57 protein-coding genes, 1 tRNA gene, 1 pseudogene and 1 riboswitch (1 of these 60 cut by a window edge) are annotated in these 54,316 nt (G+C 69.4%); of the genes and pseudogenes, 27 read left to right on the forward strand and 32 right to left on the reverse strand.

What is annotated here, in order from left to right; all coding sequences use genetic code 11:
* Positions 1–70 precede the first annotated feature (70 nt).
* Together gshB and RMN86_RS06715 are read left to right on the forward strand one after the other, a co-directional pair.
* Positions 71–1,018 carry a glutathione synthase gene (gshB, locus tag RMN86_RS06710; RefSeq protein ID WP_309605060.1) on the forward strand — a complete coding sequence of 316 codons (948 nt, stop codon included), beginning with the start codon at positions 71–73 and terminating at the stop codon, positions 1,016–1,018.
* Positions 1,019–1,154: 136 nt separating this feature from the next.
* Positions 1,155–2,699 carry a YifB family Mg chelatase-like AAA ATPase gene (locus tag RMN86_RS06715; RefSeq protein ID WP_309605061.1) on the forward strand — a complete coding sequence of 515 codons (1,545 nt, stop codon included), beginning with the start codon at positions 1,155–1,157 and terminating at the stop codon, positions 2,697–2,699.
* Here RMN86_RS06715 and RMN86_RS06720 read toward each other — a convergent pair.
* The 4 genes and pseudogenes from RMN86_RS06720 to RMN86_RS18135 form a co-directional block, all read right to left on the reverse strand.
* Positions 2,645–3,109 carry a hypothetical protein gene (locus RMN86_RS06720; protein WP_309605062.1) on the reverse strand — a complete coding sequence of 155 codons (465 nt, stop codon included), beginning with the start codon at positions 3,107–3,109 and terminating at the stop codon, positions 2,645–2,647. The genes RMN86_RS06715 and RMN86_RS06720 overlap by 55 nt on opposite strands.
* A 90-nt stretch (positions 3,110–3,199) precedes the next feature.
* Entirely contained in the window at positions 3,200–3,565 is a 366-nt protein-coding gene (locus tag RMN86_RS06725; protein ID WP_309605063.1) for a hypothetical protein, read from the reverse strand.
* Between the two features lie 192 nt (positions 3,566–3,757).
* On the reverse strand, positions 3,758–4,096 hold the full coding sequence (locus RMN86_RS06730) for a hypothetical protein (protein ID WP_309605064.1): 339 nt from the start codon (positions 4,094–4,096) through the stop codon (positions 3,758–3,760).
* A 121-nt stretch (positions 4,097–4,217) separates the two neighbouring features.
* Positions 4,218–4,412: pseudogene (locus RMN86_RS18135) on the reverse strand (LuxR C-terminal-related transcriptional regulator); the annotation flags it as partial.
* Between the two features lie 98 nt (positions 4,413–4,510).
* Here RMN86_RS18135 and RMN86_RS06735 point away from each other — a divergent pair.
* The 3 genes from RMN86_RS06735 (at position 4,511) to RMN86_RS06745 (ending at position 8,003) form a co-directional block, all read left to right on the forward strand.
* Positions 4,511–4,909 carry a helix-turn-helix transcriptional regulator gene (locus RMN86_RS06735; RefSeq protein WP_309605065.1) on the forward strand — a complete coding sequence of 133 codons (399 nt, stop codon included), beginning with the start codon at positions 4,511–4,513 and terminating at the stop codon, positions 4,907–4,909.
* 166 nt (positions 4,910–5,075) lie between these two features.
* Positions 5,076–6,614: a response regulator gene (locus RMN86_RS06740; RefSeq protein WP_309605066.1), complete on the forward strand. Its 1,539-nt coding sequence runs from the start codon at positions 5,076–5,078 to the stop codon at positions 6,612–6,614.
* 39 nt (positions 6,615–6,653) lie between these two features.
* Positions 6,654–8,003: an AmpG family muropeptide MFS transporter gene (locus RMN86_RS06745; RefSeq protein WP_309605067.1), complete on the forward strand. Its 1,350-nt coding sequence runs from the start codon at positions 6,654–6,656 to the stop codon at positions 8,001–8,003.
* Here RMN86_RS06745 and RMN86_RS06750 read toward each other — a convergent pair.
* The 3 genes from RMN86_RS06750 to rlmN form a co-directional block, all read right to left on the reverse strand.
* Positions 8,000–8,827 (reverse strand): serine protease, encoded by an 828-nt coding sequence (locus RMN86_RS06750; protein WP_309605122.1) that lies wholly within the window; start codon positions 8,825–8,827, stop codon positions 8,000–8,002. The genes RMN86_RS06745 and RMN86_RS06750 overlap by 4 nt on opposite strands.
* A gap of 13 nt (positions 8,828–8,840) precedes the next feature.
* Positions 8,841–9,269 (reverse strand): DUF350 domain-containing protein, encoded by a 429-nt coding sequence (locus RMN86_RS06755; protein ID WP_309605068.1) that lies wholly within the window; start codon positions 9,267–9,269, stop codon positions 8,841–8,843.
* 66 nt (positions 9,270–9,335) lie between these two features.
* The gene (gene rlmN, locus RMN86_RS06760; protein ID WP_309605069.1) at positions 9,336–10,499 is read right to left on the reverse strand and encodes a 23S rRNA (adenine(2503)-C(2))-methyltransferase RlmN; all 1,164 of its coding nucleotides are present in this window, start codon (positions 10,497–10,499) and stop codon (positions 9,336–9,338) included.
* Between the two features lie 130 nt (positions 10,500–10,629).
* On the opposite strand from rlmN, the gene RMN86_RS06765 reads away from it, so the two are divergent.
* Positions 10,630–11,631: an NADPH:quinone oxidoreductase family protein gene (locus RMN86_RS06765; protein WP_309605070.1), complete on the forward strand. Its 1,002-nt coding sequence runs from the start codon at positions 10,630–10,632 to the stop codon at positions 11,629–11,631.
* 17 nt (positions 11,632–11,648) lie between these two features.
* Here the strand turns inward: RMN86_RS06765 and purH are convergent, their stop codons facing one another.
* The 4 genes from purH to RMN86_RS06785 all read right to left on the reverse strand — a co-directional run bounded on the left by purH (position 11,649) and on the right by RMN86_RS06785 (position 17,120).
* Positions 11,649–13,241 (reverse strand): bifunctional phosphoribosylaminoimidazolecarboxamide formyltransferase/IMP cyclohydrolase, encoded by a 1,593-nt coding sequence (purH, locus tag RMN86_RS06770; RefSeq protein ID WP_309605071.1) that lies wholly within the window; start codon positions 13,239–13,241, stop codon positions 11,649–11,651.
* A 19-nt stretch (positions 13,242–13,260) separates the two neighbouring features.
* A riboswitch (ZMP/ZTP riboswitch) is annotated at positions 13,261–13,346 on the reverse strand.
* A 6-nt stretch (positions 13,347–13,352) separates the two neighbouring features.
* Positions 13,353–15,104, reverse strand: coding sequence for a heparinase II/III family protein (locus RMN86_RS06775; protein ID WP_309605072.1), 1,752 nt, complete (start codon positions 15,102–15,104; stop codon positions 13,353–13,355).
* 14 nt (positions 15,105–15,118) lie between these two features.
* Positions 15,119–15,781, reverse strand: coding sequence for a ribulose-phosphate 3-epimerase (gene rpe / locus RMN86_RS06780; RefSeq protein ID WP_309605073.1), 663 nt, complete (start codon positions 15,779–15,781; stop codon positions 15,119–15,121).
* Positions 15,782–15,818: 37 nt separating this feature from the next.
* The gene (locus tag RMN86_RS06785) at positions 15,819–17,120 is read right to left on the reverse strand and encodes an RsmB/NOP family class I SAM-dependent RNA methyltransferase (protein ID WP_309605074.1); all 1,302 of its coding nucleotides are present in this window, start codon (positions 17,118–17,120) and stop codon (positions 15,819–15,821) included.
* A gap of 83 nt (positions 17,121–17,203) precedes the next feature.
* Here RMN86_RS06785 and RMN86_RS06790 point away from each other — a divergent pair, with 83 nt between their 5' ends.
* A complete protein-coding gene (locus RMN86_RS06790) occupies positions 17,204–17,398 on the forward strand; it encodes a DUF1674 domain-containing protein (RefSeq protein ID WP_309605075.1) in 195 nt (64 codons plus the stop codon).
* Between the two features lie 74 nt (positions 17,399–17,472).
* Here the strand turns inward: RMN86_RS06790 and pyrF are convergent, their stop codons facing one another.
* A complete protein-coding gene (gene pyrF, locus RMN86_RS06795) occupies positions 17,473–18,162 on the reverse strand; it encodes an orotidine-5'-phosphate decarboxylase (RefSeq protein WP_309605076.1) in 690 nt (229 codons plus the stop codon).
* 75 nt (positions 18,163–18,237) lie between these two features.
* Here pyrF and RMN86_RS06800 point away from each other — a divergent pair, with 75 nt between their 5' ends.
* Positions 18,238–18,954 (forward strand): MarC family protein, encoded by a 717-nt coding sequence (locus RMN86_RS06800; protein WP_309605077.1) that lies wholly within the window; start codon positions 18,238–18,240, stop codon positions 18,952–18,954.
* Here RMN86_RS06800 and RMN86_RS06805 read toward each other — a convergent pair.
* Positions 18,917–19,717, reverse strand: a complete 801-nt coding sequence (locus RMN86_RS06805) for an SDR family oxidoreductase (protein ID WP_309605078.1) — start codon at positions 19,715–19,717, stop codon at positions 18,917–18,919. The two genes, RMN86_RS06800 and RMN86_RS06805, sit on opposite strands and share 38 nt — an antisense overlap.
* 154 nt (positions 19,718–19,871) lie before the next feature.
* Here RMN86_RS06805 and RMN86_RS06810 point away from each other — a divergent pair, with 154 nt between their 5' ends.
* From RMN86_RS06810 to RMN86_RS06830, 5 genes are all read left to right on the forward strand, one after another.
* Positions 19,872–21,785, forward strand: a complete 1,914-nt coding sequence (locus tag RMN86_RS06810; RefSeq protein WP_309605079.1) for a potassium transporter Kup — start codon at positions 19,872–19,874, stop codon at positions 21,783–21,785.
* A gap of 2 nt (positions 21,786–21,787) precedes the next feature.
* A complete protein-coding gene (locus tag RMN86_RS06815) occupies positions 21,788–22,153 on the forward strand; it encodes a hypothetical protein (protein ID WP_309605080.1) in 366 nt (121 codons plus the stop codon).
* A 65-nt stretch (positions 22,154–22,218) separates the two neighbouring features.
* Positions 22,219–23,448, forward strand: a complete 1,230-nt coding sequence (locus tag RMN86_RS06820; protein WP_309605081.1) for an argininosuccinate synthase — start codon at positions 22,219–22,221, stop codon at positions 23,446–23,448.
* Between the two features lie 80 nt (positions 23,449–23,528).
* Positions 23,529–23,936: an MAPEG family protein gene (locus RMN86_RS06825; RefSeq protein ID WP_309605082.1), complete on the forward strand. Its 408-nt coding sequence runs from the start codon at positions 23,529–23,531 to the stop codon at positions 23,934–23,936.
* A 109-nt stretch (positions 23,937–24,045) separates the two neighbouring features.
* On the forward strand, positions 24,046–24,645 hold the full coding sequence (locus RMN86_RS06830) for a CC0125/CC1285 family lipoprotein (RefSeq protein WP_309605083.1): 600 nt from the start codon (positions 24,046–24,048) through the stop codon (positions 24,643–24,645).
* A gap of 14 nt (positions 24,646–24,659) precedes the next feature.
* Here the strand turns inward: RMN86_RS06830 and RMN86_RS06835 are convergent, their stop codons facing one another.
* The 3 genes from RMN86_RS06835 to RMN86_RS06845 form a co-directional block, all read right to left on the reverse strand.
* Positions 24,660–25,226 (reverse strand): DUF4337 family protein, encoded by a 567-nt coding sequence (locus RMN86_RS06835; protein WP_309605084.1) that lies wholly within the window; start codon positions 25,224–25,226, stop codon positions 24,660–24,662.
* Positions 25,227–25,307: 81 nt separating this feature from the next.
* Positions 25,308–25,382, reverse strand: a tRNA-Gly gene (locus RMN86_RS06840).
* 91 nt (positions 25,383–25,473) lie between these two features.
* Complete coding sequence (locus RMN86_RS06845) at positions 25,474–26,217, reverse strand: DUF6065 family protein (RefSeq protein WP_309605085.1); 744 nt, start codon at positions 26,215–26,217, stop codon at positions 25,474–25,476.
* A 78-nt stretch (positions 26,218–26,295) separates the two neighbouring features.
* On the opposite strand from RMN86_RS06845, the gene RMN86_RS06850 reads away from it, so the two are divergent.
* The 6 genes from RMN86_RS06850 (at position 26,296) to RMN86_RS06875 (ending at position 30,584) form a co-directional block, all read left to right on the forward strand.
* Positions 26,296–26,817, forward strand: a complete 522-nt coding sequence (locus tag RMN86_RS06850) for a YbaK/EbsC family protein (RefSeq protein ID WP_309605086.1) — start codon at positions 26,296–26,298, stop codon at positions 26,815–26,817.
* A 72-nt stretch (positions 26,818–26,889) separates the two neighbouring features.
* Positions 26,890–27,795, forward strand: coding sequence for a co-chaperone YbbN (locus RMN86_RS06855; RefSeq protein ID WP_309605087.1), 906 nt, complete (start codon positions 26,890–26,892; stop codon positions 27,793–27,795).
* Between the two features lie 52 nt (positions 27,796–27,847).
* Positions 27,848–28,471, forward strand: coding sequence for an LON peptidase substrate-binding domain-containing protein (locus RMN86_RS06860; RefSeq protein ID WP_309605123.1), 624 nt, complete (start codon positions 27,848–27,850; stop codon positions 28,469–28,471).
* 9 nt (positions 28,472–28,480) lie between these two features.
* Positions 28,481–28,693 (forward strand): Trm112 family protein, encoded by a 213-nt coding sequence (locus tag RMN86_RS06865; RefSeq protein ID WP_309605088.1) that lies wholly within the window; start codon positions 28,481–28,483, stop codon positions 28,691–28,693.
* Positions 28,683–29,165, forward strand: a complete 483-nt coding sequence (locus RMN86_RS06870) for a hypothetical protein (protein ID WP_309605089.1) — start codon at positions 28,683–28,685, stop codon at positions 29,163–29,165. The genes RMN86_RS06865 and RMN86_RS06870 overlap by 11 nt, the downstream gene beginning before the upstream one ends.
* A gap of 102 nt (positions 29,166–29,267) precedes the next feature.
* Positions 29,268–30,584 carry an NCS2 family permease gene (locus RMN86_RS06875; protein WP_309605090.1) on the forward strand — a complete coding sequence of 439 codons (1,317 nt, stop codon included), beginning with the start codon at positions 29,268–29,270 and terminating at the stop codon, positions 30,582–30,584.
* On the opposite strand, the gene RMN86_RS06880 is transcribed toward RMN86_RS06875, so the two are convergent.
* From RMN86_RS06880 to RMN86_RS06905, 6 genes are all read right to left on the reverse strand, one after another.
* Positions 30,581–31,141, reverse strand: coding sequence for a 5'-methylthioadenosine/S-adenosylhomocysteine nucleosidase (locus RMN86_RS06880; protein WP_309605091.1), 561 nt, complete (start codon positions 31,139–31,141; stop codon positions 30,581–30,583). The two genes, RMN86_RS06875 and RMN86_RS06880, sit on opposite strands and share 4 nt — an antisense overlap.
* Positions 31,089–31,502 (reverse strand): hypothetical protein, encoded by a 414-nt coding sequence (locus tag RMN86_RS06885; RefSeq protein WP_309605092.1) that lies wholly within the window; start codon positions 31,500–31,502, stop codon positions 31,089–31,091. Before RMN86_RS06885 ends, RMN86_RS06880 begins: the two co-directional genes overlap by 53 nt.
* A 110-nt stretch (positions 31,503–31,612) precedes the next feature.
* Complete coding sequence (locus RMN86_RS06890; protein ID WP_309605093.1) at positions 31,613–31,969, reverse strand: YdbL family protein; 357 nt, start codon at positions 31,967–31,969, stop codon at positions 31,613–31,615.
* An 11-nt stretch (positions 31,970–31,980) separates the two neighbouring features.
* Positions 31,981–32,199, reverse strand: a complete 219-nt coding sequence (locus RMN86_RS06895) for a YnbE family lipoprotein (protein ID WP_309605094.1) — start codon at positions 32,197–32,199, stop codon at positions 31,981–31,983.
* On the reverse strand, positions 32,196–35,228 hold the full coding sequence (locus RMN86_RS06900) for a YdbH domain-containing protein (protein WP_309605095.1): 3,033 nt from the start codon (positions 35,226–35,228) through the stop codon (positions 32,196–32,198). The genes RMN86_RS06895 and RMN86_RS06900 overlap by 4 nt, the downstream gene beginning before the upstream one ends.
* Positions 35,229–35,294: 66 nt before the next feature.
* A complete protein-coding gene (locus RMN86_RS06905) occupies positions 35,295–36,071 on the reverse strand; it encodes an SDR family oxidoreductase (RefSeq protein WP_309605096.1) in 777 nt (258 codons plus the stop codon).
* 192 nt (positions 36,072–36,263) lie between these two features.
* Here RMN86_RS06905 and RMN86_RS06910 point away from each other — a divergent pair, with 192 nt between their 5' ends.
* Both RMN86_RS06910 and RMN86_RS06915 read left to right on the forward strand, forming a co-directional pair.
* Entirely contained in the window at positions 36,264–38,342 is a 2,079-nt protein-coding gene (locus RMN86_RS06910; protein WP_309605097.1) for a 3-hydroxyacyl-CoA dehydrogenase NAD-binding domain-containing protein, read from the forward strand.
* A 52-nt stretch (positions 38,343–38,394) separates the two neighbouring features.
* Positions 38,395–39,600, forward strand: coding sequence for an acetyl-CoA C-acyltransferase (locus RMN86_RS06915; RefSeq protein ID WP_309605098.1), 1,206 nt, complete (start codon positions 38,395–38,397; stop codon positions 39,598–39,600).
* 3 nt (positions 39,601–39,603) lie between these two features.
* On the opposite strand, the gene RMN86_RS06920 is transcribed toward RMN86_RS06915, so the two are convergent.
* Both RMN86_RS06920 and RMN86_RS06925 read right to left on the reverse strand, forming a co-directional pair.
* Positions 39,604–40,908 (reverse strand): MFS transporter, encoded by a 1,305-nt coding sequence (locus RMN86_RS06920; protein ID WP_309605099.1) that lies wholly within the window; start codon positions 40,906–40,908, stop codon positions 39,604–39,606.
* A complete protein-coding gene (locus RMN86_RS06925) occupies positions 40,905–42,224 on the reverse strand; it encodes an MFS transporter (RefSeq protein WP_309605100.1) in 1,320 nt (439 codons plus the stop codon). The genes RMN86_RS06920 and RMN86_RS06925 overlap by 4 nt, the downstream gene beginning before the upstream one ends.
* Positions 42,225–42,512: 288 nt before the next feature.
* Here RMN86_RS06925 and RMN86_RS06930 point away from each other — a divergent pair, with 288 nt between their 5' ends.
* Positions 42,513–43,748, forward strand: a complete 1,236-nt coding sequence (locus RMN86_RS06930) for an acyl-CoA dehydrogenase family protein (RefSeq protein WP_309605101.1) — start codon at positions 42,513–42,515, stop codon at positions 43,746–43,748.
* On the opposite strand, the gene RMN86_RS06935 is transcribed toward RMN86_RS06930, so the two are convergent.
* From RMN86_RS06935 to RMN86_RS06955, 5 genes are read right to left on the reverse strand one after another with little or no spacing between them, the layout of a single operon-like run.
* Positions 43,745–44,449: a hypothetical protein gene (locus RMN86_RS06935; RefSeq protein ID WP_309605102.1), complete on the reverse strand. Its 705-nt coding sequence runs from the start codon at positions 44,447–44,449 to the stop codon at positions 43,745–43,747. The genes RMN86_RS06930 and RMN86_RS06935 overlap by 4 nt on opposite strands.
* 42 nt (positions 44,450–44,491) lie before the next feature.
* Positions 44,492–44,812, reverse strand: coding sequence for a hypothetical protein (locus RMN86_RS06940; RefSeq protein ID WP_309605103.1), 321 nt, complete (start codon positions 44,810–44,812; stop codon positions 44,492–44,494).
* Positions 44,809–46,017, reverse strand: coding sequence for a parallel beta-helix domain-containing protein (locus RMN86_RS06945; RefSeq protein WP_309605104.1), 1,209 nt, complete (start codon positions 46,015–46,017; stop codon positions 44,809–44,811). The genes RMN86_RS06940 and RMN86_RS06945 overlap by 4 nt, the downstream gene beginning before the upstream one ends.
* A 17-nt stretch (positions 46,018–46,034) precedes the next feature.
* The gene (locus tag RMN86_RS06950) at positions 46,035–46,808 is read right to left on the reverse strand and encodes an alpha/beta fold hydrolase (protein WP_309605105.1); all 774 of its coding nucleotides are present in this window, start codon (positions 46,806–46,808) and stop codon (positions 46,035–46,037) included.
* Between the two features lie 2 nt (positions 46,809–46,810).
* Complete coding sequence (locus tag RMN86_RS06955; RefSeq protein ID WP_309605106.1) at positions 46,811–48,091, reverse strand: LLM class flavin-dependent oxidoreductase; 1,281 nt, start codon at positions 48,089–48,091, stop codon at positions 46,811–46,813.
* A gap of 177 nt (positions 48,092–48,268) precedes the next feature.
* On the opposite strand from RMN86_RS06955, the gene RMN86_RS06960 reads away from it, so the two are divergent.
* From RMN86_RS06960 to RMN86_RS06980, 5 genes are all read left to right on the forward strand, one after another.
* A complete protein-coding gene (locus tag RMN86_RS06960) occupies positions 48,269–49,876 on the forward strand; it encodes a peptide ABC transporter substrate-binding protein (protein ID WP_309605107.1) in 1,608 nt (535 codons plus the stop codon).
* A gap of 110 nt (positions 49,877–49,986) precedes the next feature.
* Entirely contained in the window at positions 49,987–51,051 is a 1,065-nt protein-coding gene (locus RMN86_RS06965) for an alpha/beta hydrolase (RefSeq protein ID WP_309605108.1), read from the forward strand.
* 219 nt (positions 51,052–51,270) lie between these two features.
* Complete coding sequence (gene ftsY / locus RMN86_RS06970) at positions 51,271–52,215, forward strand: signal recognition particle-docking protein FtsY (protein ID WP_309605109.1); 945 nt, start codon at positions 51,271–51,273, stop codon at positions 52,213–52,215.
* Positions 52,212–52,796 carry an inner membrane-spanning protein YciB gene (locus tag RMN86_RS06975; protein ID WP_309605110.1) on the forward strand — a complete coding sequence of 195 codons (585 nt, stop codon included), beginning with the start codon at positions 52,212–52,214 and terminating at the stop codon, positions 52,794–52,796. Before ftsY ends, RMN86_RS06975 begins: the two co-directional genes overlap by 4 nt.
* A gap of 103 nt (positions 52,797–52,899) precedes the next feature.
* Complete coding sequence (locus tag RMN86_RS06980; protein WP_309605111.1) at positions 52,900–53,472, forward strand: MarR family winged helix-turn-helix transcriptional regulator; 573 nt, start codon at positions 52,900–52,902, stop codon at positions 53,470–53,472.
* Here RMN86_RS06980 and RMN86_RS06985 read toward each other — a convergent pair.
* From RMN86_RS06985 to RMN86_RS06995, 3 genes are all read right to left on the reverse strand, one after another.
* A complete protein-coding gene (locus tag RMN86_RS06985; protein ID WP_309605112.1) occupies positions 53,457–53,672 on the reverse strand; it encodes a hypothetical protein in 216 nt (71 codons plus the stop codon). The genes RMN86_RS06980 and RMN86_RS06985 overlap by 16 nt on opposite strands.
* Positions 53,673–53,759: 87 nt before the next feature.
* Entirely contained in the window at positions 53,760–54,071 is a 312-nt protein-coding gene (locus RMN86_RS06990) for a hypothetical protein (RefSeq protein WP_309605113.1), read from the reverse strand.
* Positions 54,068–54,316 carry the 3' end of a redoxin family protein gene (locus RMN86_RS06995; RefSeq protein ID WP_309605114.1) on the reverse strand. Its footprint extends 291 nt past the window's final position, so the window shows 249 of its 540 coding nt (coding positions 292–540); the start codon falls outside the window, past its right edge — the gene reads right to left on this strand; it ends in the stop codon at positions 54,068–54,070. The genes RMN86_RS06990 and RMN86_RS06995 overlap by 4 nt, the downstream gene beginning before the upstream one ends.

Here is a 54,316-nt window from a genome sequence, read left to right on the forward strand (position 1 = left end):
GGTTGCAGCTGAACTAGCGCCGCCCGCCGCCACCGCCTATGTCGATGGCTCAGCCGGTCGGGAGCATTCCATGTCTTTGAAGGTCGCGGTCCAGATGGATCCCATCGAGGGGATCAACATCGAGGGCGACACCACCTTCCTGATGATGGAGTCCGCCCAGGCCCGCGGCCACAGCCTGTTCGTCTATACCACCCACACCCTGGCGATGGACGAGGGCCGGGTGTTCGCCCGGGGGCGCGACCTGATCGTCCAGCGGGTGAAGGGCGACCACGCGACGCTGGGACCCTGGCGGCGCACGGACCTGACCGCCTTCGATGTGATCCTGCTGCGCCAGGACCCGCCATTCGACATGAACTATATCGACTCGACGTTCTTCCTGGAGAAGGTCCACCCCGCGACCCTGGTGGTGAACGACCCGGTAGAGGTGCGCAATGCGCCGGAGAAGCTGTTCGTCACCGACTTTCCCGGCCTGCAGCCGCCGACCCTGATCACCAACGACCGCGAGGCGATCGCCGAGTTCCGCCAGCGGCATGGCGACGTGGTGCTGAAGCCCCTGAACGGACGCGGCGGATCGGGCGTCACCCGGCACCTTGCCGACGACCCGAACCTGGACTCCCTGCTGGAGATCCATGCCGAGCTCAGCCCCGAGCCAGTGATCCTGCAGAAGTTCCTGCCCTCGGTGACCCGGGGCGACAAGCGCATCCTGCTGATCGACGGCGAGGCGGTCGGGGCCATCAACCGGGTGCCGCGGCCGGGCCAGATCCGCTCCAATCTGGCGGTGGGCGGGCGGGCCGAGGCCGTCGAGCTGACCGCCCGCGACCGGGAAATCTGCGCCACCATCGGGCCGGAACTGAAGCGGCGCGGCCTGCTGTTCGTCGGCATCGACGTGATCGGCGATTACCTGACGGAGATCAATGTCACCTCCCCCACCGGCGCCGTGGCGCTGAAGACCTTTACCGGACTCGACGCCACGGACATCCTCTGGCAACGGGTTGAAGAGCTTCGCCGTACGGTCTAGCCTGTTTCGCGAAGACGTTATGCCAAGTCACTGAAGCGTCTCATCTTCCCCATAAGTTCTATTTTTGTTCTTGATCTGGGCGCCCGGTTGTGGTCGCCTCTTGTGGATAAGTGAGCTTTCGCCACAAGGGGTGGGCATGGCCGCGCGGGTCGTCACGGTGGCGTTTCAGGGGGTCGAGGCGCGGCGCGTCGACGTCCAGGTGCAGTTCACCAGCGGCGAGTCGAAGTTCTTCCTGGTCGGCATGGGCGACAAGGCGATCTCGGAAAGTCGCGAGCGGGTGCGGGCCGCGTTCTCCGGGCTGGGCCTGTCGCTGCCGGCGCGGCGCATCATCGCCAACCTGGCGCCTGCCGACCTGCCCAAGGAGGGCAGCCACTACGACCTGCCGATCGCCCTGGCGATCATGGCCGGCATGGGGGTGATCCCGCCGGATGCGCTGGACGACTGGGCCGCGGTGGGCGAGCTGTCGCTGGACGGACGCATCACGGCGGTGGCCGGCGCACTTCCCGCCGCGGTGGCGGCCGGGGCCATGGGGCTGGGGCTGATCTGTCCGGAGACCTGCGGGCCGGAGGCGGCCTGGGCGGGGGGAACACCCATCCTGGCGGCCCCGTCGCTGATCGCCCTGGTCAACCATTTCCGCGGGACCCAGGTGCTGTCGCCACCCCAGCCCGGACACCTGCGCGAGGGCGACCATGGCCCGGACCTGCGCGAGGTCAAGGGCCAGGAGAACGCCAAGCGGGCGCTGGAGATCGCCGCCGCCGGCGGGCACAACCTGTCGTTCATCGGGCCGCCGGGTTCGGGCAAGTCGATGATAGCCGCGCGCCTGCCGGGCCTGCTGCCGCCGCTGACGCCGGAGGAACTGCTCGAGACCTCAATGATCCATTCGGTGGCCGGCCTGATCGCCAAGGGCGAACTGACGCGGGCCCGGCCGTTCCGCAGCCCGCATCATTCCGCGAGCATGGCCGCCCTGACCGGCGGCGGGCTCAAGGCCAGGCCCGGCGAGGTCAGCCTGGCGCACAATGGCGTGCTGTTCCTCGACGAACTGCCGGAGTTCTCCGCCCAGGCGCTGGATTCGCTGCGCGGACCGCTGGAGACCGGCGAGGTGGTGGTGGCCCGCGCCAACGCCCATGTCCGCTATCCAGCGCGGGTCCAGCTGGTGGCGGCGATGAACCCCTGCCGCTGCGGCCACGGGGGTCCGGGCCGCGGGGCCTGCGGGCGCGCGCCGCGCTGCCAGACCGACTATCAGGGGCGAATCTCCGGCCCGCTGATGGACCGTATCGACCTGCAGGTGGAGGTCCCGCCGGTGACCGCCGCGGACCTTGCCCTGCCGGCGCCCGCCGAGGGCACCGCCGAGGCCGCCGCCCGCGTCGCCGCCGCGCGCGGCGTGCAGGCAGCCCGCGCGTCGGCTGGCGGAGAAGGCGCTGTTGTTCTGAACGCAAGAGCTGACGGCGACTGGCTGGAGGCGATCGTCGCGCTCGATCCGCCCGCGCGCACGCTGCTGACCCGCGCCGCCGAGGCCGGTGGCCTGACCGCGCGCGGCTGGACCCGCACCCTGCGCCTGGCGCGCACCATCGCCGACCTGGAAGGCTGCGACGCCGTGCGCCGCGTCCACATCGCCGAAGCGCTGATCTACCGCCGCATCGCCCCGGGGTCGTCGGTGGGGTCGCCGATGGCGGCGGGATGACGTGGCTGACCACGCCAAGCGTTGAATGTGCCGACGGCGATGGCGATGGCCACCAGATAGCCGAACAGTATCTCCGCGCTGATGTAGGCCCAGCCCCCTAGCGAGCGGTCGGCAATCCTGGCGAGGTGGATGATCACCGCGAGGAACTGGAAGGCGGCGGCGAACAACGGCCAGTAGCGGGCACTCGTCATCGCGAGCCAGGTCAGGACGCCAAGCAGCGCGGCGTCGGCCGCTAGCACGCCCCATTCCGTCTGCTGGCCGTGATGGCTGTAGACCAGCTTGGTGATCAGCCATCCAATCATGAGACCGGTCGCGGCGATCCGCTCGTCGCGACCGCCCCGCCAGATCGCCGCGCCGAATACGGCGATGACTACGGTTTCCCAGACCCAGTGCGGGATTGCGTAGGACATGGAATGCAAAAGGCCCCCGGTGTGAACCGGAGGCCAGCTTGGCAGATGACGGCTGCGGACGAAACAGTCCGCAGCTTACCTTGATTGCCCTCAGGCGGCTTGTACGGCGCGCAACGCGCGGCGGTTGTGGCGCTCTTCGCTGGCGAACAGGGGCGGGGGCTTGTCGCCCGGGTCGCCGACCATCACGGCGCCGAGGCCGATCTGGGTCTGGGCGATGGAGAGTTCCTTGTGGGTCTCGACGATGGCGCGGCGGGCTTCGGCCAGCGACATGATCGCCTGGCTGGCGCGTTCCACGGCGTCCTGGCCGATCAGGGCCGAGGCGCCGGCTTCGCGGCGAAGCTGCGGCATGATGCCAGTCAGGGCGGCGGTCTTGGAAATCGCGGCGTCGATCGCGGCTTCGGCCTCGAACAGGGCGCCGGCGATTTGCTCGGCGACCATACGGCGTTGCTTAAGCATGAGTTCTCTCCTGCGCGGACCGGTCCAAGATCCGCGCCTCGTGATTTAAGGGGGTAAGGTTTCGGACCCGTTAGGCCCGGAAAATATTTTGCCCGAGGTCCTGGAGTGCGTGGAGGCCGGCCAGCATCGCCCCGAACGCCAGGGCGGTGATGATCGCGACCCCGATGATCGCGCCCAGGCGGGCGACGGGGCCTAGATCATTTCGGCCGATTCCTGTTCGGGATCGGGTTTGAAGTTCTCGTCCAGGAGAACCCAGGTCATGCAGAGGATTTCCCGCAGGACCATCTCCGAGGGCTTGAACGGCGCCAGCTTGCGCGTACCCGACACCAGATGCCGGGCCATACTCGCCTGAGCCGGGGTCGCCGCCAGATCGACGAGCTGACGTTCCAGCTGCGCCCAGGAGAAGCCCGGAAGGCATTCCTCCTTCATAACCTCGGTCGGCCAACGGGCCTCGAAGTCGTCGATTTCGCGACGCAGGCGAAGCGCCCGTCCGATCACCGCCCGATTGTCGAAGTTCTGCCAATCGCCCATGGGGCTCCCCCTCTGCTGCCGGCTCATCCGGGCAGAGATTGGGGGTGGCGTCTGTCCTGACCGCGTCGTGTCCTGATTCAGTCAGGACACGGTTAACGTCGAGGCGGCGCGCCAGGCGGGCAGCGGCGTAGCGATCCTCGACCCCCAGCTTGCGCCGCGCGCGGTCGCAATAGGTATCCACCGAGGTCTTGGACATGCCCAGTTCGCGGGCGATCTGTTTGGACGACAGGTGCTGATCGACGAGGCGCAGACACTCGCGCTCACGCGGAGTCAGGAGGTCCACGGGATCGTCGATGATGTCATCGCGGGCGCGCATCAGGTGACCAGTAAACGACGACTTTGGCCGCGCGTCTACTTTAAGGCGAAGGGGTCGCGGCGATCAGCTACACTCTGACGCATAAGGAGGCGCCGGCGATGGACCCGATGGATCCCGGCCGGACCGCGCAACTGGAGCTGGCGATCGGCGCGCGGATGCGGACGCGCCGTCGGCAACTGGGCCTGTCGCAGTCCGATCTGGCTGACCGGCTGGGGGTGTCCTTCCAGCAGGTGCAGAAATATGAACGGGGTGCGAACCGCGTGGCGGCCTCGACCCTGCTGGCGGCTTCGGTGACGCTGAACACCACGGTGTCCTGGCTCGTCGGCGAGGAGAGCTCCGGCCGCGAGGACGACGAGGATGTGTTCCGGGCCTTGTCGCGTCCCGGCGCACTGGAGATCCTGCAGAGCTTCAACGCCATAGCCGATGCCCGCGCCCGCACGGCCCTGCTGGCTCTGGCCCGGGAAATGGCCGCCCCGCCGCACGACGGCGACGGCTGAGCGCTGGACCCTGTCCCGGCAGATTTCGCATCAGGTCAGCCGGGATAAAACAGGGTCGTCGTTCCTGTCTGGAGCCCTTCTCCTCCCCTCGGGACGAGGCAAGCTCAGTGGAAAGGGCTCCGCGGCTTGAGGGACCGTTAAGCCGTTTGCGGTTATCGCAGGGGCCATGCGCAGACCCCCACGACCCCTTGCTGAGCGTCGGCCGCGGCGCGCGCAGATCAACGCCGAGCAGCTGGCGTCGCTCAGCCACGAGTTCCGCACGCCGCTGAACGGCGTGCTCGGAATGGCGCGGCTGCTCGAGGGGACGCGGCTGACCGCCGAGCAACGCGCCTACGCCACGGCCTTGCGCGATTGCGGCGAGCATCTGCTGACCCTGGTCAACGACGTGCTGGACTTCGCCAAGCTGGGCGCGGGCAAGGTCGAGCTGCACCCCGGCGACGTCGATATCGAGAACACCCTGCGCGCGGTCTGCGAACTGCTCTCGCCAAAGGCTCGCGAAAAGGGGCTGGAGATCGCCTGGGCCGCGCCAGGGGATGTGGGGACGGTCAGGGCCGACGAAGGCCGGCTGCGCCAGATATTGCTCAATTTCGCCGGCAACGCCGTGAAATTCACCGCAGACGGCGGCGTGCTCATCGGTGTCGCCGCCGCCGGCCGCGACCGCCTGCGGTTCACCGTCGATGACACCGGACCCGGCGTGTCCGTTGTCCAGCGCGAGCGCATCTTCGAGGCCTTCGCCCAGGCCGATCCCGCCCACGCCGACCTCGGCGGCGCCGGGCTGGGCCTGGCCATCGCGCGGCGGCTGGCGCTGGCCATGGACGGCGAGGTCGGGGTCGAGGACCGACCGCAAGGCGGCGCGCGGTTCTGGTTCGAGGCGGCGTTCCGGGCGGCGCCGGGCGAACGCCCCGCCGCGGCGCTGGCTGGCCGAAAGATCTATGTGGCCTCCGGAAACCCCATCATCCGGGAGGCCGCGAGCCGACAGATCGAAGCCAGCGGCGGGCAGGCCGTGGCCGTCTGCGACGTGGCCGATCTCGTCCGCAGCACGGGCCAGGGCGACGTGGCGCTCGTGGATCATGCCCTGGCCAAGCCGCCGCGTCTGCTTCGACCCCCCGTGGGGCGGCAGGCCATCGTTCTGCTGGCGCCTGAGGAGCGCGCGCTGATCGGGCGCTATCGTCGCGCCGGATTCGCCGGCTATCTGATCAAGCCCCTGCGTCGCGCGTCGCTCTGCGAACGCGCGCTGATCGCCGCCGGCGCCGCGCCGGCCCATCCCGCCAGCGGCGAGGACGAGCGGATCGCCACCACCACCGGGCGGGGCAAGCATATTCTTCTGGTGGAAGACAACCCGATCAACGCGCTGCTGGCCCGCGCGCTGCTCGGTCGCGAGGGTTGCGATGTCGATCATGTGGTCCGCGGCCTGGATGCCATCGCGGCGGTCAAGGTGGGAACCTACGACCTGATCCTGATGGACATGCGCATGCCAGGCCTGTCCGGCGAGGAGACCGCGCGCGCGCTGCGAGACGCCGGCATCGAGACGCCGATCGTGGCGCTCACCGCCAACGCCTTCGAGGACGATCGGCATGCCTGTCTGGCCGCCGGGATGAACGATTTCCTGGTCAAGCCCATGTCGCCCGACGCGCTCAGAGCCATGCTGACCCGCTGGATCGGCCCCAACTGGACGCAATCGGCCCGGCGCGCCAAGGTCGGCTGAGGTCGGGGACACGGGTCTCCCGCGCCGGGAGGCCCAGCCATGACCGCCGAATTCAGCCCCACGCGCCGAAAACGATCGGCCGCGGAGGTGTTGCGCGAGTTGCGCCAGCCGAAGGTGGCGGTGACCCTGGCGCTGGGTTTCTCATCTGGCCTGCCCTTCCTGCTCACCGCCAACACGCTGGGCTACTGGTTGCGCGACGAGGGCACGAGCCTCAAGGCCATCGGTTTCATCTCCTGGGTCGGTCTCGCCTATACGCTGAAGTGGCTTTGGTCGCCGGTCGTGGACCGTGTGGACCTGCCGCTGCTGGGCCGGCTTGGCCGGCGGCGTGGCTGGATGGCGTTCGCCCAGATCCTGGTCGCCGCCGGCCTGGTCGGCATCGCCATCGTCGGACCGGGCGGGCCGGGCGGGTTGACCATGATCGGCGCCCTGGCCCTGTTGACCGCCTTCGCTTCGGCGACGCAGGACATCGCCATCGACGCCTGGCGGATCGAGGCTGCCGCCGACAGCGACGAGCAGGGCCTGCTATCCTCAGCCGCCGCCCTCGGCTATCGCGCCGCGATCATCGCCGCCGACGCCCTGATCCTGGCGGTGGCCGCCCGGATCGGCTGGCCCGGCGCCTATGTGGCCTATGGCCTGGCCATGGGCATCGGCCTGACCGCTACCTGGTTCGCCTTCGAGCCCGCGCGCGGCGAGGTCGGCCGTCCCGCCCAGGCCCCGCTGTGGAACGCCCGCGGCTTCTTCGACGCGGTGATCGGCCCCTTCGTGGATTTCTTCAGACAGCACAGGTCGCTGGGCCTGCTGATGCTGGCGGCGATCGCGGTCTACCGGCTTCCCGATTTCGTCATGGGGCCGATGTATACGCCCTACTACGTCGATCTGGGCCTGACCAAGGACGCCGTGGCCGCTGTCCGCGGTTCGATCGGCCTCGTCGGGGCCCTGACCGGCGTCGCCATCGGCGGCCTGAGCGCGGTTCGACTGGGGCTGTTTCCGACCCTGATCGCGGGCGCGGTGCTCCAGGGGATTGGCACGGCGTCCTTCGCCCTACTCGCGCTGCACCCTGGCGATGTGGCGGTGTTCGGCGCGGTGATGGGCGGCGACAATTTCGTCCAGGGCTACGCCGGCGTCGCCCTGATCGCCTATATGTCGAGCCTCACCAACCTGGGCTACACGGCCACCCAATACGCCCTTCTGTCCTCGGCCTACGCCCTGCTGGGCAAATTCCTGAAGGGCTTCTCCGGCGCGGTGGTCGAATCGCTGTCGGCAAGCCTGGGTCCGATGCCCGCCTATGAGACCGCCTTCGTCGGCGCCGGCCTGATCGCGATCCCCGCGGCGATCCTGTTCCTGATCCTGGCCCGGCTGAACGGCAAGGTCGCCAAGCCGCCGATTTAAGCCGTCAGGCAAACCACCTGGGCGACTCGCAGCGTCCGGCGCAAGTCGTCGGCGACGCGGCCGTAATTGTCCGCCGAGATCGCCGCGCCCGGGAAGGTCGACAGTCGCCGTCCACCGGCGGCCAGGGTCCGGGCGGTGGTTTCCGGCGCCGTGGTGTAGATGCGGCCCCGGCGAGGCGCCTCGGCGATGGTGACGCCGACCACCCGGCCCTGATCGTCCAGCGCCGGCGCCCCGGAAAGCCCGCCCAGGGCGCCCCTCAGCCCATCGGTGCGCCCGGTCTCGGCCCAGACCAGCACCGGCTCGGTCCGCGCGCCGCGACCATGCACCACCAGGTTCTCGCGACCGATCAGCCGCGAACTCACCTCGCCAGGCCGGCCTTGGGGGAACCCCAGGTGGAAGGCGCGCTCGCCTCGGCGCAGGCTGGCGGACAGACCGAGCGGCAGGGGCGGGGCGCCGCCATCGGTGGTCAGCACCGCGGTCTCCGCCGCGGGGTCGATCGAAACCTTGGCGACGACGCCCTGCCCCGGGGCGACGACGATGGCGGCCTGTCGGCAACCCTCGACCACGTGCCGCGCGGTCACCCAGACGCCTGAAGCGGCCACGGAAAAGGCGGTGCCGGCGCCGGCCTGGGTCTTGCTGGCCACCTCGACCACCACGGCGGGGTCGAAGGGCGAGGCGGGGCCGAGGGCGGTTCCCTCCACCTCCACCGTCGGGGGGGGCGGCGGCGGCGCGTCGGCGCGTTCCTGGCGGCCGATCGCGGCGATCAGCAACGCCAGCACGATGGCGGCGTAGATCAGCCAGTCCGGCAGCCGGGGGAAATGCATCACGCCCCCGGACTCAGCCGGAGACGGCGGCCGCGAGAATCAGTGCGGTGGCGAGCTTGGCGCCGACCAGAACGGCGGCGGCGGCCATCTCGTCCTCCTGGATGCGTTTGGGCAGACCGCGGAGCACCAGGTCCACGAGGCGGAAGACCAGCAGCTGCACCAGCACGGTCGCCGCGCCCCACAGCGCCAGCTCGATCAGCGTCGTCGAGGCCTTCAGCGATACCGCCAGCGGTATGGCCAGGCCCACCAGCACCCCGGCCAGCGACACCGCCGCGGCCGAATTGCCCCCGCGGATCAACGTGATCTCCTTGTGCGGCGTCAGCATGACGTAAATGGCCGCGGCCGCGAACAGGATCGTCAAGGTGACGCCGAAGTGCAGCAGGGTGACCGGAAAGCCGGTGGCGAAGGCCTGGATCTCCGGCGACTGGAGGGGCGTGGTCATGGGTGGCTAAGTTCCCGTGGAGGGCGACGCTTGATAGCATGAGCCGCCAAGCTTGCGGAAAGCGCCTTAGGGGGTCGCCGGAACCGCGGCCTTGCGCCGGACGCTGGCGCGGATCTTCTCGCTTTCGCTCTTCAGCTGGCCGCAGGCCGCCAGGATGTCGCGGCCCCGGGGCGTGCGAATCGGCGAGGCGTAGCCACCGCGGTTGAGGATCGCAGCGAAGGCCTCGATGGTCCCCCAGTCGGAGCACTCATAGGTGCTGCCGGGCCAGGGGTTGAACGGGATCAGGTTGATCTTCGCCGGGATGCCCTTGAGCAGCTGGACCAGCGCCCTGGCCTCGGCCGGCGTGTCGTTGATCCCCTTCAGCATGACGTACTCGAACGTCACACGCCGCGCATTGGAAAGCCCCGGATAGGCGCGGACGCCGGCCATCAGCTCGGCCAGGGGAAACCTCCTGTTCAGCGGCACGAGCGTCTCGCGCAGGGGATCGTTGGTGGCGTGCAGCGAGATCGCCAGCATCGCCTGGGTGCGCGTCCCCAGGGGTTCCAGCTCCGGAACCACGCCCGAGGTCGAGACGGTGATCCGCCGGCGCGAGATGGCGATGCCTTCGTTGTCGGCGATGATGTCGATGGCGTCGGCCACGCTGTCCAGATTGTAGAGCGGCTCGCCCATGCCCATGAAGACGACGTTGGAGAGCCGGCGATCTTCCCGCGGGCTCGGCCATTCGGCCAGGTCGTCGCGCGCCACCTGCACCTGGGCGACGATCTCGGAGGCGGTGAGGTTGCGGACCAGCGCCTGGGTGCCGGTGTGGCAGAAGGTGCAGTTCAGCGTGCAGCCGACCTGGCTGGAAACGCACAGCGCGCCGGCGCGGCCGACGTCGGGGATGTAGACGCACTCCACCTCGATGCCCGGCGCGGTGCGGATCAGCCATTTGCGCGTGCCGTCCCTGGAGACCTGGCGCTCGACGATTTCCGGGCGGGCCAGAGTGAAATGTTCGGCCAGGGCGGCGCGCATGTCCTTGGCCACGTCGCTCATCTGGGCAAAGTCGGTGACGCCGTAGTGGTGGATCCAGCGCCACAGCTGGCTGGCCCGCATCCTGGCCTTCTCCGGACGCACGACGTCGGCGGCGATCAGGGCGGCGGCCAGCTCAGCCCGGGTCAACCCCGACAGGTTGGGCTTGGCGGCCGCGCGCGGCGGACTTGGCGCACGAGAGAGGTCGAGGGTCACGCCCAAGGGAAGATCATCCTGTCTGGAGGTCCGACCATATAGGCGAGGCTGAGCCTCAAATCATCCCTCCCCTTCAAACATCCGTTCGACTGGGCTAGCGTCTCGCGAGTTTCAAGAACACCACCGGGAGACGGATATGAAGGCGCTGTTGAGCAAGGCCGTGGGCGGCCCCGACACTCTCGTCCTTGAGGACGTGCCGTCGCCCGAGGCCAAGCCCGGCTTCGCGGTGGTGTCGGTCAAGGCGGTGGGGGTGAACTTCCCCGACGTGCTGATCATCGAGGACAAGTACCAGTTCAAGCCCGCGCGGCCGTTCTCGCCAGGCGGCGAGGTTTCCGGCGTCGTCAAGTCGGTCGGCGAGGGCGTCACCCACATCAAGGTCGGTGACCGTGTGCTGGGCAACACCGGCTGGGGCGGCATGGCCGAGGAACTGGCGCTGGAAGCCGCCCGACTGGTGAAGATCCCCGACGCGATGCCCTTCGACGACGCCGCGGCGTTCATCATGACCTACGGCACAAGCTACCATGCGCTGAAGGACCGCGCAGACCTGCAACCGGGCCAGACCCTGCTGGTGCTGGGCGCGGCCGGCGGCGTCGGCCTGGCCGCCGTCGAGCTCGGCAAACAGATGGGCGCGCGCGTGATCGCCGCGGCGTCCAGCCAGGAGAAGGTCGACCTGTGCCTCGCCCATGGGGCGGACGCCGGCGTGGTCTATGGCCGCGGCCCCTTCGACCGCGACGGCCAGAAGCAGCTCTCCGAACAGTTCAAGACGGCCTGCGGCGCGGCCGGCGCCGACGTCATCTATGACGGCATCGGCGGCGACTATGCCGAGCCCGCGCTGCGCTCCATCGCGTGGGAGGGCAAATATCTGGTCGTCGGGTTCGCCGCCGGCGACATCCCGAAGATCCCGCTGAACCTGGCGCTGCTGAAGGGCTGCGATATCGTCGGCGTGTTCTGGGGGACCTGGGTCGCCAAGAACCCGGCGCGGCACCAGAAGGGCGTCGCCGAACTGCTGGCCATGTATGCCGCCGGCAAGATCAAGCCGCATGTCTCGGGCCGCTTTCCGCTGGCCAAGGCCGCCGACGCCATCCGCCACCTGGCCAGCCGCCAGGCCATGGGCAAGGTCGTTGTGACGATCGACTGACGCCGCGGCGCTGTGGCTCAGTGCCGGAAGACGCGAACGCCGGTGAACACCATGGCCACGCCGCGTTCGTCGGCGGCGTCGATCACCGCCTGGTCGCCGATCGACCCGCCGGGCTGGATCACCGCCGTGCAGCCGGCGTCAGCCGCCTGGATCAGTCCATCGGGGAAGGGAAAGAAGGCTTCGGAGGCGCAGGCCGAGCCGGTCAGGTCCAGCCCGAAGTCGGCGGCGCGAAGGGCGGCGATGCGCGCGGAATCCTTGCGGTTCATCTGGCCGGCGCCGACGCCCAGCGTCTGGCCCGCGCGGGCGTAGACGATGGCGTTGGACTTGACGTGCTTGGCGACGGTGAAGGCAAACAGCATGTCGGCCACCTCGGCCTCGGTGGGGCTGCGCCGGGTGACCACCTTAAGGTCGGACGCCGTCAGCCGGGCGGTGTCGCGGCTCTGCACCAGGAAACCGCCGGCCACCGACTTGAAACTGGTTCCAGGCGCCAGCGGATCGGGCAGGCCGCCGGTGGTCAGCAGGCGGACGTTCTTCTTTTTGGCGAACAGGGCGATGGCGTCGGCGTCGGCGTCCGGGGCGATGACCACCTCGGTGAGCAGCTTCAGGATCTCCGTCGCGGTGGCCGCGTCCAGCCGTCCGTTCAGCGCGACGATGCCGCCAAAGGCGCTGGTGGGATCGCAGGCCAGCGCGCGGCCGTAGGCCTCGACCATGGTCGCCCCGGTCGCCAGGCCGCAGGGGTTGGCATGCTTGATGATCGCGCAGGCGGGACCGTCCGCGGGGTCGAATTCGGCGATCAGCTCGAAGGCCGCGTCGGTGTCGTTGATGTTGTTGTAGCTGAGTTCCTTGCCCTGGTGCTGGCGGGCGGTGGCCACGCCGGTGCGCGGGTTGGCGAAGCGATAGAAGGCCGCGTTCTGATGCGGGTTCTCGCCATAGCGCATCGTCTGCGCCAGTTCGCCGGCGAAGGCGCGGCGGTGGGGGGCCTCGTCGCCAAGAGCCTGCGCGAACCAGGAGGCGATCGCCGCGTCATAGCCGGCGGTGCGGGCGTAGGCGCGGGCGGCCAGGGCCTTGCGCAGCGCCAGCCCCGTGGCGCCGTCTTCCGCCAGCTCGGCCAGCACCTGCCGCAGGTCGGCAAGCTCGGTGCAGACGGCGACGTAGCCGTGGTTCTTGGCCGCCGAACGGATCATCGCCGGGCCACCGATGTCGATGTTCTCCACCGCCGTGGCGTAGTCGGCGCCGGCCGCGACGGTGGCCTCGAAGGGGTAGAGGTTCACATAGACCAGATCGATGCCGCCGATCGCGTGCTCGGCCATGGACCGGGCGTGGTCGGGCGCATCGCGGACACCCAGAAGGCCGCCGTGGACAACGGGATGGAGGGTCTTGACCCGGCCATCCATCATCTCGGGAAAGCCGGTGAGCTCGGAGATGTCCTTCACCGTCAGACCGGCGTCGGCGATGGCCTTGCGCGCCCCGCCGGTCGAGACCAGCGCGACGCCCGCGGCGGCGAGCGCCCGGGCCGCCTCGATCAGGCCGGTCTTGTCGGACACCGAGATCAGCGCCCGCCTGATCGGGGCGCGGTCCGGGGCCGGCGGGAAATCGGGAGCGGCGGGCACAGCATTCTCCTGCAGTGACGGAAAATGCCCAGGCGAGCGGCGTCGATGGCATCCGCGCTCCCCGATGGTCGCCCACCTGAAACTTCGCCAGTCACGCGGAATGGGCGCGGCTTAGTCCGGGCGCCGGCCAACGTCAACAAGGCTGTCGTCGGCGCGACCCGGCGTGGCGGCCGAGAGCTTCCACCGCACTTTGGCGCCGACGTCGAGGCGGGCCTGGCCGCGCAGCACGATCTGCTGGCTGCGCCTTGGCCGGCCGTCCAGGTAGTGGACGGACGGTTCCAGCGCGACGTCCAGCGCATCGTTGCGCAGCCACCAGCCGGTCTCCTCGCCCTCGGCCTTGAGCAGGACGCTCCTTCCGTCGCGGGCGACCAGGGCGCTGACCTGAGGGTGCAGGTGAAAGCGGACAACGAAAGACAGGAAGCGGCGTCCGTCCCGTCCGCTTCGCGCGGCTGCCGGGGTCAGCCGATCCTCGCCGCGCAGTTCGTCGGCCTCGAGGTCAAGATAGAGCCGCCGTTCATGCCGCAGTCCGAAACGCCGGACCCAGCCGTCGTGCGACAGCTCCAGCCACAGCGCGCCGGGCGCTTCGTGGCGGCGGGCCTCGACGGCGTCGACGGCGCCCGTGAGGCGCGGCCCCAGGGCGCGGGCGGCGAAGCCCTGCAACGGCTGACCGCAGGCCGCATCGCCCACAGAGGCCGTGGAGGCGGCGTCCACCAGCCGCAGGGCCGCCGGCGCATGGGCTTGCGGCGACCCGCCGGCGCCGACGATCAGCCGCCGGCCCCCGGCCAGCACCTCGATGGCCAGCGGCTGAGCGCAGGCCGCCTGGCTCCAGACGCCGGCGGCCGGTGGGGCCGCATCCGCCACCACCTGCAGCGAGCGGGCCGCTAGACGTTGATAGCCACCCCGAACCACCGGCACGGAGCGTTCGCCAAGTTCGTCCTGCGCTCGGGCGGCTGCGACGTAGGACGCCGACAGCGCCTCGCCCCCCTGGAAGGCCGCCAGCCGGCCGTCGGCCAGGGTGAAGAACCGCACCGCGGACGCCAGGCGATCGTTGGCGCGCAACAACTCGTCGGGGGCGGCCATGCCGCGCTGGACCAGGGCCTCATCAAGGGTGGTGAGGTCGAACAGCAGCTCCAGCGCCGCTTGCGGACTGCGGCTGGCGTGGCCGCCGTCGGGCGAGATCGTCGCCGGCAGGGCCAGCCGCAGACGGTCCAGCGCGCGGTCCAGCAGGCGCGCCCCCGCCCCGCCGCCCAGCGCCGCGCCCGCCACAGCGGCAGCGGCGGCGCGTTCGGAAGCCCGGACGGGCCCCTCGCGCACGTCCAGCAGGAAGCGGGCCTGGCGGGCTAGGTCGCCGGCGACCTGCTCGGCCTCGGCGTCGGAGGCCGGCGCCGAGAGCGCGCGGACGGCGCAGGCCAGGTTGAACACCCGTCGCTCAAGGATCGCCGGATCCCAGGCAAAGCCGTTCCAGCGCCCGAACAGCCGCCGCCAGGCCAGGGTCAGGCGCAGCGCCTCCCAGGCGCCGGGGTCGCCGTGCGCCACCAGGTCCGGCAGCCAGCCGAAGCCGTGCAGACCAGAGGCAAAGCGCAGGCTGGGGCTCGGCCGGTCCCACGGATCGCCGCGCGGACCCATGGCCAGCGTCTCGCCGTCGATGACGAAGGCGCCGGCCAGGATGCGCCGCCCGTTCTCCGGGTCAGCCGGGCGCAAGGTCCTGGGCGTCGCCGCCAGCCCCTCGGGCCGCGGCCACGACAGCCAGGCGTGGTAGAGCGGCGACGCCGCCCATTCCAGGCTCGCGCGCCGGCGCAGGGCGACCGCCGCGGCCAGCAGCGACAGGCTTGCAGGGGTGCGGTCCGCCATCGACGCCGGCATCCGGCGCGCTCCCGTCAGCCGCCGCGCAGGGCGGCGATATTGCCGGCGTAGGCCGAGGGTCCGCCGCGGAACACCGCGGTGCCGGCCACCAGCGCCGTGGCCCCGGCCGCCACGCAGAGCCGCGCCGTCTCCGGCGTCACGCCACCGTCGACTTCCAGCGGAATGTCGCGACCGGTGGCGTCGATCATCCCGCGCAGCGTCTCGATCTTGGCCAGCTGCGAGGTCATGAAGCTCTGACCGCCGAACCCCGGATTGATCGACATCACCAGGATCAGGTCGACGTCGTCCATCATCCACCGGATGACGCTCGGATCGGTCGAGGGGTTGAACACCACGCCGGCCTTGGCGCCCAGCTTGCGGATCTGGCCGAGCGTGCGGTTGAGGTGCGGCCCGGCCTCCGGGTGGACGCTGATCATGTCCGCCCCGGCGGCGCGGAACGCCTCCAGGTAGGGGTCCGCCGGCGCGATCATCAGATGCACGTCCAGGGGGATGGTCACATGGGGCTTCAGCGCCTTCACCACGTCAGGCCCGATGGTGATGTTGGGCACGAAGTGGCCGTCCATCACGTCGATATGCAGCCAGTCGGCGCCGGCGGCCTCCACGGCGCGGGCCTCCTCGCCCAGCCGCGCAAAGTCCGCCGCCAGGATGGAGGGCGCGATGAGGGGCTTGCCGGACATGCGCCGGACTTAGCTGAATCGCCCCGCCCGGTGAAGGCTAAGCCTTGCGGAACCGCGCGACGTAGAAGCCGTCTGTCCCGCCCGCGGTGTGATGCGGCAGGATGCGCAGCGTGCCGTCGGCGCGCAGGCTCCTCGCCGGCGCCCCCCCCTCGCCCGCAACGATCGGGTCCAGCGCGACGCCGGGGGTGCGCGACAGGAACGCCGCGACCTGGCCCTCGCCCTCCTCGGGCTCCAGCGAACAGACGCAATAGACCAGCCGCCCGCCGGGTTTCAGGCGGCGCGCGGCGGCGTCCAGCAGCTTGGACTGCACGGCGGCCAAGCCGGCGATGTCGCTGGGCTTGGCGGCCCACAAGACGTCAGGATGACGGCGGAACGTGCCGGTGGCCGAGCAGGGCGCGTCCAGCAGGACGGCGTCGAAGCCGCGGCCATCCTTCCAGTTGGCGGCGTCGGCGGCGACGGTCTCGGCCCCCAGGCCGGTGCGGACGAGGTTCTCGGTGACCCGTTTCAGCCGGGCCGGCGCGCGGTCAAGCGCGGTGACCGTCGCGCCCGCGGCGGCCAGCTGCAGGGTCTTGCCGCCGGGCGCGGCGCACATGTCGAGCGCGGTCTCGCCGGCCCGGACCGCCAGCAGGCGGGCGGGGATGGCGGCGGAGGCGTCCTGCACCCACCAGCCGCCCTCGGCGAACCCCGGCCAGGTGGCGAGATCGCCGCGCCGCGACGTCCGCAGTGTCCCGCCGGGCAGCACCGTCGCCTCCAGCTCCGCGGCGATGCCGGGGCCGGCGCCGGCATCCTTGAGCGACAGGTCGGTGGCGGGTTCCTCGGCGATCATCTCAGCCACCTTGTGGGCCTCTTCCACACCGAACGCCGCGCGCCAGCGGGCCTGGAGCCAGCCGGGCGCCAGCAGATCGGGATCGGCCAGCTCCGGCGGCTCGCGCAACAGGCCGCGCAACACCGCGTTCACCAGGCCCTTGAACATCGCTAGGCCCTTGTCGCGCGCCACCAGGTCGACCGAGGTGGCGACGGCGGCGTGGGCGGGGGTGTTCAGCAGAAACGCCTGGGCCACGCCAAGGCGCAGGATCTGCACCACCTTGTCGGGCGGCGCCTTCTTCACCTTGGCCTGCAGGGCCGCGTCGATGGGGCCAAGGTGGCGCAAGGTGGCCATCACCAGGGCGCGGGCGAAGGCGCGGTCGCGGGCGGAGAGCGCCGCCAGCGCCGGGTGGCTGAGCCCCTCGTCCATACCGGCGCGGCCCCCCAGGGCGGCGGTCAGCAGGTCCAGCGCCGCGGCGCGGGCCGGCAGGCCGGCGACGTCGGCGGGCGCGTCCGGAGGGGCTATGTCGGTCATCGAGGCGGCGTGCCCGTTCGGACGCGGCGGCGCAAGCGCCATACGCGCTTTGTCCCGGCGCATTGCGCGCCTAGTTTGCGGCGATGACCGACCTGCCGCCCAACGCCGCGCCCGACAAACCGCTGACCCCGCAGGCGCGCCGCGCGCTGGAGGAGGCCGAGGCGCGCCGACGCGCCGCCGCGATCGACGCCGCCAGCCCGGAACAAGGCGGGCCAAAGGGACTCGAACCCACCCGCTTCGGTGACTGGGAACGCAAGGGCATCGCCGTCGACTTCTAGCGCCGTCGGCTGGCCCATTTGGGCGGCGAGGCGCAGGCCGACGGCTTGAGTGTCGTTGGGAAGATAAGGGGACGCTACCCTGCCTGGGCCATTTCGGCGGCGACGCGCAGGGCGGCGGCGCGGGGGTCGTTGGCGGCGGTGATCGGGCGGCCGCAGACGATGTGCGAGGCGCCGGCCCTCAGCGCCTCCAGCGGGGTGGCGGCGCGCGCCTGATCGTTTCTCGCCGACCAGTCCGGGCGCACGCCCGGTGTCACCACCAGGAAGTCGCGGCCGCCGAGCGCGCGGGCCAGAGCGGCCTCCTGTGGGCTGGCGACCACCCCGTCGCAGCCGGCGGCGATGGCCTGGTGGATGCGGCGTTCCACGAGCGCGCGGGCGCTCTCGGCATAGCCCATCTCGACCAGATCGGCGTCGGCCAGGCTGGTCAGCACCGTCACCGCCAGGATCTTCAGCGACGATGCGCCCCGGCCGCGCACCGCGGCGGCCATCACCTGCGGCTCGCCATGCACGGTGATGAAGTCGCAGCCCGACTGGGCGATGGCGGCGGCGGCGCGCTGCACGGTCGTGCCGATGTCGTGCAGCTTCCAGTCGAGAAACACCTGCTTGCCCTGGCCCTTCAGCTCGCGGGCCAGCGCCATGCCGTCTGTGGCGAAGAGTTCCAGCCCGACCTTGTAGAAGCTGACCGCCTCGCCCAGCGCGGCGACCATGGCGCGCGCCTCCTCCGCCGTGGGCACGTCCAGGGGCACGATCAGGCGAGGGTCGGCCATGGACGAAGGCTCCGGGCAGGCGGCGTCACACCGAGAGGGTTCGGCGCGGGCGGCGATTTGGGCTAAGACCGGGGGATGATCCATTGGGACTTCGCGGTCAACTTCTTCGTGGCGCTGTTCGCCCTGCTCGATCCGATCGGGAACGTGCCGGTGTTCGCCGCCTCCACCGTCGGCGCCAGCGGGCGCGAACGGGCGCAGATCGCCCTGGTGATCTCGGTGTTCGTTCTGGGGTTCCTGACCTTCTTCTATTTCTCCGGCCTCAGCCTCCTGACCTTCTTCGGCATCTCGCTGCCGGCCTTTCGCATCGCCGGCGGGGTGATCCTGTTCATCCTGGGGCTGAAGATGGTCGGCGACGACTTTACCTCCGGCTTCGCCAGCGCCGCGGAAGCCACCGCCGACGACACCCGAACCTATGTGCGCCGCCGCGTCGAGCAGATGATCGTGCCGTTCGCCATGCCGCTGCTGATCGGTCCGGGCGCAATCTCGACGGTGATCATCTATGCCATCCAGGCGCGCGCCTTTGGCCTGTCCGGCACAGCCATGGGCCTTGGCGCGATCCTGGCGGTCTCGGTGGCGACCCTGCTGGCGTTCCTGGCGACGCCCTTGATCAGCAAGGTGCTGGGCAAGATCGGGCTGTCGATCATCGTGCGCGTGCTGGGCCTGATCCTCTGCGCCATGGCGGTGCAGTTCCTGCTGGCCGGCGTCGCCGATTCCACCAACGGCATCGTCCGGCCCGAGGCCGCCGCCCCCTACGCTACACCTTCCGGAACCGCGGTCCCTGCCAGGCCATGAGCGCCAGCGCCCAGTCGTCGGGGATCAGCTTGGCGACCGCGGCGATCGCCTTGTTGGGCGCGCCGGGAACGCAGACCGGGCGGTTGGCCTCCACCGCCTCATAGCCCGCGGCGGCCACCTCGTCGGCGCCCAGCCAGAGCCAGGGCGGGGTCGACCGGCTGATCTGCTCGCGCGTGCCGTTGACGTCGTGGAACTCCGAGAAGGTGAAGCCGGGACAGAGCGCGCTGACGTGCACGCCGTGCGCCTGGGTCTCCAGATGCAGGCTCTGGGAAAACCGCACCAGGAACGACTTGGTCGCGCCATAGAGCGTGTGGCCGGCCGAGCCCGGGACCAGCCCGGCCAGGGAGGCCACGTTGACGATTCGGCCGAACCTTCGCTGGATCATGCCCGGCAGCACCCGATGCGCCAGTTCCGCCGGCGCGGTCATCATCACCTGGATGAACGCCCGCTGATCCTCCCAGCGGGTGTCGGCGTAGGACCCCGCCAGCCCATAGCCGGCGTTGTTGACCAGGGCGTCGACCGTGCGGCCGTGGGCGGTGAGGTGGTCGAGAATCTGTCCCGGCGCCCGCGGCTCGGCCAGGTCGGCGACCACCGTCAGGGTCTCCACGCCATAGCGCAGCGAGATCTCCTCGGCGAGCTTCTCCAGCCGCTCGGCGCGGCGCGCGGTCAGCGCCACGTCGTAGCCGTGGCTGGCCAGGATGCGGGCGAACGCCGCCCCGATGCCGGCCGAGGCGCCGGTCACCAGCGCCAGTCTGCGATCCATGTCGGTCTCCCGTTCGTTCGCGGAAACTAGAGCCCCCGCCCACGTCCGCAAAGGGCCGCGCCATTGAACGGGGTCCGGATTGGGTGTATCGCGCCCGCCGCAGACGGCATCGGGCCGCCCGAAGGGAACAGCGTTTCGTTCCCGGAGAACTTGGATGGCTGATCCGGCCGGCGGCGCCTCCGTGGCGTCCGAGGAGTCGCATCGCTCGCGCAAGCAAGGACACTGGGCGCTCGCCCTGGGCTCCCTGGGTGTCGTATTCGGCGATATCGGAACCAGTCCGCTCTACGCGATGGGCGCCGCGCTGAGCCATATCCACGGCGGTGTCAGCGAAATGGCGGTCCTGGGGATCGTCTCGCTGATATTCTGGGCGCTGATCATCGTCGTGACGATCAAGTACGTGGTCTTCGTGATGCGGGCCAACAACAAGGGCGAGGGGGGCACCCTGGCGCTCATGGCCCTGGCGCAACGCGCGCTCGGACGCCGCTCGACCTTCGTGTTCGTGCTGGGCATCTGCGGCGCGGCCCTGTTTTACGGCGATGGCCTGATCACGCCGGCCGTCTCGGTGCTGTCGGCGGTCGAGCTGCTGCGCGACGCGCCCGGAGTCGGCCATTTCCTCAAGCCCATCGTGCTGCCGCTGGCCGCGGCGATCCTCATCGGCCTGTTCATGGTCCAGTCGCGGGGCACCGCCAGCGTCGGCCGCTTCTTCGGGCCGATCATGGTGGTGTGGTTTCTTCTGCTCGCGGTGCTGGGCCTGATCCATATCGTCCAGGCGCCGGTCATCCTGAAGGCCATGAACCCCTACTTTGGCGTCCACCTCCTGTTCAGCAATGGGCTGCTCGGGTTCATCATCCTGGGAAGCGTGTTCCTCGCCGTCACCGGCGCGGAGGCGCTCTACGCCGACATGGGCCACTTCGGAAAACTGCCCATCCGACTGGCCTGGCTGACCATGGCCCTGCCCTGCCTGGCCCTGCAGTATTTCGGCCAGGGCGCCCTGGTCCTGACCCATCCGGCCGCCGCCAAGGACCCGTTCTTCTCGATCATTCCCCACTTCGCCTACTGGCCCGTCCTGATCCTGGCCATCGTCGCCACGGTCATCGCCAGCCAGGCCGTCATCACCGGCGCCTTCTCGGTGACGCAGCAGGCGGTGCAACTGGGATTGCTGCCGCGGATCGATATCCGGCGCACCAGCGAGACCGTAGCGGGCCAGATTTTCGTGCCGTCGGTCAACCGGATGCTGATGGTCGGCGTGCTCGCGCTGCTGGTGCTGTTCCAGACCTCCGCCAATATGGCCTCGGCCTATGGAATCGCGGTGACCGGGACCATGGTGATCACCGTGCTGCTGGAGTTCATCGTCGCCCGTCGGCTGTGGAAATGGAGCCTTGCCGGCGCGCTGGCCTTCGCGATCCCGCTGTTGGTGATCGACCTGACCTTCCTCAGCGCCAACCTGGTCAAGGTGCTGGAGGGCGGCTGGTTTCCCCTGTCGTTCGGCGCGGGCATTATGCTGATCATGTGGACCTGGACCCGCGGCGCGCAGATTCTCACTGAAAAGACCCGCAAGGACAGCATCCCGCTCCTCGAACTGGCGGAAATCCTCGCCGGCCGGCCGCTGCACCGCGTACCGGGGAGCGCCATCTTCCTGACCTCCGACGCGGCCATGGCGCCGGTAGCCCTGATGCATAACCTCAAGCACAACAAGGTGCTGCACGAGAAGAACATCGTGCTGACTATCGAGACCGCCGAGACGCCACGCGTCAGCGACGACAACCGGGTCCGCATCGAACCGGTCAACGAGGATTTCAAGAAGGTGATCGTCACCTATGGCTTCATGGAGAGCCCGAACCTGCCCAAGGCGCTGGGCCTGTGCCGCAAGCTCGGCCTGAAGTTCGACATCATGGCCACGAGCTTCTTCCTCGGCCGTCGCTCCGTGGTGCCGTCCGCGCAGTCGGGCATGCCGCCTTGGCAGGATAAGTTGTTCATTTTCCTTATGAAAAACTCCGCCAATCCAACGGACTTCTACAAGATCCCTCCCGGCCGGGTGGTCGAGCTCGGAACCCAGGTGACCATCTAACCATGATCATTCTCACCTACGCCGGCGATATCCTGTGGATCCTGGCGCTGTCGATCATGGCCAGCGCGGCGCGCCAGGCCTGGCGGCGCACGACGCCGCAGACCCGCATGCCCATGCAGTTTCGCGCCGACGGCGCGCCGATGTGGCGGGCCAAGCGCAACTCCGCCCTGCTCACCATGCCCGCGGTCGCCTTCGTGGTCAGCGTCATCCTGGTGGTGGTCAATCGCAATCAGGTCGCCGCGGGCGATGCGATCCTGATCCTGTTCGGCGTGCGCGCCTTGGCCGCCTCGCTGTTCGCCCTGGCCTATCTGCGCTGGCTGAAGGCGTCGATGGCGGTGCTGGAGCAGGAAGGCGCGCTTAAGCCTTGAACGGCGCCGCCATTGGCCGTTAAAGGCCCGCGACCCTTTCTGCCCACCTCCTGCCCGGACTCCCCATGGCCGCAACGCCCATCAAGAAAGTCGTGCTGGCCTATTCCGGCGGGCTGGACACCTCGATCATCCTGAAGTGGCTGCAGACCGAGTATGGCGCCGAGGTGGTGACCTTCACCGCCGACCTGGGCCAGGGCGAGGAGCTCGAGCCCGCCCGCGCCAAGGCGCTGGCCGCGGGCGTCAAGCCGGAGAACATCTTCATCGAGGATGTGCGCGAGGAGTTCGTCCGCGACTTCGTGTTCCCGATGTTCCGCGCCAACACCGTCTATGAAGGCCAGTACCTGTTGGGCACCTCGATCGCCCGGCCGCTGATCGCCAAGCGGCAGATCGAGATCGCCCGCAGGGTCGGCGCCGACGCGGTCAGCCATGGCTCCACCGGCAAGGGCAACGATCAGGTCCGCTATGAGGTGGCCTACTATGCGCTGGAACCCGACATCCAGGTGATCGCGCCCTGGCGGGAGTGGAACTTCAAGAGCCGCGAGGCGCTGCTGGAATTCGCCGAGCAGCACCAGATCCAAATCGCCAAGGACAAGCGCGGCGAGGCGCCGTTCAGCGTCGACGCCAACCTGTTGCACTCCTCTTCCGAAGGCAAGGTGCTGGAGGACCCGGCCGTCGAGGCGCCCGAGTTCGTCTACATGCGCACGATCTCGCCCGAGGACGCACCGGACAAGGCGTGCGTCTTCACGATGGACTTCGAGCGCGGCGATCCGGTGGCCATCGACGGCGTGGCGATGAGCCCGGCGACCCTGCTGACCGAGCTCAATCGCCTCGGCCACGACAATGGCGTCGGCCGGCTGGACCTGGTGGAGAACCGCTACGTCGGGATGAAGTCGCGCGGGGTCTATGAGACCCCCGGCGGCACAATCCTGCTGGCCGCGCATCGGGGCATTGAGTCCATCACCCTGGACCGGGGCGCGATGCACCTGAAGGACGAGCTGATGCCGCGCTATGCATCGCTGATCTACAACGGCTTCTGGTTCGCGCCCGAGCGCGAGATGTTGCAGGCGGCCATCGACCACAGCCAGGCGATGGTCTGCGGCCAGGTGCGGGTGAAGCTCTACAAGGGCAATGTGAGCATCGTCGGGCGCACCAGTCCCTACTCGCTCTACGATCAGGACCTGGTCACCTTCGAAGAGGGCAAGATCGCCTATGACCACCGCGACGCGGCGGGCTTCATCAAGCTCAATGCGCTGCGGCTGCGGGTCGCCGCCCGGCGCGACCGGCGGGGGAAATAGCCGCCCCTCCCTAAGACCGCCGATACGTGCCAAGTTGCCGGCCAAGGCGACGCTTGGCTCGCCATTTCGGGGGAAATCACATGATGATGGCGCACCGCTGGACCGCCCTGGTCACGATCCTGGCGCTCCTGGTCTATTTCTGGATGGGCCTGCGGGTCGCCGGCGCTCGGGGCAAGGCCGGCATCGCCGCGCCGGCCATGACCGGCGAGCCGGTGCTGGAGCGCACGATCCGCGCGCATTACAACACGCTCGAATGGTTGCCGATGTTCCTGGTCGGCCTGTGGCTGTTCGCGCTCTACTGGAACGAGCTGGTGGCCGCGGGCCTGGGCGTGGTCTGGATCATCGGCCGCGTGCTCTACGCGCAAGGCTATGTGGCCGAGGCGTCCAAGCGCAGCACCGGCTTCATGATCCAGTCGGTGGCCACCGGCATTCTGCTGTTCGGGGCTCTGGGCAGGATCGCCTGGAGCCTGGCCACGGGCGGCGTCTGAGGTTGCGGACCCGGTCGCGCCGCGGCCGGGCAACCACAATTGCAGCCAAGTGTTGTGACACATAGATATAGACGCGTCCTTCGAGGGACGACCTTTTCGAGATCCAGCCATGTCCAGAAAATCCATCGCCGCCGCCGCCCTGGTGCTGGCGGCCGGACTAGCGGCCTGCGCGACGCCGACGCCCTATCAGCCGAACGCCCGGGTCCAGAGCCTGGGCGGGATGGCCGCGTCCGGCGGCTATTCCGAGGTGCGACTGGAGCCTGATCGCTGGCGGGTCAACTTCGCCGGCAACAGCATGACCTCGCGCGAGACGGTGGAGGGCTATCTCCTGTTCCACGCCGCCGAACTGACCCTGCAGAACGGCTATGACTGGTTCTCCATCGCCGACCGCCACACCGACACCAAGGCGCGCAGCTACGCTGTCCCCGACCCGCTCTACAATCCCTGGTACGGACCGGGTTTCGGCTACTGGCGGCCCTCCTGGCGCTACCATGGGGCGGGCTATGGCTGGCGCACCTGGGACCCGTTCTTCGGCGACCCCTTCTTCGCCGACCGGATGGACATCCGCACCATCGAGAGCTTCGAGGCGTCTGCCGAGATCGTCACCCACAAGGGCGCCAAGCCCGCCGGCGACGCGAACGCTTTCGACGCCCACGCGGTTGTGGAGAACCTCAAGTCCCGCATCCAGTACCCGGCGCCGGCGAAGTAGGCGGCGCCGGCCCGCTACGACAGGTAGGCCGCGCCGAACAGCACCACGCCCAGGAGCCCCAGGCCCAGGGACCCGATCCAGAATGTCCGCCGCCGGGTGATGATCGCCACCGTGCAGACGGCGATGCCGACCTCCAGGAGGGTGGCGGCGGCCGTTAGCCAATGGTGTCGGTGTTCGTGGCGTCGACTCACCGCCAGGAGCTTGTCGCGATCCTTCTCGTCGTCCTGGGCCTGGGTCCTGAGCTCGGCCTGCTTGGCGACCTGCGCCTTGGCCGTGCTCTGGTATTTGGCGGCGTTCGGACCGCCGGAGTCGGCGGCGAGGCCATAGAGGTGCTTCTTCAGGCTGTCGGCCTGGTACTCACCCCAGATGTCGGTGGCCTTGTCCTGGCTCAGCACCGCCTCGCTGGCGGCGGTGATCGCCCCGCCCGCCTCGATGGTCTCCAGGCTGCCGACGCTGGCGGCCAGCACAGCCAGGACAGCGATGGTGATCGAGACCCGGGAGATGAACGGGTCGTGCTCATGAGCCGCATGCTCGGCATGTTCGGCGTGCTCGTGCGCTTCGAGCGCGGGATCGTGCGTCAAGGTGACCACCTGGGGCTATGGCGCGCCGCCGGACGACCCCGGATCGGGCCGCCGGCTGCAACGATGTCATTTGCGGAAATTTGGAGCGGGCGAAGAGATTCGAACTCTCGACCCCAACCTTGGCAAGGTTGTGCTCTACCACTGAGCTACGCCCGCGCTCCTTCAGGGCTCATCCCCCCGAAAAATCGAGAGGCGGCTTATGGCAGACGCCCCAGCCGTTGGCAAGGTGGGGGGATGGCGCACAGCGTTACCGCCCGAACCGGGGTTCCTTCAGGCGGCGCTTGTTGATGTGGTCTTCGCGGGCCGGGGCGATCTCCTCGGGGTACTCGCCCTTGAAGTAGTAGCGCTGCCAGGCTTCCTTGGTGGCCTCAGGGTCGCCGCGGAAGATTCGCCTGTTGAACTCCGAGCGATGCTTTTCCCAGACGTCGTACTGGTCGCGCAGCTCGGGGTTGGAATCCATCCGCCGGATCACCGGCTGGATCTCGTGCAGCGGCTTGTCCTGGATCAGGGTGATGAAACAGAAGGGCTCGCCCTTGTCGAAATGCACCCGGCCCGGGCGGGTGAACAGCCAGTTCATGGTGAAGGGGAACGGCAGCCAGTCGGTCTCGACCACGCCGGCCAGGGGCTGGATGCCGTCCTTGACGTGGTTGGGCGAGCCCATGGCCATCATCGACCAGCCGGGCGGCGTTCGGAACAGGTAGCCCGGATGCAGGGTCAGCACCCCGTGGCTGAAGTGGCTGGTGGCCAGGCGGTGGAAATCCGGGCTCGGGTGGTCGGGCTTCAGCGTGATGTCCTCCTGCCGGATGCCGCCGTTCCATTCGGCGGTGAAGGCCACCGGACAGAGGATCTCCCAGCCCGACGTGTTGGCCATGTTCAGCGGCAGGCAGCGATAGGCGTGGCGGGCATGGAAGGCGTCCATCCAGGGCCGGCTCTGGCGGCCCGGCACGATCTGCGGCGGCCGCTCGGTGGTGGGATAGCACTCCAGTTCCATGGACGACCTCGCAGCTGACACCCAGGACCCTAAAGCAGCGGCTCGCCTTGTCGTCCAGTTCCGCTATCTAACGCGGGCATGAAGACCCGCGCCGACCTGATGGCCCTGCTGGACAGCCTGGGCGTCCAGACCGCGACGCTGGAGCATCGCGCGGTGTTCCGGGTGGGCGAGGGCGAGGAGGTCAAGTCGGGCCTGCCGGGCGTCCACACCAAGAACCTGTTCCTCAAGGACGCCAGGGGCCAGCTGTGGCTGATCTCGGCGGCCGACAGCACGACCATCGACCTGAAGCGCCTGCACACGGTGATCGGCGCGGCGCGGCTGTCGTTCGGCAATGCGGCGTTGATGGCGGAGACCCTGGGGGTGACGCCAGGATCGGTAACCGCCTTCGGGCTGATCAACGATACCGACCATCGGGTGCGGTTCGTCCTCGACCGGGTGCTGGACGCGGCCGAGCGGGTGAATTTCCATCCGCTGACCAACACCGCCACCACCGGGATCGACCGGGACGGATTGCGGCGGTTCCTCGCGGCGGTGGGCGTTTCGCCCCTGGTGGTGGATTTTTCGCAGATGACGGTGATCGAAGGCGTCGCGGCGCGTTGAAGCCGCGGGCTCGCGAGACCATCTTGTCGGGCGAGGCGTTTTGAACGGACTGAGTTGCAAGGGACCGCCAGCATGAGCCTGATCGGGGAAACCACCGGCACGCCGGTTGGCGAGATCATCAAAGATACGACCGACGCCAGCTTCATCGCCGACGTCATCGAGGCGTCGAAGACCCAGCCGGTGATCGTCGATTTCTGGGCGCCCTGGTGCGGTCCCTGCCGCCAGCTCGGGCCGGCGCTGGAGAAGGCCGTCACCGCCGCCAAGGGCAAGGTCAAGCTGGTCAAGGTCGATATCGACAAGAACCCGGCCTACGCCGGCCAGCTGCGGGTGCAGTCGATCCCGGCGGTGTTCGCCTTTGTCGACGGCAAGCCGGTGGACGGGTTCATGGGCGCCCTGCCCGACAGCCAGGTCCGCGATTTCGTCGACAAGCTGGTCAAGGCCGCCGGGGTGGCGGGCGCCTCGCCGCTCGACGCGCTGTTGTCGCTGGCGCGCGAATCGCTGGAGCTCGGCGATCTGGGCGGCGCGGCCCAGGCCTATGCCCAGGCGCTGCAGGCCGACCCGGGAAACCTGAAGGCGCTGGGCGGCCTGGCCAAGGTCTATATGGCCACCGGCGACGCCGAGCGGGCCGGCGAGGTGCTGGCCATGGCGCCGGAGGGGGCCAAGGACCCCGATCTCGACGGCGTGCGCGCCGCCCTGGCGCTGGCCGCCGAGGCGCCGTCCGAGACCGCGCCGTTCGAGGCGCGGCTGGCCGCCGATGCCGACGACCACGCGGCGCGGTTCGAGCTGGCCAGGGCGTTCGCCGGCCGGCAGCAGCTCGACCGGGCCGCCGACCACCTGCTGACTATCATCGAGAAGGATCGCGCCTGGAACGACGAGGCGGCGCGCAAGCAGCTGCTCACCGTCTTCGAGGCTGCGGGGCCGATGTCGGAGGTGGCCAGGAACGGCCGCCGGCGGCTGTCCTCGATCCTCTTCAGCTGAGCCGCAGGAGCGCGCCGTGGCCGCCTATCGACGCATCGCCGACCTGCCGCAGATGCTGCCGGTGTTTCCGCTGGACGGCGCGCTGGTGCTGCCCGGCGGCGACCTGCCGCTGCAGATCTTCGAGCCGCGCTATCTGAACATGATCGATGACGTGATGGCCGGCGACCGGGTGCTGGGCATGATCCAGACCCGCGCCGGCGGCGACCGCGAGCGGCCGCGGCTGACCGCCGTGGGCTGCGCCGGCCGGATCACCAGCTATGCCGAAACCTCCGACGGCCGCTACCTGGTCACGCTCACCGGGGTCTGCCGCTTCGATGCCGGCGAGGAGCTGGCTTTCAACACGCCCTACCGGCAGATCCGCGCGCGTTACGACCGGTTCGAGGCGGACCTGGCGGAGGGCGAGGCGCCGCTGGCGCCGGCGGCGGCGCGCAAACGCTTCGCCCAGGCTCTGAAGCGCTACCTGAACCGCCGCGAACTCGACATCGACTGGGAGACCGCCCAGACCGCGCCGCTAGAGGCCCTGGTCAATTCGCTGTCCATGGGCCTGCCCTTCGAACCCGCCGAGAAACAGGCGCTGCTGGAAGCTCCGACGCTCGCCAGCCGGTTCGAGACCTTGGCCACCCTGCTGGAGATCGACGGCGAAGACGGCGATGACGAGGGCCGCGCGTTGCAGTAGGGTCTGGGGATGCCCCAGCCCCACGTTCCCGCCGCCCTGGATGTCGAGGTCGATCCCCGCCTGCTGGAAATCCTGGTCTGTCCGGTGACCCACGGACCCTTGGACTTCGACCGCGCCAAGGGCGAGCTGATCAGCCGCTCGGCGCGGCTGGCCTATCCGATCCGCGACGGCGTGCCGATCATGCTGCCGGAAGACGCCCGCGAGCTGGGCGATGGCGAGTAGAGTCATTCAGGACTCCGGCCATCTACGCCGGTTCAGCCTTGCCCACGCCGTGATCGCGGTGGTCGTGGCGACCAGCGCGACAGCCCTGCTGACCTACAACTTTGTCCGCGACCGCAAGGCGGATGTGGCGACGGCCAGGGCCTGGGATATCCAGGGTCCGCCTTGTCCTGGCCTCACCCAGGCGCAGTTTACCGCCCAGGGCTATAAGGCCCAGCACACCTTCGACTACGATGGGGTGACCATCGGCCGGCACTCCGGGGACGCCAACTGTTCCGACGTCAAGCAGGCCGGCGGCAAGGGCCTGTTCAACGACAAGGTCTGCCAGTTCACCAGTCCCGCGACCCTGACGGTGACCTCCAGGGCCGGGACGTATTTCTTCGTCCCCGGCGTCGGCCAGCCGGCGACGCTCGCCATCCACCGCGACATCCCCCGCTGCGTGATGGCCTCGAAGTTCACTCTGAAGACCGAATAGCGGGCGCCGATGACCCTGGTGGCCGCGGCTTGGCCACAGCCTATTTCGCCCGGTGGCCATCTCCCCTAGCTTCGACACGCGGTCATCGCGGGGGAGCGGGTCATGCTGGAACGGTACTTCGGGCTGAGCGCCCACGGGACCAGCGTGCGCACTGAGCTGTTCGCCGGTTTCACCACCTTTCTGACCATGGCCTATATCGTCGCGGTCAATCCGGCGATCCTCGGCCAGGCGGGCCTGCCGGTGGCCGCCGTCGCCGCCGCCACCTGCCTGGCCGCGGGCTTCGGCAGCATCCTGATGGGCCTGATCGCCAACTATCCGCTGGCGCTGGCGCCCGGCATGGGGCTGAACGCCTATTTCACCTTCACCGTGGTCAAGGGCATGGGCGTGCCGTGGGAGACGGCGCTGGGCTGCGTCTTCCTGTCGGGCGTCGCCTTCCTGATCCTCACCCTGGTCGGCGTTCGGCAGATGATCGTGGCGGCGATCCCGCGCGCTCTGTTCGCCGCGGTGGCGGCCGGGATCGGGCTGTTCATCGCCTTCATCGGCCTCAGGGACGCCGGCATCATCGTGCCCGATCCGGCCACGGCGGTGACCCTGGGCGACCTGACCAGGCCCACCGCGGCGCTGTCGATCCTGGGCCTGCTGGTGATCGGCGCCCTGCAGGTCTGGCGGGTGAAGGGGGCGATGCTGATCGGCATCCTGGTCACCGCCGGGGCGGCCTGGGCGCTGGGCCTGGCCCACACGGCGCCGGGCGGGTTCGGCCTGACGGACATCTCCGCCACGGCGCTGAAGCTGGACGTGTCGGCCGCGCTCAATCTCAAGGGCGGGCTTGGCATGACGCTCCTGGAGATCGTCTTCGTCTTCCTGTTTGTCGACCTGTTCGACAACATCGGCACCCTGGTGGCGGTGACCAAGCGGGCGGGGCTGATCGACGAGACCGGGGCCATCCCGCGCCTCAACCGGGTGCTGATCGCCGATTCCGTGGCCACCATGGCCGGCGCCCTGGCCGGGACCAGCACGGTGACCAGCTATGTCGAGAGCGCCTCGGGCGTCGCCGTCGGCGGCCGCACCGGCCTGACCAGCGTCACCGTCGGCGTGCTGTTCCTGATCACGCTGGTCTTCGCGCCGCTGGTTCAGGCGATCCCGCCCGCGGCCACCGCCCCGGCGCTGATCCTGGTCGGCGCCCTGATGCTGGGCGCCCTGGCCGAGGTCGACTGGGCCGATCCGGGCGTCGCCATCCCGGCCTTCCTCACCGTGGTGATCATCCCCCTGACCTATTCCATCGCCAACGGCCTGGCCTTCGGGATCACCAGTTTCGCCGCGTTGAAGCTGGTGCGGGGCCAGGCGCGGCGCGGCGACACGCTGCTATTCGTGCTGGCGATCCTGTTCGTCGCGCGCTTTGTCTATCTGGCGAAGGGTTAGGGCAGCGCCGCCAGGAACGCCCGGACGACGGCGGCGGAATTGTCGGAGGCCAGCTGGAAGAACACCCGCGCCTGGTTCGCGCCCGGGTCGCCGCCGGCCAGGTCCGAGAGGCTGCGAAAGGCGATGAACGGCGTGTCGTTGCTAAACGCCACCTGCGCCACCGCGGCGCTCTCCATGTCCAGCACCTGGGCGTGGAAGGTGGCGAAGGCCCACCCGCGCAGGGCGGCGTTGTCGACGAAGGCCTGGCCGGAGACGCCATTGCCGCCGACCACGACGCGCGGCGGCTTGACCAGGCACCGGTCGCCGGCCGCACACCGTTTCAGCGCGACCTTGCCGGCGACGCCGCGGGCGATGGCGATCAGGGCGGGATCGGCGGGAAACCAGGTCCGCGCCTCGGACCCGCCGGACCCATGCGCCACCTGAACCGCCTTGGGGAACATCATGCCGAACGGCGCACCCCCCAGCGGCTCGCCGGGCGGCGGGGTGAAGTGGCCGGGGGCGTCCTCACGGGCCATCACGCTCTCCAGGTACTGGCTCCACTGCGCCGGCGCGACCACGTCGCCGACGTCGAGGCTGGGATCGACCCCCCCCGGCGATGCCGGAGAATACGATGCGGCGGACGTGGAAGCGGTCCAGCGCGCGCTGGGTGGTCATGGCCGCGTTGACCATGCTGACGCCGCTGAGGAACAGCACCACCGGCTTGCCCTCGAGCAATCCGGTGGTGAACAACGTCCCCCCCAGGGTGACGGCGCGCCGGTGAGTGGTGGCCTGGGTCAGGGCCGCCAGCTCCGGCGCGAAGGCCGAGACCACGGCCGTGCGCGACTGGTCGTCGAGGCGCCCGCCAGGCGCCGCGCGGGCGGCGCCGGCGACAGCCGCGAAGAGGGCGAGGAGGGCGAGGAGGGGGAGGAACGGGCGCATGGCTGGAGCTTAGCCGTAACCCGGCCCTGACGCTGCCCCCGGATGGCCAAACCTCGGCGAAAGGACGTCCGACCCGCCCGGCCGGCCTTGGGCGGGCCGGGTTCGAGAGGCTATTTGCGGACCCAGCCACCCCCGGCGGGGCGGTAGTAGTCGCCGGGGCGAAGCTTGCCGCGCACCACGCTCTCGAAGGCCGCGGCCCCGGCGGCGACGGGGGTGACGCCGTTCTTGGCGGCGGCCTGGGCATATAGCTGGGCGCGGCCGGCGTTGATGTCGGCGACGGTGGCCTTCACGGCCGGATCGGCCGCGGAGGTGACCAGCCCCAGGAAGCCGTCGGCCTGCTCGCCGACGATTCCGGCGGCCTTGGCGGAGTCCACCGTGGCCTTGGTCTGGGCGGTCTGGGCGAGGGCGGCGGCCGGCAGGGCGAGAGCGGCCAGGACCGCGACGCTGAGAATCGATGTGTTGCGCATGATCAGGGCTCTCAGAATAGGTTCGGGTTTTTCTGGATCAGGGCCTTGACGTCCTCGTCCAGACTGAGCCGGACGTTGGCGTCCAGCTTGGCGTAGATGGTGATCGGATCGACCTTGACGTGCAGCGTGGGCGCGCAGGCGACAAGGCCCAGCAGGCAAAGGCCCGTGGCCACGGCCAGGAGGCGGGGCGCCGACGGGTGGGGCGCCGACAGTTGGGGGGGTGGCGTCATCGGGGCGTCTCCACGGGCTTGGACTCCAGGTTGGGCGTCGCGGCCTGAACCGCGCGTGAACCCCGAAGCCGCTGATAGTCGGCATAGTCCGCCAACAGGTCGTCCAGGTTGAGGGTCGTGTCCAGCGTCAGATCGACGGCGGTGTCGGACGGCAGCGGCAGCGGCCGGGTGAGGAACTTGCGCCCGATCAGGTCGAAGAGGCTAAGCCGGATCTCCTGATGATGCGGCGGATCGTGGCGGCCGACGATGTGGAACAGCGTGCCGAGCCGTCCGTCCGGGCGCGTGGCGAGGCCGGCGTCGAGGGAGGTGAAGGCCAGGTTCTCCAGCGCCTGATAGGCGAAATCGGTGAAGGTGTCGGTGGGCGGAACCACGGCGGCCTGGCCGGCCGGCGCCTGGACCGACCCCGCCGCGGCGACGCCGCTCAGCGCCTGGCGCTTGATGGACAGGCGTCCGGGGCGGATGGCGTGCAGGTCGCCGCCGAGGATCCGCACCTTACCGTCTTGGCTGTCGAAGGGAATCCGGCCGCTGACCACCGCGTCGAGATCGACCTTGTCGCCAAACGGCGAGGCCGCCACGAGGTCGTGCAGCTGCACGCCCTCGAACCGCAGCGCGCCCTCCATCGGCGCGTGGGCGACCAGCGGGATGCTGAGGCTTTCCACGCTCACCTGGCCGCCGCCCACCGCCGCGGAGCCGCCGGATATCAGCAACGCCTTGTCGTCGAGCCCGAACGTGGCGACCACGCCGGTCAGCGGGACCACGGTGGCCACGCTGTCGATCTTCAGGGTCTGGCCAGGGGCTGCGACCAGTGGGACCAGGCTGCTGAAGGCGACGGTTCCGGAAAGGCCGGTCACCGCCCCGGCCGGGCTCTGGAAATCCAGATGCGGGATGCTGAGCAAGCCCCCGCTGGTGACCCCGGCCGACGTCCAGTCCAGCCGGCCGGCGAAACGCGCCTCGCCCTTGGCTGGCGCGCCGATAGCCTGGGCCAGGGGCGACAGGTCCGCGGGCTGTGCGCCGCCCGGGGCGAAGACCAGGGGCCCGGTGTCGATGTCCAGACCGCCGCGACCGCTGGCGCCGTCGTGGCGCAGCACGGCCTTGCCGAGCGCCAGGCCCGTCGGCGCGTGGCCAGCGAACGCCGCGGACCAGAGCCCCCCGGCCAAGGCCGCCCGTCCCGCGATCCGCAAGGGGTTGAACCGTGTCGAGGTCGCGGTGTCCGAGAGGCCGGCGTCGTCCAGCCGCGCGTTGAGCAAGAGCGCGCCGCGCCGGCTCGCCGCCTGGACCTGTCCCGCACCGCCGGCGATCCGCGCCTGAAAGCCTGGCGTCTCGGCGTCGAGGTTGCGCAGCCGGGCGTCGATCCGCCAGTCGCCGCCGGCAAGGGCGACCAGGGGACCGCCGTCAGGGCAGATCTCGGCCGACAGCGCCTTGAGGTCATTGGCGCCCAGCTCCAGCTTCCGGACCTCGACCAGAGCGCACCGTAGCGCGGTGAACCTGAGGCCGGCGCGGCTTGCCGTGAGGGCGCCGGCGATGTCGATCTCGCCCCCCAGCACCGGCCCCACGGAGGCCGCGGCCTTGGCGTGGACATCGGCCGACGCCCCGCCGTGCGCAAAGGCCAGACGCCGCACCTGGCTGGTCACCTGCGGCAGGCCGCCGCCGTCGACCGTCAGCGAGACCCTCCCGCCGCCGGGCCCGATCGCCGGGCCGCCCGGAAGCGCCGCCAGTCTCACCGTTCCGCCCTGGTCTGGCTTGACGCTCAGCGGGCGGCGCAGGCCCAGGGTCGCGGTCGCGCCCTTGAGGTCCAGCGTCATCGCCGGCGCGGCGATCCGGAAGCCGGACGCGGCGCGCTTGATCGCCGCCAGTTGCGGGGCGTCGGCCTGCACCGGTCGGCCCAGACCGCGCCAGGCGCCGTGACTGTCGAGGCTGGCCGCCAGCCGGGCCTCGAGGCCCGACCGGCCGTAGCGGACCGGGCCGCCCAGGGTCGCGTCGATCCCGTCGAGGCTCAACCCGCTGGCCGCCGCGTCGTGCGCCCGCAGGGTCAGCCGTGGCGTGGCGGCAAGGGCCGTCGCCCGGCTCCAGCTGAGATCGTCGGCCGCCGCCGTCGCCCGCACCGATGTCAAGGTCGCGGCGCCGAGGTTGGCGGAGCGCACGTCCAGGCTCGCCCCGGCCTTGCCGACGAGCGCCAGGGCCTCGATCCCGCCGCTGGACCGCCCCTCGAAGGTGGCGTTGAGGTCGGCCTGCCTCACCGTCGCGCCAGCCGCCGCCAGGGCGCCGGTGATGTGCGCGCGCAGGGTTACCGGACCGTCCGCCCGGCGGCGCGCCAGGTCGGGATAGGCGGTCTCGCCGCTCAGGGTCAGCCGCGCGCCGGTCGCCGACAGACCGCCGGGAAACGTCGCGGTCGCCGGCAGGTCCAGGTTGAAGCTCACCAGTTCGCCACGGGTGCGCACGGCCAGCGCGCCGGACCCCAGGCTGGCGTCGAACCCTGGGCCGCGCAGCCGCGCGGGCGCGCTCCTGGCGTCAAGCCTCGTCAGCCGGCCGCCCGCGACCGTCGCATCGGCGGTCAGCCGCAGCGGGCCATAGTCGGTGTCCAGCCGCAGCAGGCCACGCGCGATCTCCACACGCGGCGGAGCCCGACGCGGGTTCGGCGGGCGCCGCAGCAGCTCGGCGATCAGCGGATCGAGCGAGCCCAGGCTGGCGCGGCCACCACGCAATCGCAGATGGATGGTCGGGCCGACCAGCCTGACCGAGCGGACCTCCAGGCCCGTCGCGCCGAGGCCCCAGCGGAGGGTGGCGTCGCCCGCCGCGAAGTCCGGCGCGCGGGGATCGCCGGCGGTGACCCGGCCGGTGACCTCGCCGAGGCCCAGGTCGCGAACCTGCGCCGTCGCGGCCACGCCGTGGGCCCGCAGCCAGCCGACCAGCGCCTCCCGCGCGATGATCCGGCGCGCCGCATAGAGCGCGACCAGCAGGACCAGCGCGATGAGGCCGGCCGCGGCCAGGATCAGGCTCAGTCGCCCGGGGCTGGCTTTGGGCTCGGTCAAGGGCGCAGGGCTCCGCTCACGACGCGTGTCATAGCCCCAATCCGTGGCCGGTCCGTGGTGTTCCGCTCAGAGCCCGCCGAAACTCGCCAGGGCGACCCCGCCGTCCACCGCGATGGTCTCGCCCACCACATAGTCGCCGGCGCGGCTGGCCAGATAGATGGCGGCCGCGGCCATGTCCTCGTCGCGGCCGATGCGGCGCGAGGGGATGCGCTTGGCGATCTCGTCGCCCTGGTCGCGGGCCACCCGGTTCATCTCCGAGGCGAAGGCCCCAGGGGCTATGGCGGTCACATTGATGGAATCCGCGATCAGCGTCGCGGCCATCCGGCGAGTGAGGTAGATCAGCCCCGACTTGGAGGCATGATAGCTGAAGGTGTCCTGCGGATTGAGCCGGATGCCGTCGATCGAGGCGATGTTGATCACCTTGGCCGGCTGGTCGCGGCTGGCGGCGGCCTTCAGGGCGCCGTGCAGCGCCTGAGTCAGGAAGAACGGCGACTTCAGGTTCAGGTCCATGACCTTGTCCCAGCCGCTCTCCGGGAATTCGTCGAAGGGCGCGCCCCAGGCGGCGCCGGCGTTGTTCACCAGGATGTCGAGGTTGGGCTCCCTGGCCATGTAGGCCGCCGCCAGCGCCTTGACGCCCTCGACCGTGGAGACGTCCTGCGGCAGCGCGATGCAGTCGGGGCCGAGTTCCTCCGCGGTCGCGAGGCAGGCCGGCGCCTTGCGCGAGGAGATGTAGACGCGGGCCCCCTGGTCGATGAACCCCTGGGCGATCATCTTGCCGATGCCGCGCGAGCCGCCGGTGATCAGCGCAGTGCGCCCCTTGAGCGAGAACAGATCGAGCGCCATGGCGCGCCTCCCCTTTTTTTGCCGTGTGGTCGCGCTCCGCCGCTGCGGAACCGGCGGAGTCAGGACCGCCGCTTTTCCCTGGCACATTTGACTTGGAAGGGTCCAGCGGGGCCTGTAACAAGCGTTTGAATTTCGCGGACGCCGGCCGGCTTTCGGCCGCGGACCGACGACAGAATATCAGGGACGGAACTCATGACCGAGATCAATTCGGCAGCCACGCTGACCCAGGACGGCGACGTCGCCATCATCACGCTCAATTCGCCGCCGGTAAACGCGCTCTCGGCCAAGGTCCGCGAGGGACTGTTCGAGGGCTTCAAGGCCGCCATCGCCTCGCCCGCCAAATCGATCGTGCTGATCTGCGAGGGCCGCACCTTCATCGCCGGCGCCGACATCACCGAGTTCGGCGGGGCCATGGCCGGCCCCAGCCTGTTCGATGTTCAGGCGATGATGGAGAACGCGCCCAAGCCGGTGATCGCCGCGATCCACGGCACGGCGCTGGGCGGCGGCCTGGAGGTCGCGCTCTGCGCCCACTATCGCGTGGCCGTCCCCTCAGCCCGCGTCGGCCTGCCGGAAGTGGCGCTCGGCCTGCTGCCCGGCGCCGGCGGCACCCAGCGCCTGCCGCGCATCGTCGGCGTCGAGGCCGCGCTCGACATGGTCACCTCCGGGCGCCACGTGCCGGCCAAGCAGGCGCTGGCCATGGGCCTGGTCGATGAGCTGGCGCAGGAGGGCAAGCTCAAGGAAGCCGCCGTCGCCTTCGCCAACAAGGCCGTCGCCGAGGGCAAGCCGCTGGTCAAGGTGCGCGAGAACAATGCCAGGCTGGAGGCGGCCAAGGGCCACCCGGAGATCTTCGCCGACTTCCGCAAGGCCAATGCCCGCAAGTTCCGCGGATTCGCGGCGCCGGAAGCCAATATCAAATGCATCGAGGCGGCGGTGAATTCCGCGACCTTCGAAGACGGCCTGAAGGCTGAGCGCAAGCTGTTCGGCGAGCTGATGGGCGGGGCGCAGTCGGCGGCCCAGCGCTACTATTTCTTCGCCGAGCGCCAGGCCAACAAGATCCCCGACGTGCCGGACGACACCCCGATCCGTCCGATCAAGAAGGTCGGCATCATCGGCGCGGGCACCATGGGCGGCGGCATCGCCATGAACTTCGCCAACGTCGGCATCGCCGTGGTGATCGTCGAGCAGGAGCAGGCGCCGCTGGACCGCGGCCTGGCCACGATCCGCAACAACTATGAGCGCTCACGCACCGCTAAGCCCGAGGAGACCGAGCAGCGCGTGGCCCTGATCACTGGCTCGCTGTCGATGGAGGAGGCTTTCAAGGACGTCGATCTTGTCATCGAAGCGGTGTTCGAGCGCATGGACGTCAAGAAGTCCATCTTCGAGCGGCTGGACGCGATCTGCAAACCCGGCGCGATCCTGGCCACCAACACCTCGGGCCTGAACATCGACGAGACCGCCTCGGTGACCAAGCGGCCGCAGGACGTCATCGGCCTGCACTTCTTCTCGCCGGCCAATGTCATGAAGCTGCTCGAGATCGTCCGCGCCGACCATACGGCCAAGGACGTGATCGCCACCTCGATGAAGCTGGCCAAGCAGATCGGCAAGATCGCCGTCCTGGTCGGCGTCACCCCCGGCTTCGTCGGCAACCGCATCCTGGGCCAGCGCCAGCGCGAGGCCCAGAAGCTGGTGATGGAGGGCGCCATGCCCTGGGATATCGACCGCGTGCTCTATGACTTCGGCTTCCCGATGGGTCCCTTCGCGATGAGCGACCTGGCCGGCCTGGACATCGGCTGGGTGAAGGAAACGTCCCACGGCGAGACCATCCGCGACGTGCTCTGCGAGGCGGACCGTCGGGGCCAGAAGACCGGCGCCGGCTACTATGACTACGACGAAAACCGCAACGCCAGGCCCAGCGCCTTCACCGAGAAGGTGATCCACGATTTCATCGTCAAGACCGGCGCCAATCCGCGCAAGATCAGCGACGAGGAGATCCTCGAGCGCTGCATCTATCCGATGATCAACGAGGGCGCGAAGATCCTCGAGGAGGGCAAGGCGATCCGCCCCTCCGACGTCGATTTGGTCTGGGTCAACGGCTATGGCTGGCCGGTCTATCGCGGCGGGCCGATGCATTATGGCGATCAGGTCGGGCCGGAAAAGGTGCTGGCCAAGATGCGCGAGTTCCAGGCGACCATGGGCGATGCGTTCAAGCCCTCGGCGCTGCTGGAAAAGCTGGTCGCCGACGGCAAGAAATTCTCCGACATCAAGGCGTAACGTTTATCTCCGCCGCGAAGCGGCGGGAGGTAGCGAACGAAGGAACTGAACCATGCGTGAAGCCGTCATCGTCGCCGCCGCCCGGACCCCCATCGGCAGGGCCTATCGCGGGGCGTTCAACAACACCTATGGCGCGACCCTGGCCGCGCACTCGATCGCCGAGGTGGTGAAACGCGCCGGCATCGATCCGGGCGAGGTCGATGACGTGGCCTTCGGCTGCGCGCTGGAACAGGGCTCGACCGGCAACAACATCGCCCGTCAAGCGGCGCTGCGCGCGGGCCTGCCCAACACGGTCTCCGGCATGACCATGGACCGGCAGTGCTCGTCGGGCCTGATGGGCATCGCCACCGCCGCCAAATACATCATCAACGACGGCGCGCCGGTGGCCATCGGCGGCGGGGTGGAATCGATCAGCCTCGTCCAGAACGGCCACATGAACGGCTTCATGATGTCCGACCCCTGGCTCGCCGAGCATGTGCCGGAACTGCAGACCTCGATGGTCGAGACCGCCGAGATCGTCGCCGAGCGCTATGGGGTCAGCCGCCAGGCGCAGGACGAGTACGCCCTGCAGTCGCAGCAACGCACCGCCCAGGCCCAGGCCGAGGGCCGCTTCGACCGCGAGATCGCGCCGATGAGCACGGTGATGAAGGTGGTGGTCAACAAGGAAACCGGCGAGACCGCCGACAAGGAGATCACCCTGTCCGCCGACGAGGGCAACCGGCCGCAGACGACGCTGGCCGACCTGCAGAAGCTGGCCCCGGTGTTCAAGGGCGGCCGCTATGTGCAGGAGGGCAAGTACATCACCGCCGGCAACGCCTCGCAGCTCTCCGACGGCTCGGCCGCGGTCCTGCTGATGGAGCGCAAGGAGGCCGAAAAGCGCGGCCTGACCCCGCTGGGCGCCTATCGCGGCATGGCCGTGGCCGGCTGCGGCCCGGAGGAAATGGGCATCGGCCCGGTATATGCGATCCCCAAGCTGCTGGAGCGCAACGGCCTGACCATCGCCGACATCGATCTCTGGGAGCTGAACGAGGCGTTCGCCTCCCAGGCGCTCTATTGCCGCGACAAGCTGGGCATCGATCCGGCGAAATACAACGTCTCCGGCGGCTCGATCTCGATCGGCCATCCCTATGGCATGACCGGGGCGCGCTGCACCGCCCACCTGATGTACGAGGGCAAACGCCGCGGCGCCAAATACGGCGTCGTCACCATGTGCGTCGGCGGCGGCATGGGCGCGGCCGGGCTTTTCGAAATCTTCTAGGCGCTAACCTTCCGCGTCGATCTCCGCCCAGGTCAGACCCTTGGTCTCCTTGGCCAGCACCGCCGCGACAAAGCTGATCGCGCAGGCCACGCCGATGTAGAGCGAGATCGGCAGGGTTGACTGGAAGTGCCGGTAGAGCGCCAGCGAGACGATCGGCGCCCAGGAACCGCCGACGATGGACGTCACCTGATAGCAGAGCGAGGCGCCGGAATAGCGGACTCGGGTCGGGAACAGCTCGGCGATCACCGCGCCCTGCGGCCCGTTCATGGCGCTGTGCGCCAAGAGGCCCACAACCACGGCTATGACGATCAGGGCGGGTGAGCGGGTGTCCAGCAGCGGGTAGAAGGCAAAGGCCCAGATCGCCACTCCCGCCGCCCCGAACGCATAGACCGGCCGCCGCCCGATCCGGTCCGAGAGCAACGCCCACAGCGGCATGGAGACGGTGGCCACCAGCGCGCCGGCCAGCACGCCGTTGAGCGCGACGCTGCGCGACAGGTGCAGCATCTCGGTGACGTAGGTGATGGCGAACGCGGTCATCAGGTAGAAGGAGATGTTCTCGCCGATCTTCAGCGCCCCGCCGAGCACGACCCGCCAGGGCCAGCGGCGCAGGGTCTCAAGAACCGGGGCGTTGTGGGCGCCGTCTTCCGCCTGGGCGAGCGCGGCCTCGAACACCGGGCTTTCGTCCAGCGACACCCGCACCCACAGGCCGATGCCGATCAGCACGACCGACAGCAGGAAGGGTATCCGCCAACCCCAGGTCAGGAAGTCCTGCGGGCTGAGCGTCGCGGCCAGCACCGCCAGCACTCCCGTCGCCAGGAAGTTGCCCAGCCCGCCGCCGGCCTGGGTCAGCCCGGTCCACAGGCCGCGCCGCCGCGCATCGCCATATTCCGCCGACATCAGGATCGCCCCGCCCCACTGTCCGCCCAGGCCGAAGCCCTGCACGAGCCGCAGCGCCACCAGCATCACCGGGGCCAGCACCCCCACCTGGTCGAAGGTCGGCAACAGGCCGATCAGGAAGGTCGCCGCGCCCATGATCAGCATGCTGAGGGTCAGCAGTTTCTTGCGGCCGATGCGGTCGCCGAAATGGCCGAAGACGATGCCGCCGATGGGCCGGGCCATGAACCCCACCGCATAGGTCGAAAAGGCGAACATGGTCCCGGTCAGCGGGTCGGAGCGGGGGAAGAACACCTTGCTGAACACCAGGGCCGCGGCCGTGCCGTAGAGCAGGAAGTCGTACCATTCGACCGCCGTGCCGATGGCGCTGGCCGCGATGACCTTGCGGGGCAGGCTGGCGGCGGGCGAGCTCACGCGGTCTCCGCGTCGATCTGGGCGAAGGTCATGCCCTTGGTCTCCCGCGCCCGGAGCGCCGAGACGGCGCTGATCGCACCGGCCACGGCCAGGTAGATGGCGATCGGCATCCAGGACTTGTAGGTTTTGTAGAGCATCACGGCGATGATCGGCGCGAGCGAGCCGGCGAAGATCGAGGTCGCCTGATAGGCCAGAGACGCGCCCGAATAACGCATCCGCGTCGGGAACAGCTCGGCGATGAACGCCGCCTGCGGCCCATACATAGCGCCGTGCAGCACCAGCCCGACGATCACCGCGATCAGCACATTGATCGTGAGCCCGGTATCGATCATCCGGAAAAAGGCAAAGCCCCAGATCGCCATGCCCGCCGCGCCGATGATGTAGACCGGCCGCCGCCCGATCCGATCCGACAGGGAAGCGAAGATCGGAATCATCACCACCTCCACCGCAGCCCCCGCCAGCATGGCGTTGAGCGCCAGCGTTCGGCTCAGGTGGGCGATCTGGGTCATGTAGCTGATGGCGTAGGTGGTGATCAGATAGAAGGAGATGTTCTCGGCCACCCGCAGGCCCGCGCCGATGGCGATGCCGCCGGGCCGGCGGCGGATCGCCTCCAGCACCGGCGCGCGCTCAACGCCGCGCTCAGCGACGGCCTTGGCGAACACCGGGCTTTCGGCCAGCGAGGAGCGCACCCAGTAGCCGATGGCGATCAGCACAGCCGACAACAGGAACGGGACGCGCCATCCCCAGGCCAGGAAGTCATGTTCGCTCTGGATCGCCGACATGATCGCCAGCACGCCCGCCGCCAGCAGGTTGCCGGCCGGCACCCCCGCCTGCGGCCAGCCGGCCCAGAAGCCGCGGCGCCTGGCATCGCCATACTCGCAGACCATCAGCACCGCCCCGCCCCATTCCCCGCCCACGGCGAACCCCTGGACGAGGCGCAGCAGCACCAGCATCAGCGGAGCCAGGAGACCGACCTGGCCGAAGGTTGGCAGCAGCCCGATCAGGAAGGTCGAGGCGCCCATCAGCATCAGGCTCAACATCAGCAGCTGCTTGCGCCCGATCCGATCGCCGAAGTGGCCGAACACCAGCCCGCCCAGCGGCCGGGCCACAAACCCCAGGGCATAGGTGGCGAAGGCCAGCAGAGTCCCGGTCAGGGGATCGGCCTGCGGAAAGAACAGCTTGTTGAACACCAGCGCCGCGGCCGTGCCGTAGAGGAAGAAATCGTACCACTCGATGGTGGTGCCGATCATGCTGGCCGCCACCACCCTGCGCAGGGTCGAGGCGGGCGCGGGCGCGGCTTCAGTCGTGGTCGTCAAGCGGAACCCTCCCAGGCCGGCCCGCTCTGGCGGCGGGTCCGAAGGCGGCAGATGAGCGCGGACGGCGCGATCTTACAAGTAAGCGCATCGCCGCCCCGCGATCGGGCGGCTTGGGGCGGGTTTCCCCCGGACTGGCGCCGTGGGCGCTCCAATTTCCCCACCCACGGGTCGTCATGGCGCGGAGCCGGGCGGACGGGGGGCGTTTTTCGTGCCGTTCGCCCACTTGCAGCTTGCCGCGCGCCGCCCGCGGACCCAGGCTGACGCCAACGAAAAACCCGAGGAAGCCCCATGTCCATCGACTTCGAGATCCCGCCGGAAGCCAAGGCCGTCCGCGAGCGCGTGCGCCAGTGGGTGAAGGACGAATGCATCCCGGCCGAGGCCCGGGTGGTCGACAAGGACAGCTACAAGGCCGTGCTGGCCGAACTGCGCGGCAAGGCCCGCGCCCAGGGCCTGTGGCTGCCCTTCGTGCCGAAGGAACACGGTGGCATGGGCCTTGGACCGCTGGCCAACGCCCTGGTGCAGATGGAGCTGGGCATGAGCCACCTGGGCGCCCTGTCGATGAACAGCCAGGGACCGGACGACGCCACCATCCTGACCCTGCTGGCCCACGGCACCGACTATCAGAAGGAGAAATTCCTCAAGCCACTCCTGAACGGCGAAAAGCGCGTCTGCTATTCGATGACCGAGAAGGCCTCCGGCGCCGACGCCACCGGCATGCGCACGAGCGCCGTCAAGGACGGCAACGAGAACTATGTGCTGAACGGCGAGAAGTGGTTCTCCTCGGCCGCCAGCGCCGCGGACCTGGCCCTGGTCATGGCCCGCACCGACCCCGACGCGCCGCGCCACCAGCAGTTCTCGACCTTCATCGTCGAGCTGCCGAACCCAGGCTACCGGATCAAGCGCGACATCGCGACCATGGCGGCGGAAGGCCCATTGTCGCACATCATGGGCGGCGGCCACGCCGAGATCGAGATCAAGGACCTGGTGGTCCCCGCCGAGAACCTTCTGGGCGGCGAGGGCCGGGGCTTCGACATGGGCCAGCATCGCCTGGCCTACGGGCGGCTGCGGCATGGCATGCACAATGTCGCCATGGCGCAACGCGCGCTCGACATGGCCGCGGCCCACATCAGCCAGCGCACCACCTTCGGCAAGAAGCTGGATGAGCGCCAGGCCGTCCAGTTCATGATGGCCGAATGCGCGACCCAGCTCTACATCTCGCGCCTGATGCTGCTGCACATCGCCTACAAGGCCGAGAAGGGCCTGGACATGCGGCAGGAGAATTCGATCGCCAAGGTCTATCTGGCGCACATGGTCCACCACGTGGTCGACACCGCCATCCAGCTGCACGGCGCCCTGGGCTACAGCCGCGACACTCCGCTGGCCGCCTGGTACACCCACATCCGCTCCCAGCGGCTGGTGGACGGTCCCGACGAGGTGCACCGCTGGACGGTCGGCCGCAACGTCATCAAGGCGTTCCAGAAGGACGGCACCACCGCCATGGCCGCCGGCGGGGACCTGCTTTAGGGCCGCTGCATCCTGGCGATGTACTCGCGCACCAGGGCCAGGCCCTCGGTGTGGACCACTGACCGGCCGAGTTCCGGCATCATCACCCCCGGCTCGGTCGACGCCATGCGGTAGCCGATGATCGAGGCGTCTGGGCGGCCGGGGACGAGGTCGAGGTCCAGGTTGCCCGCCCCCTTGCCGGCGGCGACGGGCCGCTTGCCGAGGCCGAGCTTGGCGAGCCGGGTCTCCTCGAGATCGAGGTTCAGGCCGGTGTTCGACGCCATGCCGCGCGGGTTGTGGCAATGGCCGCAATTGGCGTCGAGATAGGCCCTGGCGCGGGCCTCCAGCGGCTCGGCGGCGTCGGTCCAGACGGCGGCGCGCGGGGCCTTGTCCGGCGCGGGCGCGCCCGCCAGCATTCCGGTCCGTGTCCAGTGGGCCAGCTGGTTCTCCGACCCCTCCGGATAGACGAAGACGCCGTTGAGGTTGCGCGCCTTGACGCCGATCGGGGCGATCCGGCCCGACAGCGAATGGCACTCCTTGCACTGGTTCTGATTCGGCACGCGGTAGTCGATCTGCCGGGGCTGGCCCGCCGTATCGGTGAAGCTGACGTCGATCCGCGCCCCCGCGCGTTTGAGCCTCGCCTCGGTGCGCGGGGCGTTCCAGACATAGGTCAGCGCCGTCCAGCCCGCGCGGCGGTGGATCAGCAGCCGGGTCTCAAGCACGCGGACCGACTGGTCCGTCGGGCGCAGGTCGGGGGGATAGGCTTAGGACTTGATCAGCGTCGCGCCCACCGGCAGGTCGAGCGCCCCCGTGGCCCGGTACCGCGCCTTGGCGCCCGGCGGCAGGTAGAGCCAGCGGGCCTTCTCGGCGTAGTCGCTGAACAGCGGGGTGTTCAGCGCGTAGGGCGTGACGCCCGCGTTGGCCTGGCGGCCGGCGTCATCGACAAACAGCCGATAGGCCGCCAGCGTCGGCGCCGGCGTGGCCGCCAGCAAGGTCTTCAGATCCACCGGGCCGGGCGCCGAGGCCGCGCCGCCAAGGGTCAGCAGCCCGAGCAGGCCGCCCAGCGCGGCGAACGCGCGCCTCACGGGGCCAGCGCGGCCTGCGCCTTGGGCAGCACCACGGGCTTAGGCTCGGCCAGCACCGCATCGCCCAAGGTCGGCGTCACCTGCGGATTGGCCTGGTCGAAGGCGCCGGGCTTGGCCAGCCGCAGATTGCCCACCGGGCCGTCGCTCAGCCGCACCCGGACCACGTCGTTGAGCCCGGGAAAGGTCGTCACCCCGTCCCACAGGATCGGCGGCACGGCACCGCCCATGGCGTGGGCCAGCAGCTTGCCGCCCTCGAACACCGGGTCCCAGCCGTTGCGGCCGATGCGGTTGTCGCGCACCACGATGTCGCGCGGCAGCGGATTGTAGGTCTTGTCGGTGAAGTCGAAGCGATAGGCGACCAGCATCACCGCGCTCGACTGGTTGCCGGCGATCTCGTTTTCGAACACGTGCACGTCGCGGTTGGCCATCACCATCACCCCGGTGCCGGTCGGCACGCCGGCGACGATATTGCCCTTGGGCGCGAAGTTGGGCGTGTCGTTGTCGACCACCCGGTTGCGGAACACCCGGGTCGAGTGGCCGCCCATCTGCGGCAGGCCGGGAAGGTCGAACACCAGGATGCCGCCGGCGTTGTGGGTCGAGACGTTGTCGAACACGTCGGCGTTCATCGAGTTCTCTATCTCGATCCCGGCCACGTTGAACTCCGCGCGGCTGCGCTTGAGCACGATGTTCTTCGACTGGCCGACATAGATGCCGGCGTCCGAGGCGCCCTTCACCGTCACCTTGTCGATCAGCACATTGGTCGAGGCTACTGGATAGACCCCGTAGGCCCCGTTGGTCTCCTTCGGCCCGCCGGTCCATTCGACCCGCAGGTTGATGAAGCTGATCTGGTCGACGCCCTTGGACTTGATGCCGTCGCCCTTGGTGTTCTCGACGGCGAGGTCGCGGATCGTCACCCGGCTGGAAGTGACCAGGAAACCTTCGCCGGAACTCTTCTGACCCTTGAACGAGAGGATCGTCGCGGCCGGGCCCGCGCCCTTGACGGTCACCCCGGCCACGTCCAGCGACAGGCCGTCGGTGAGCTCATAGCGGCCCGCCGCGATGGCCAGGGTGTCGCCCGGCCTGGCGTCCAGCAGCGCGGTCTGCAGCTTCTCCTGCGCGTCGCCGCCGGGCGCGACACCGAGTGTCCTGGCCTGGGCCTGGCCGGCCAGCAGCAGGGCCGCTCCGGCGATCAGCAGCGTCTTCATGGAACCTCTCCCCGCAATCATAGCCGGCCGATCGCCTCGACCACGGCGGCGGTCTGCTCGACGGTGACCATGTGGCCGGCCTCGGGAATCGAAACCAGCTGGGCGCCGGCGATGCCCTTCTTGAAGCCGTGGGCGTAGGTCGGCGAGATCAGCTTGTCGCTGTCGCCCCAGATCACCACCGTCCTGGCCTTGATCCGATAGAGGCGTTCATGGAGTCCACGTTCTGGAATCGGGAAAAGGATGCGGCCCGCCATGCCCAGCTGGCGGGCATTGGTCACCAGATAGGTCTGCAGGAACCCGGGGTCTTCGACATTGCGCCCGGCGGTCAGCATCGCTGCGCCGGCTACGGCGTCGTGGAACAGGAGCGCCGGCATCTCGAACGGCAGGGTCGCGAAGAAATCGACCACCGGATGGGCGTCGTCCCACAGGCCGGCCGGGGCGATCAGCGCCAGCCGGGTCAGGTCGTTGGGCGCGACCGCCGCCATCTCCGCGGCGATCATCCCGCCCATGGAGTGGCCGACAAGGATCGGATCCTTCAGGCCCAGGGCGGCGACCACATCCCAGGTGTGCAGGGTGAAATCCAGCATCGTGCGGATCTCGGGACATTCCTCGCTGTCGCCATAGCCGGGAACCAGCGGGGCGTAGACGTGGTGCTTTTCCGCCAGCGCGTTGAGAAAGGGGTCATCGGCGGTGACCCCGCCGGCGCCGTGCAGAAAGACCAGCGCGGGCCCGGACCCGCCTTCGAAATAGCGGACCGGAACGTAGGGGGTCGCGACGGTCTTGAGCTCCACGGTCACGCCTCCACCGCATAGGTCCTGGCGAGCTCGGCGCCGGTCGGCGCCTCCTTGGGCAGGCGGCCCGCGGTCACCCGCTTGTCCAGCGGCGTGGTCCAGAAGCGGTTGTCGTCGGCCCAGTCGGGGAACATATCGCGCAGCTTCGGCATCACCTTCTCGGCGAACAGCTTGCTGGAATACATGCACTTGTCGGCCGGCATGTTGCCCACGTGCATCAGGCAGAAGATGTTGCCGACGTTGAGGCCCTTGATCAGGTCTTCCATCCGCTGGCGTACGGTCTCCGGGCTGCCGGCGATCACGTGGCCCTGCTCGGTCAGTTCCTTCCAGGTCAGCTCGGTGTAGCCGCCGGTGGGCGGGGCGTATTGGCTGAGCGCCCCGGTCTGGATGGTCTTGATGGTCCGGTAGCCGGGGGCGTCGGCGAACCCCGGATAGACGTGCAGGCAGCGGTTGTAGAAATAGCTGACGTGCTCCGAATAGAGCCGCTCGGCCTCTTCGTCGGTGTCGGCCACCAGGATCGTCTGGGCGAAGCCCGCGCGATAGGGGCTCTTGTCGACGCCGCGTTCCTCGATCCGCTTCCAGTAGCCGCTCATCAGCGCCTGGGCGCGCAGGTAGCCGGAAAAACTCAGGTAGGAATAGGAATAGGTGTTGTCGATGCAGAAGTCATAGGTCTCCACCGACCCGCCGCCGGGGATGTGCACCGGCGGATGCGGCTTGTCCTGGATCGGCCGCGGCCAGATGTTGACGTGGCGCAGCTTGTTGTAGCGGCCGTTGAAGGCGAAGGGCTCCCGCGTCGTCCAGGCCTTGATGATCAGGTCGTGGGCTTCCTGGTATTTCTCCCGCGTCAGGCTGGGGATCTGGCCGTAGCAATAGTTGGTGTCCATCGAGGTGCCGACCGGGAACCCGGCCACCAGCCGCCCGCCCGAGATGCAGTCCAGCATGGCGAATTCCTCGGCCACCCGGATCGGGGGATTGTAGAGGGCGATGGAGTTGCCCAGCACGACGATGGCCGCGTCCTTGGTGCGGCGCGCCAGGCCCGCGGCGATGATATTGGGGCTGGGCATGATGCCGTAGCCGTTCTGGTGGTGCTCGTTCACCCCGATCCCGTCGAACCCCAGGGCGTCGGCGTATTCCAGCAGGTCCATATAGGTGTTGTAGACCTCGTGGCTCTTGGCCGGGTCGAACAGCTTCTGGTCGATGTCCACCCAGACCGAGCGGTTCTTCTCGCGGAAGTCATCCGGCAGATAGGGCCAGGGCATCAGGTTGAACCAGGTGAACTTCATCACAACCTCCGGTGCCGCCTCTGCCGGGCGGGCATCTGAACAACGATAACCGTTATGGCCCGGGCGCCAAGGCGGGAAAGTCCGGGCGCCATGGAAAGGGCCGGCGCGGGCGGCTCGACTTTTCGCCCGGGGCAGGGGACTGATGCCGCAGGTTCCCTGGAGTCGTCGCCGTTGCGTATGCGCCCGCCCGCCATCCTGATCGCCGCCGCCTTGGCGCTCGGTATGACCGCCTGCCAGGGTGGCAAGGCCCAGCGGCCGGCCTGTCCCTCGGGCCAGGTCTGCCTGGAGTACGGCAACGAGAGCGAACCCCTGACCCTGGACCCGCAGACCGCCAACCTGGTCACCGAAGGCCGGATCATCGGCGACCTGATGGTGGGCCTGACCACCGAGGGGCCGGACGCCAGCCCGCAGCCGGGCATGGCGACATCGTGGGAGACCAGCGCCGATGGGCTGACCTGGACCTTTCATCTGCGGGACTCCAGATGGTCGGATGGCGCAGCGCTCACCGCCGACGACTTCGTCTATGCCTACCGCCGGATCCTCGATCCGAAGACCGCCTCGATTTACGCCTACCTGGTCACCCTTCTGAAGAACGGCCAGCCGGTGAACGACGGCAAGGCGCCGCTGGAGGCCGTCGGCGCGCGCGCCCTCGACGCCCACACCCTGCAGCTCACCCTGGAGCATCCGGCGCCCTACCTGCCGCAACTGCTGATGCACCAGAGCTTCTTTCCGGTCCCGCGCCACGTGATCGAAAAACTCGGCGACGCCTGGACCAAGCCGGGCAACTACGTCTCCAACGGCGCCTACCGGCTGGTCGACTGGCGGCTCGGCGACCGGGTGCGGGTGGCGCGCAACCCCGCCTTCTTCGACGCCGCCCACGTCTGCGTCGACCGGATCGACTATTTTCCCACCGCCGATGTGGTCTCCGCCGAGCGGCGGGTGAAACGCGGCGAGCTGGACCTCAACACCACCTTCCAGTCGAACCGCCTGCAGCACCTGCGCGAGGTGATGCCGGGGTTCGCCCGGCCCCACCTGACGCTGGCCACCTTCTATCTGTCGTTCAACACGCGCACCGTGAAGCCGCTGCAGGACAAGCGCGTTCGCCGCGCGCTGTCGGAGGCCATCGACCGAGACTTTATCACCCAGAAGCTGCAGCGGGCGGGCCAGATACCGGCCTACAGCTTCGTGCCGCCCGGGGTCGCCAACTTCGCCTATGGCGCGCGGACCGCCTGGGCCAGCGAGTCCTTCGCGCAGCGCCAGATCGAGGCCAGGGCCCTGCTGGCCCAGGCGGGCTTTTCGCCGGCCCATCCGTTGAAGCTGGAGATCAAGGCGTCCAGCTCGACGGAAACCCTGCTGCTGATGGAGGCCGTCCAGGCCGACTGGCGCGCCATCGGCGTCGACGCCTCGATCGTGCAGAACGAGAGCCAGGTGGCCTTCGCCGCCTATCGCGAGCGCGATTTCCAGGTGGGCTCGATGATCTGGCTGGCCGACTTCAACGACCCGGTCACCTTCCTGGGCCTGCTCAAGTCCGATACGGGTCCGCAGAACTATGGTGACTACAAGAACCCCGCCTACGACGCCCTGCTGGCCCGCGCCGACCAGGAGCCGGATGGGTTGGCGCGCGCGCAGATCCTGAAACGCGCCGAACAGATCATGCTGGACGACGAGGGGCTCGCCCCCATCGCCTTCACGGTCAGCCGCAGCCTGGTCAACCCCAAGATTTCCGGTTGGGTCGACAATCCCCTGAACGTGCACCGCGCGCGCTGGCTGTGCCGAACGCCCTGAGCCACCACCGCCGCCGGACGAACCGCTTGCCATTTTTCAAACGCTTGTTAGTCACTCGGCGCCTAGCCCACGGGTTCGCCCGACGCCCGTGATTCCGAGGACCCGCTGAGATGGCCGAAGACGTGAAGCCGGCGGAAACGCCAGAGCGCGCCTACGATGACCGGCCGATCCATGCCGAGCCGGGTCAGTTGCCGCCGGAGGTGCAGGCGCCGCTGGCCGCCTACAAGGGCGCACTGCCGCCTTCGCCCCCCTGGTTCGACTGGGCCATCGCCCAGGAGCCGGAGCGGATGTTCGTTGAGTCGCTCGGCTCGCGGCTCGAGGTGCTGACCTGGGGCGAGGTCGGCAAGCCGGGCCTCTTGTTCGTGCACGGCAATTCCGCCCACGCCGACTGGTGGAGCTTCATCGCCCCGTTCTTTGCCGAGGACTATCGGGTGGCCTCGATGTCGCTGGCCGGCATGGGCGCCTCGGACTGGCGCGACAGCTATTCGTTCACCGACTTCGCCGAGGACGCCGAGGCGGTCAGCCGCGCGGCCGGCCTCTATGAAGGCGGCCGCAAGCCGATCTACATCGGCCACTCCTTCGGCGGCGGCCAGGTGTTCTTCGCCGCCGTCAGCCATCCTGAGCGGATGCACGCCGCGATCATGGTCGACACCGGCTTTGGCCCGCCGCCCGAGGAGATGGCCAAGCGCATGGCGCAGATGGAGGCGATCCGCAACATCCCCACCGTCGACCGCCCAAGCCGCATCTACGCGACCCTGGAAGAGGCGCTGAACCGCTTCCGCCTGATGCCGCCGCAGCCGGCCGGCAATCCGTTCATCGCCGACTTCATCGCCCGGCGCTCGCTGAAAAGGGTCCCGCTGCCCCCGGGTGAAACAGGGCCGGACGGCTCGGGTGAGGGCTGGACCTGGCGGTTCGATCCGAACATGTGGGCCAAGCTCGACCGCCAGGCGATGATGAAACGCGAACAGACGCAGGTCACCACCACCACGCCGCTGGTGCACATCTACGGCGCCAAGAGCCGGATCGTCGAGCATCGCAAGGCCGGCGCGCCTTCGCCCTTCCCGGCCGGCCTGCTGGAGATCGAGATCCCGGATTCGCACCACCACATCATGATCGACCAGCCGCTGGCCCTGGTCTCGGCGCTGCGGGCCCTGCTCTCGGCCTGGCCGCGATAGGACCGATGCCGGTGAGCGGGCGTGACGCCGAACCAGCCTGCCGCTATTGTGCGGGATCTGAAGTTCGCCTTCTTGAGGGATCACGCTCTGAGCGAACTTCAGATCCAAGAAGCACAATAGAGAACAAAGACTTGCTAGTGTCCTCATCGATTCCGAAGTTCGTCCGCGCGCGCCTCAGGCGCCTGCGAACTTCGGAATCGGGACACTAGAAGCCCGCTCATGACCGAACCCAAACGCGGCTGGCTGCAGCGCCTTGCCGGCGGCCTGTCGCGCTCCTCTAAACAGATGGGCGAGCAGATCGCCCAGGTCTTCGAGGCCAAGGCGCCGCTCGACCAGGCCAGGCTGGACGCGCTGGAAGAGATGCTGATCGAGGCCGACCTCGGCCCGCAGGCGGCCGCGCGCATCACCGCGCGCTTTTCCGCCGAGACCTTCGGCAAGTCGGTCGGCGAAGACGAGATCCGCCAGGCCCTGGCCCAGGCCATCGGCGACGAGCTGGCCGCCCGGCAAGGGACCTTCGATCCGCTGTCGGGCCCCCGGCCCTACATCGTGCTGTTCATCGGCGTGAACGGTTCGGGCAAGACCACGACGCTGGGCAAGGTCGCCGCCGACCTTACCGGACGCGGCGCCAAGGTGCTGGTGGTGGCCGGCGACACCTTCCGCGCAGCCGCCGTCGAGCAGCTGAAGATCTGGGCCGAGCGCGCCGGCGCGGACTTCATCTCCCGGCCGATGAACTCCGACGCCGCCGGCCTGGTGTTCGAGGCGGTCGAGCGGGCGCGGGCGCGGGCCTATGACGTGGTGCTGATCGACACGGCCGGCCGGTTGCAGAACAAGCAGGGCCTGATGGACGAGCTGCTGAAGATCATCCGGGTGGTGAAGAAGCTTGATCCGGACGCCCCGCATGAGACTTTGCTGGTGCTCGACGCCACGGTGGGGCGCAATGCGCTGGCCCAGGAAAACATCTTCGGAAACCAGATCGGGGTGTCCGGCATCGTCATGACCAAGCTCGACGGCACCGCCCGCGGCGGGGTGCTGGTGCCGGTGGCCCAGGCCTCGGACAGTCCCATCAAGCTGATCGGCGTCGGCGAGGGGATCGAGGACCTGCAGCCCTTCGACGCCCACGCCTTCGCCCGCTCGCTGGTGGGCCTCGAGGACCCGATCCGATGAGCCCCAACGCCCGCAAGTGGCTGCGCTATGCCGTCGACTACGCCGCCGTCGTGGTGTTCGCCCTGGTCTATTTCCTGGGCGGCCGGGACTTCATGAAGGCCACCGTGGCCATCGTCATCACCTCGGTGATCGCGCTGCTGGTCGGGCTCGTGGTCGAGCGGCGGATCGCTTGGCTGCCGCTGTTCGTGGGCGCCATGGCCGCTCTGTTCGGCGGCCTCACCCTGATCTTCCACGACACCCGGATCCTGAAGGTCAAGCCGACGGTGATCAACCTGATCCTGGCCGGCGTGCTGTTCGGCGGCCTGGCCCTGAAGCGCAATCCGCTGAAGATGCTGCTGGGGGAAGCCCTGACCCTGCCGGACGCGGTGTGGCGCACGCTGACGGTGCGGTTCGGGCTTCTCTATGTGGTCCTGGCCATCGTCAACATCGTCATCTGGCGCACCCAGAGTGAAGCGACCTGGGTTCTGTTCAAGACCTTTGGCCTGGAGGTCATGACCCTGGTGTTTTCGCTGACCCAGCTGCCGTTGCTGCTGAAGCACATGGACGCCTCGGACCTGCCGCCGCCGCCCACGCCGGAATGAGCGGGCGGTTCGCCGCCCACGGAGCGTCTGTCGTCAAACCGACGCAAACGGCGGCTAGCTTCCGCCACAGGGTGCGCGACAAGTCTGCGCGCGAGGGGGACCGATGGCCAAGGGCAAGTCTGCCACCAAGGGCGGCGTCGCCGCGCTCGACCGCTCACCCAGTCACCTGCTGCATCGCGCCCTGCAGCGCGCCCTGGACATCTATGCTGAGGGGTTCGGCGAGGGCGGCATCACGCAACGCCAGTTCGCCGTGCTGGCCGCCGCCGAGGCGCGGGCGGGCGCGACCCAGGCCGACCTCGTGCGGATCACCGGCATCGACCGCTCGACCCTGGCCGACATGGCCCGCCGGATGATCGAAAAGGGCCTGCTGGAACGCGAACGCTCAGCCCTGGACGCCCGCGCCAACGCGGTGCGGCTGACCGAGGCGGGACGCGCCAGCCTGGAGGACGCACGACCGAAGATGGCCGCCGCCGACGCGCGGCTGCTGAAGCTGATCGGTGGCGGGGGGCGGCGCGAAAGCTTTGTCAGCCTGCTGCGCGACCTGGTGAAGGCCGGCGCGGAGGACCCCGCGGCCGGGAAGCCCGCCAAGGCCAGGGCGGAAAAGCCGGCGACCGTGAAGGCCGGCAAGAAGCCTAAGAAGGCGAAGAAGAAGAAAGCCTCTCAGGATCCCGCCTGATCGTCCGACCGCCTGGGCCGGGTGATCGCCGAGGGGCGAAGGTGCGGCGAGCAGATCCGGTCGTAGCGCGGTCCTGGCAGGTCGCGGGTGATGATCTCCAGCATCGTCCCGCCATCGACGTTCGGCGGCGCGGGGGGGCCGAACACCGCAAGCCAAAGGGCGACGGCTTCTTGGTGAATGCGATGATCTCGGACTGACATGCCCCCGAAACACCCTCGGGCGACGACCGTTCCAAGTGAGGGAAAGTTAATTCTATGAACAGCTTAACCAGAAGCTCCGCCTTGGAGCTACACGCGGATGTCCAGCAATGAGCCGGGTCGCAGAACGCGGGTCGGCGGCGCGGCGGCGGGATCGGGTCGAAGCTGAGGCCGCGGGATCGGCTCGGCGAGGGCGAACGCCGGGGTCGCGGCGACGGCGTTCGGCGCCTTGGCCCGGCCCATCGCGGCGTCGAAGAACGCCTTCTGCGCGGCCGAGCGCGCGGCGTCGGGACGCGGCGTCTGGCCGGGCGGGCCCTGCGGGGCGTCGGGGCGGATCGGCGTGACGATGGGGCGGCTCGATTTATGGTTAACGTCAGCGCAATCTGCAGCGCGGCCGATCAACGTCCGGTTAACGCGCGCGCGATCAGCGCCCGGCCATCGGCTTCACTGAGCGGGCCGGTGTGCTTGGCCAGGATCGTGCCGTCGCGGGCCACCAGATAGGTTTCCGGCACCCCGGTGATGCCGAACTCGATGCCGGCGCGACCGTCGCCGTCGGTCAGCCGCACCGCGAACGGATCGCCCAGCCGCGCCAGGAAGGCCCGGGTGTTGTCGACCGAACCCCGGGGCGGCACGTCCTCGTAGGCGAT

It is taken from the genome of Phenylobacterium sp., assembly GCF_031360265.1.
In the GTDB taxonomy this organism is placed as follows: Bacteria; Pseudomonadota; Alphaproteobacteria; order Caulobacterales; family Caulobacteraceae; genus Phenylobacterium.

What these genes read in the sequence shown, in the direction of transcription:
- gshB (WP_309605060.1), top strand. Translation starts at nt 71, where the DNA reads ATGTCTTTGAAGGTCGCGGTCCAGATGGATCCCATCGAGGGGATCAAC.
- RMN86_RS06715 (WP_309605061.1), top strand. Translation starts at nt 1,155, where the DNA reads ATGGCCGCGCGGGTCGTCACGGTGGCGTTTCAGGGGGTCGAGGCGCGG.
- RMN86_RS06720 (WP_309605062.1), bottom strand. Translation starts at nt 3,109, where the DNA reads ATGTCCTACGCAATCCCGCACTGGGTCTGGGAAACCGTAGTCATCGCC.
- RMN86_RS06725 (WP_309605063.1), bottom strand. Translation starts at nt 3,565, where the DNA reads ATGCTTAAGCAACGCCGTATGGTCGCCGAGCAAATCGCCGGCGCCCTG.
- RMN86_RS06730 (WP_309605064.1), bottom strand. Translation starts at nt 4,096, where the DNA reads ATGGGCGATTGGCAGAACTTCGACAATCGGGCGGTGATCGGACGGGCG.
- RMN86_RS06735 (WP_309605065.1), top strand. Translation starts at nt 4,511, where the DNA reads ATGGACCCGATGGATCCCGGCCGGACCGCGCAACTGGAGCTGGCGATC.
- RMN86_RS06740 (WP_309605066.1), top strand. Translation starts at nt 5,076, where the DNA reads ATGCGCAGACCCCCACGACCCCTTGCTGAGCGTCGGCCGCGGCGCGCG.
- RMN86_RS06745 (WP_309605067.1), top strand. Translation starts at nt 6,654, where the DNA reads ATGACCGCCGAATTCAGCCCCACGCGCCGAAAACGATCGGCCGCGGAG.
- RMN86_RS06750 (WP_309605122.1), bottom strand. Translation starts at nt 8,827, where the DNA reads ATGCATTTCCCCCGGCTGCCGGACTGGCTGATCTACGCCGCCATCGTG.
- RMN86_RS06755 (WP_309605068.1), bottom strand. Translation starts at nt 9,269, where the DNA reads ATGACCACGCCCCTCCAGTCGCCGGAGATCCAGGCCTTCGCCACCGGC.
- RMN86_RS06765 (WP_309605070.1), top strand. Translation starts at nt 10,630, where the DNA reads ATGAAGGCGCTGTTGAGCAAGGCCGTGGGCGGCCCCGACACTCTCGTC.
- RMN86_RS06775 (WP_309605072.1), bottom strand. Translation starts at nt 15,104, where the DNA reads ATGCCGGCGTCGATGGCGGACCGCACCCCTGCAAGCCTGTCGCTGCTG.
- rpe (WP_309605073.1), bottom strand. Translation starts at nt 15,781, where the DNA reads ATGTCCGGCAAGCCCCTCATCGCGCCCTCCATCCTGGCGGCGGACTTT.
- RMN86_RS06785 (WP_309605074.1), bottom strand. Translation starts at nt 17,120, where the DNA reads ATGACCGACATAGCCCCTCCGGACGCGCCCGCCGACGTCGCCGGCCTG.
- RMN86_RS06790 (WP_309605075.1), top strand. Translation starts at nt 17,204, where the DNA reads ATGACCGACCTGCCGCCCAACGCCGCGCCCGACAAACCGCTGACCCCG.
- pyrF (WP_309605076.1), bottom strand. Translation starts at nt 18,162, where the DNA reads ATGGCCGACCCTCGCCTGATCGTGCCCCTGGACGTGCCCACGGCGGAG.
- RMN86_RS06800 (WP_309605077.1), top strand. Translation starts at nt 18,238, where the DNA reads ATGATCCATTGGGACTTCGCGGTCAACTTCTTCGTGGCGCTGTTCGCC.
- RMN86_RS06805 (WP_309605078.1), bottom strand. Translation starts at nt 19,717, where the DNA reads ATGGATCGCAGACTGGCGCTGGTGACCGGCGCCTCGGCCGGCATCGGG.
- RMN86_RS06810 (WP_309605079.1), top strand. Translation starts at nt 19,872, where the DNA reads ATGGCTGATCCGGCCGGCGGCGCCTCCGTGGCGTCCGAGGAGTCGCAT.
- RMN86_RS06815 (WP_309605080.1), top strand. Translation starts at nt 21,788, where the DNA reads ATGATCATTCTCACCTACGCCGGCGATATCCTGTGGATCCTGGCGCTG.
- RMN86_RS06820 (WP_309605081.1), top strand. Translation starts at nt 22,219, where the DNA reads ATGGCCGCAACGCCCATCAAGAAAGTCGTGCTGGCCTATTCCGGCGGG.
- RMN86_RS06825 (WP_309605082.1), top strand. Translation starts at nt 23,529, where the DNA reads ATGATGATGGCGCACCGCTGGACCGCCCTGGTCACGATCCTGGCGCTC.
- RMN86_RS06830 (WP_309605083.1), top strand. Translation starts at nt 24,046, where the DNA reads ATGTCCAGAAAATCCATCGCCGCCGCCGCCCTGGTGCTGGCGGCCGGA.
- RMN86_RS06845 (WP_309605085.1), bottom strand. Translation starts at nt 26,217, where the DNA reads ATGGAACTGGAGTGCTATCCCACCACCGAGCGGCCGCCGCAGATCGTG.
- RMN86_RS06850 (WP_309605086.1), top strand. Translation starts at nt 26,296, where the DNA reads ATGAAGACCCGCGCCGACCTGATGGCCCTGCTGGACAGCCTGGGCGTC.
- RMN86_RS06855 (WP_309605087.1), top strand. Translation starts at nt 26,890, where the DNA reads ATGAGCCTGATCGGGGAAACCACCGGCACGCCGGTTGGCGAGATCATC.
- RMN86_RS06860 (WP_309605123.1), top strand. Translation starts at nt 27,848, where the DNA reads ATGCTGCCGGTGTTTCCGCTGGACGGCGCGCTGGTGCTGCCCGGCGGC.
- RMN86_RS06865 (WP_309605088.1), top strand. Translation starts at nt 28,481, where the DNA reads ATGCCCCAGCCCCACGTTCCCGCCGCCCTGGATGTCGAGGTCGATCCC.
- RMN86_RS06870 (WP_309605089.1), top strand. Translation starts at nt 28,683, where the DNA reads ATGGCGAGTAGAGTCATTCAGGACTCCGGCCATCTACGCCGGTTCAGC.
- RMN86_RS06875 (WP_309605090.1), top strand. Translation starts at nt 29,268, where the DNA reads ATGCTGGAACGGTACTTCGGGCTGAGCGCCCACGGGACCAGCGTGCGC.
- RMN86_RS06885 (WP_309605092.1), bottom strand. Translation starts at nt 31,502, where the DNA reads ATGCGCCCGTTCCTCCCCCTCCTCGCCCTCCTCGCCCTCTTCGCGGCT.
- RMN86_RS06890 (WP_309605093.1), bottom strand. Translation starts at nt 31,969, where the DNA reads ATGCGCAACACATCGATTCTCAGCGTCGCGGTCCTGGCCGCTCTCGCC.
- RMN86_RS06895 (WP_309605094.1), bottom strand. Translation starts at nt 32,199, where the DNA reads ATGACGCCACCCCCCCAACTGTCGGCGCCCCACCCGTCGGCGCCCCGC.
- RMN86_RS06905 (WP_309605096.1), bottom strand. Translation starts at nt 36,071, where the DNA reads ATGGCGCTCGATCTGTTCTCGCTCAAGGGGCGCACTGCGCTGATCACC.
- RMN86_RS06910 (WP_309605097.1), top strand. Translation starts at nt 36,264, where the DNA reads ATGACCGAGATCAATTCGGCAGCCACGCTGACCCAGGACGGCGACGTC.
- RMN86_RS06915 (WP_309605098.1), top strand. Translation starts at nt 38,395, where the DNA reads ATGCGTGAAGCCGTCATCGTCGCCGCCGCCCGGACCCCCATCGGCAGG.
- RMN86_RS06930 (WP_309605101.1), top strand. Translation starts at nt 42,513, where the DNA reads ATGTCCATCGACTTCGAGATCCCGCCGGAAGCCAAGGCCGTCCGCGAG.
- RMN86_RS06945 (WP_309605104.1), bottom strand. Translation starts at nt 46,017, where the DNA reads ATGAAGACGCTGCTGATCGCCGGAGCGGCCCTGCTGCTGGCCGGCCAG.
- RMN86_RS06955 (WP_309605106.1), bottom strand. Translation starts at nt 48,091, where the DNA reads ATGAAGTTCACCTGGTTCAACCTGATGCCCTGGCCCTATCTGCCGGAT.
- RMN86_RS06960 (WP_309605107.1), top strand. Translation starts at nt 48,269, where the DNA reads ATGCGCCCGCCCGCCATCCTGATCGCCGCCGCCTTGGCGCTCGGTATG.
- RMN86_RS06965 (WP_309605108.1), top strand. Translation starts at nt 49,987, where the DNA reads ATGGCCGAAGACGTGAAGCCGGCGGAAACGCCAGAGCGCGCCTACGAT.
- ftsY (WP_309605109.1), top strand. Translation starts at nt 51,271, where the DNA reads ATGACCGAACCCAAACGCGGCTGGCTGCAGCGCCTTGCCGGCGGCCTG.
- RMN86_RS06975 (WP_309605110.1), top strand. Translation starts at nt 52,212, where the DNA reads ATGAGCCCCAACGCCCGCAAGTGGCTGCGCTATGCCGTCGACTACGCC.
- RMN86_RS06980 (WP_309605111.1), top strand. Translation starts at nt 52,900, where the DNA reads ATGGCCAAGGGCAAGTCTGCCACCAAGGGCGGCGTCGCCGCGCTCGAC.
- RMN86_RS06985 (WP_309605112.1), bottom strand. Translation starts at nt 53,672, where the DNA reads ATGTCAGTCCGAGATCATCGCATTCACCAAGAAGCCGTCGCCCTTTGG.